Origin of the sequence: Micrococcus sp. GPGPB33, from assembly GCF_037853785.1 — a bacterium.
In the GTDB taxonomy this organism is placed as follows: Bacteria; Actinomycetota; Actinomycetes; order Actinomycetales; family Micrococcaceae; genus Micrococcus; species Micrococcus luteus.
Window position 1 is genome coordinate 2272813 of sequence record NZ_JAQMWO010000002.1, and the last position, 57001, is coordinate 2329813.

Below are 57001 nucleotides of genomic sequence, written 5' to 3' on the forward strand. Positions count from 1 at the left end.
CGACCAGCTCGCGCGCGGCTTCATGATCGGCGCCACCGCCGGGCGCACCACCCTCGCCGGCGAGGGCACCCAGCACATGGACGGTCACTCCCCCGTCCTGGCGTCCACGAACCCGGCCGTGAAGCACTACGACCCGGCGTACTCGTACGAGATCGCCCACATCGTGCGCCAGGGCCTGGAGGACATGTACGGCGACCACGACCGCGGGGACGACGTCCGCAACGTCATCTACTACCTCACGGTGTACAACGAGCCGATCACCCACATCGAGGAGCCCGAGGGCCTCGACGTGGAGGGCCTGCTCAAGGGCATCTACCGCCTCTCCGAGGGCCAGGGCGACGGCCCGAAGGTCCAGCTCCTGGGCTCCGGCGTCTCCGTGCCGTGGGCGCTCGACGCCCAGCGGATCCTCTCCGAGGAGTGGGGCGTGAACGCCTCCGTGTGGTCGGTGACCTCCTACAACGAGCTGTACCGCGACGCCGTCGCGGCGGAGAAGGACGCCCTGAAGGACCCGTCCGCCACCCCGCGCGTGCCCTACGTGACGCAGGCGCTGCAGGGGGCCGAGGGCCCGATCGTGGCCACCTCGGACTACTCCACCTCGTGGACGAACCAGATCCGCCCGTTCGTGCCGAACCGCTTCTCGGCGCTCGGCGCCGACGAGTTCGGCTTCGCGGACACCCGCGCCGCCGCCCGTCGGTACTTCCTCATCGACACCCACTCGATGGTGGTCCGCGCGCTGCAGCTCCTCGAGGAGGAGGGCGAGGTCGAGCGGGGCACGGCCGCGAAGGCGCACGAGAAGTACCGCCTGGACGACGTCAACGCCGGCACCACCGGCATCGCGGGCGGCGACGCCTGACCCGCATGCCGCGGGGAGGCCGACGCCCTCCCGTCCCGACGCCGGCCGCTCGCCTCCGCCAGGGAGGCGAGCGGCCGGCGTCGTCGCTGTAGGAACCCCACAACACGCGCCTAGGATGAAGCGCATGCCCGAGCCCCGCCCCGCCGCCCCTCGCCCCGTGAGCACCGACGGGCTGGCCCGCCTCAGGAGCCACCTGGGGGCCCTGAACACGGCGGTGCTGCAGCGGCTGGACGCCACCCTGCCCTGGTACCGCCGACTCACCCCGGACGAGCGCAGCGCCCTCGGGCTCGTGGCCCAGCGCGCCCTGCAGGGCTTCCTCACGTGGTTCGAGCGGCCCACCTCCACGGGCCACGTCCTGCAGGACGTCTTCGGGCCCGCGCCCACCGATCTCACCGGGGCGATCTCGCTGCAGCGGGCCCTCCAGCTCATCCGGACGATGGTGGACGTCGTCGAGACGCGGGTGCCGGAGCTGCTGGCCGAGCGCGACCAGGCGCCCGTCCGCGAGCACATCCTCCACTACTCGCGCGAGGTCGCGTTCGCGCTCGCAGACGTGTACGCCCGGGCCGCGGAGATGCGCGGAGCGATGGACTCGCGGCTCGAGTCGGTCCTGCTGGACGCGGTGCTGCGCGGGCAGGACCCGGACGAGATCCGGCACCGGGCCACCGCGCTGGGCTGGCGTGGGGACCACGACGTGATGGTCATGGCGGGTCTCGCCCCGGGGCAGGACAAGCCCGCGTTCATCCCGGACCTGCGGCGGGCCGCGGCGAGGCTCGACTGCGACCTGCTCGTGGGCGTGCAGTCCGAACGGCTCGTCCTCGTGGTCGGCTCGGTGCGGGACGCGCGGGCGGTGGGCGAGGCGCTCGCGCCCTGGTTCGCGCCGGGACCGGTGATCGTGGGACCCGTCGTGGACTCGCTGGTCTCGGCGCACGTCTCGGCGCGGCACACCCTCGCCGGGCTCAGCGCCGCGGCCGCCCACCCCCGGGCGAGCCGGCCCACCCCGGCGGAGGACCTGCTGCCCGAGCGGGCGCTGCTGGGCGACCCCACGGCCCGGGAGGCCCTCGTGGACGGGGTGTTCACGCCCCTGGCCGACGCCGGCACCTCCCTGCTGGAGACCGTGGACGCGTACGGCGCGCTGGGCCACTCGCTCGAGGGCACGGCCCGCGAGCTGTTCGTCCACGCGAACACCGTGCGGTACCGCCTCAAGCGGGTGGCTGAGGTGACCGGCTGGGACCCGCTGGTCCCCCGCGACGCGTACGTCCTGCAGACCGCGATCACCCTGGGCCGGCTCGCGGGGGCGCGGCAGACGACCGGGGACGGGTCGGACTGAGCCGGGGCGGCGCACACCCCCGCTTGTAGAAACCCTCCAAACCGACTCGCCGTGCTTCGTGGCGCGATCTGCCCGGGATGGCGGCCGATCCTGACACGATGGAGGAATGCTTGCCATCGTGTGCCCCGGACAGGGGTCCCAGACGCCCGGCTTCCTCGCCCCCTGGCTCGAGCTGGACGGGACCCGCGACCTGCTCGCATCCCTCTCCGACGCCGCGGGCGTGGACCTGATCCGCCACGGCACTGAGTCGGACGAGGAGACCATCAAGGACACCGCCGTCGCCCAGCCGCTGATCGTGGCGGCCGGCCTCGTGGCCGCCGCGGCCCTCGAGGCGGACGCCGCCGCACCGAAGTCGACCGTCGTGGCCGGCCACTCCGTGGGCGAGGTCACCGCGGCCGCCGTCACCGGCGTGCTGTCCCCCGCCGAGGCCCTCTCCCTGGTGCGCGTGCGCGCCACCGGCATGGCCCGGGCCGCCGCGGCCACGCCCACGGGCATGGCCGCCGTCGTGGGTGGGGACCAGGACGAGGTCCTCGCGGCCATCGACGCGGCGGGCCTGACGCCCGCCAATGTCAACGGCGCCGGCCAGATCGTCGCCGCCGGCACCGCGGAGGCCCTCGGCGCGCTCGCCGAGTCCGCCCCCGCCCGCGCCCGCGTGATCCCGCTCAAGGTGGCCGGCGCGTTCCACACGGAGCACATGCGCCCCGCCGTGGACGACCTCGCGGCCCACGTCGCCGGCCTCTCCCCCTCGGACCCGCGCCTGCCCCTGCTGTCCAACCGGGACGGCGAGGCCGTCGAGTCCGGCACGGACGTGCTCGCCCGGATCGTGGACCAGGTCACCCGCCCGGTCCGCTGGGACCTGTGCATGGCGACCATGGCCACGCGGCAGGTCACGGGCGTCCTGGAGCTGCTGCCCGGTGGCACACTGACCGGACTGGCCAAGCGCGGTCTCAAGGGCACCGCGCAGCTCGCCGTGAAGACCCCCGAGGACCTGGACGCCGCGCGGGCGTTCCTGGCCGAGCACTCGGCCTGAACCCCGCGCACCGCCCGGCAGAGAGAAGCACCATGACCGTCACCCTGAAGCAGCACGAGCGCCCCGCGGCCAGCCGCATCGTGGCCGTGGGCGCCTACCGCCCGGCGAACCTGGTCCCCAATGAGGACCTCGTCGGCCCCATCGACTCGTCGGACGAGTGGATCCGCCAGCGCACCGGCATCGTCACGCGCCAGCGCGCCACGGCGGAGGAGACCGTGCCCGTCATGGCCGTGGGCGCCGCCCGGGAGGCCCTCGAGCGGGCCGGCCTGCAGGGCTCGGACCTGGACGCCGTGATCGTCTCGACCGTCACCTTCCCGCACGCCACCCCCTCGGCCGCGGCCCTCGTGGCGCACGAGATCGGCGCCACCCCGGCGCCCGCCTACGACGTCTCCGCCGCGTGCGCCGGCTACTGCTACGGCGTCGCGCAGGCCGACGCGCTCGTGCGCTCCGGCACCGCGCGGCACGTGCTCGTGGTCGGCGTCGAGCGCCTCTCCGACGTCGTGGATCCCACGGACCGCTCCATCTCCTTCCTCCTGGGCGACGGCGCGGGCGCCGTGATCGTGTCGGCCGCGGACGAGCCGGGCATCTCCCCCTCGGTGTGGGGTTCGGACGGGGAGCGCTGGTCCACGATCTCCATGACGCACTCGCAGCTGGAGCTGCGCGATGCCGTGGAGCACGCCCGCACCACGGGCGACGCCTCGGCGATCACCGGCGCGGAGGGGATGCTCTGGCCCACGCTGCGCCAGGACGGGCCCTCCGTCTTCCGCTGGGCCGTGTGGTCGATGGCGAAGGTGGCCCGCGAGGCCCTCGACGCCGCGGGCGTGGAGCCCGAGGACCTCGCCGCGTTCATCCCGCACCAGGCCAACATGCGGATCATCGACGAGTTCGCCAAGCAGCTGAAGCTGCCGGAGTCCGTCGTCGTGGCCCGGGACATCGCGGACGCCGGCAACACGTCGGCCGCGTCCATCCCGCTGGCCATGCACCGTCTGCTGGAGGAGAACCCCGAGCTCTCCGGCGGCCTGGCCCTGCAGATCGGTTTCGGCGCCGGGCTGGTCTACGGCGCCCAGGTGGTCCGTCTCCCCTGAGGCGGCGCCGTCTGATTCACTGTCCACGTACACCCCACACCCCTACCGAAGGAGACGCCCCATGGCTTCCAAGGAAGAGATCCTCGCCGGCCTCGCCGAGATCGTGAACGAGGAGACCGGCCTCGACACCGCCGAGGTGCAGCCGGAGAAGTCCTTCACGGACGATCTGGACATCGACTCGATCTCGATGATGACCATCGTGGTCAACGCCGAGGACAAGTTCGGCGTGAAGATCCCGGACGAGGAGGTCAAGAACCTCAAGACCGTCCAGGACGCCGTCGACTTCATCGACGGCGCCCAGGCCTGATCGGCCCACGACGGCGGCGGGCCCGGCCCGCCCCGTCCCCTCGGTGAGCGCCGGGGGCGTGTGAGCGCCCCCGGCGCCCGACACCCTCGACTTCCGGCACCCCGGCGCGCGCCGCGCGTCGTGCCGACGACACCCCTCCGCCCGATCCCCACTCGAGACCCAGAGGCAGCAGACCCATGACCCGCACCGCAGTGATCACCGGCCTCGGCGCCACCACGCCCATCGGCGGCGACGTGCCCACCTTCTGGTCCCACGCCCTGCAGGGCGTCTCCGGTGCGCGCACCATGGAGCACGACTGGGTGGAGAAGTACGAGCTGCCCGTCACCTTCGCGGCCGAGCTGACCGTGCCCACCTCCGAGGTCCTCTCCAAGGTGGAGCAGAAGCGCCAGGACCCGGCCACCCAGATGGCGACCGTCGCCGCGCGCGAGGCCTGGAAGGACGCCGGCCTCGAGGGCGCGGAGGTCGACGGCGACCGGCTCGCCGTGGCCTTCGGCACCGGCATCGGCGGCGTGTGGACCCTCCTGGACGGCTGGGACACCCTGCGCGAGCGCGGCCCGCGCCGCGTGCTGCCCATGACCGTCCCGATGCTCATGCCCAACGGCGCCGCCGGCGCGCTCTCCCTCGAGTTCGGCGCCCGCGCCGGCGCCCGCACGGTGGTGTCCGCGTGCGCCGCCGGCACCGAGGCGCTCGAGACCGCGCTGCTGCTCGTCCGCTCCGGCCAGGCCGACGTCGTGATCTGCGGCGCCGCCGAGGCCGCCGTGCACCCGCTGCCGATGGCCGCGTTCGCCGCGATGCAGGCGCTGTCCAAGCGCAACGACGACCCGCAGTCCGCGTCCCGCCCCTACGACGTGGACCGCGACGGCTTCGTCCTCGGTGAGGGCGCCGGCGTCATGGTGATCGAGTCGGAGGAGCACGCGAAGGCCCGCGGCGCACGCGTCTACGCCGAGCTGGCCGGCACGGGCGTCAGCTCCGACTCCCACCACATCACCGCGCCCGAGCCCGAGGGCCTGGGCGCGACCCGTGCGATGCGCGCCGCTCTGAGGTCGGCCGACATCACCCCCGAGGACGTGTGCCACGTGAACGCCCACGCGACGTCCACGCCCAAGGGCGACGCCCCGGAATACCTGGCCATGCGGGCCGTGTTCGGCGACCACCTGGAGCAGGTGCAGGTCTCGGCCACGAAGTCCCAGACCGGCCATCTGCTGGGCGCCTCGGGCGCGATCGAGTCGATCCTGTCCGTGCTCGCCGTCCACCACGGCCAGGCGCCCGTGACCATCAACCTGGACCACCAGGACCCGGAGATCCCGCTGAACGTGGTCACCGGCTCCCCCGCCCGCCTGCCCGAGGGGCCGCGCGTGGCCGTGAAGAACTCGTTCGGCTTCGGCGGCCACAACGCGGTGGCCGTGTTCCGCAGCGTCTGAGCCGGAGCGCCGCCGACCGGACGAGGGGTCAGACGGCGCGGTGCAGCCAGCGCACGTTGGCGTGGGCGGCGGCCAGCCGGAACGGCTCGAGCTCATCGTCCCAGGCCTCGCCGAGCGCGAGGGAGAGTTCGTGCATCAGCACGCTGGGATCGCCCGCGCCGGCCTCGTAGGCGTACCGGATGCGGTCCTCGGAGACCATGATGTTGCCGGAGACGTCCGTGGTGGCGTGGAAGATGCCGAGGTCCGGGGTGTGGGACCAGCGCGAGCCGTCAACCCCGGCGGACGGCTCCTCCGTGATCTCGAAGCGCAGGTGCGGCCAGCCACGCAGGGCGGAGGCCAGACGCGCACCGGTGCCGGCGGTCGCCGTCCAGTGCACCTCGGCGCGGTGCTGGCCGGGCGCGACCGGCTGACCCTCCCACTCCACCGAGGTCGCGGGGCCGAGCACGGAGCTCAGCGCCCACTCCACGTGGGGGCAGAGGGCGGTGGGGGCGGAGAGGATGTGGACCACGCCGCGGGTATGGGTGCTGGTCATGGATGCCTCCGGGGGTGCGATGCGGTGCGTCTTCCCCTACGACCACGTCGCGGCTCCGGTGGATCCTGGGGCCATTGTGCACCAGGGATGCCGGGCCGGCAACGAGGCGGCGCGCCGCCGCGCGTGTCGCTATGGCGCAGGGGACGGGCCGGGGGTGCTCCGGGGAGGCGTCAGGCGCGTGGGTGGGCCTGCCGGTAGCCCTCGCGGAGGCGATCGATCGAGACGTGTGTGTAGACCTGCGTGGTGCGCAGGGACGCATGCCCCAGCAGCTCCTGCACGCTGCGCAGGTCGGCGCCGCCGTCGAGGAGGTGGGTCGCGGCCGTGTGGCGCAGCGCGTGCGGCCCGCGCGCCGCGGTGTCCCCCAGGCCCTCGAGTGCCCGGTCGACGACGGTGCGCGCTTGGCGCACCCCCAGCCGGCCGCCGCGCGCGCCGAGGAAGAGGGCGGGGCCGGAGTCCGGCCGGGCCAGGCGGGGGCGACCGAGCCGCTGCCACTCCTGGAGGGCGCGGCCCGCGGGTGCGCCGTAGGGGACGGTGCGCTGCCGGTCTCCCTTGCCGGTCAGCCGGACGACGCCGCGGCCGGCCTCGAGGTCGTCCACGTCCAGGGCGGAGAGTTCGGCCACCCGGGCGCCGGTGGCGTAGAGCAGCTCGAGCAGGGCGGCGTCCCGCAGGGCCAGCGCGTGGGCGGCAGGGTCGTCGCCCGCGGCGGCGGCGTCCACACGCTCCTGGGCAGCCGCGAGGAGCCGGGTCGCCTGCTGCTCCTGGAGCACGTGGGGCAGCGTCCCCTCGGGTCGGGGCGAGCGCAGCCGCAGGGCGGGGTCGTCCGAGCGCAGGCCCTCCCGGCGCAGCCAGGCCGTGAAGGTGCGGACGGCGGCCACCCGGCGGGCCAGGGTCGCGCGGGCGAGGCCGGCCCCGCTCATGGCCGCCAACCAGCCACGCAGGTCCTCGATGTCCAGCTCGGCGAGGACGTCCGGTGCGCTGGGCACGTGGCGAGCGGGGGCGTCGTCATCCACGGCGGGCGCCGCCGCGGTGCCGGCTGTGCCGGCGACGTGGTCGATGAGGGCGCGCAGATCGGCGAGGTACGCGCGCACGGTCTGGGGGCTGCGGTTCCGCTCGTGGCGCAGGTGCTCCTCGAACGCCTCGAGCCAGGCCGTGTCCCGGGGCGAGGGGGCGCGCGGGACCGGGACGGGACGGACGGAGGACGACGGGGTCATCCCCCCACTCTGCCATCCGCCCCAGGGCGGCGCCGCCCGGGAGCACGCGGCCGGAGGTCATCCCCGCCGCCACCGGTCCTCGACCCGTTCGGCCAGGCCCGCCCGCTGCAGCCGGGACAGGCACGCCAGGACGGTGGGCAGCGCGAGCCCGGCGCTGACGGTGATCCGGTCGACGGGCACCGCCTGGCGCAGGGGCAGCGCCTCGTGGACGAGGGCCTCCTCCATCGTGAGCCCGTCGGTGGGCCGCGCGGCGGACTCGGGAGCTGCCCGGGTGGAGGTGCTCCCGCCCGCGCCGCCGCTCCGGGCGGGCCCCTGGCCGAGCAGGGCGAGGGCCTCCTGCTCGGTGGTCACGAGACGGGCGGGGCTCTCCTGCAGCAGACGGTGGCAACCGGCGGAGCTGGGCGAGGTCACGGGGCCGGGGACCACGCCCACCTCGCGGCCGAGGCCGAACGCGTGGCCCGCCGTGTTCTGCGCTCCCGACCGCCAGCGCGCCTCGACCACCAGCACGGCCCCCGCGAGCGCGGCGATGACCCGGTTGCGCTGCAGGAACCGGTACCGCGTGGGACTCGCACCGGGCGGCATCTCGGACACGAGCAGCCCGGCGGCCATCACCGCGCGAAGCAGGTCCTCGTGGCCGGCCGGGTAGAACCGGTCGAGGCCGCCGGCCAGCACCGCCACCGTGGGCGGGACGCCGTCGCGATCCGCCGCGTCTTCCGGTGCGGCGGGCGCCTGCAGCGCGGCCCGGTGGGCGGCGCCGTCGATGCCGTACGCACCGCCGGAGATCACGCACGCGCCCTGCTGGACGGCGTGGGCGGCGCAGCGGGCGGTCACGGTCCGTCCGTACGCGGTCGCCTCCCGGCTGCCGACGACGGCGAGCATCCGGTCCGCGGGAGGCAGCGTTCCGGAGCCGCGGAACCACAGGCCCAGGGGCGCCTCCTCGCCCAGGTCCGCCAGGGCGGCGGGCCAGGCGTCGTCCTCGGGGATCAGCAGGCCTCCCCGAGCCGGTGCAGAGTCACGAGGTCACGCTCCGGCTCCAGCCGGGCGGCCCGGGGCGCCCAGCGGGCCAGCCCCGCGGCCCAGCGCCGGGGCAGCGTGTCGGGCGCGCCGGCGCGATCGGCGAGCAGATCGCGCTCGGCGGGCTGGATCGTCTCCCGGCCCGTGAGCAGGGCGAGCGCCCGCTCCGGCCCCAGCGCCGTGACGGTCTGCACCGCGAGCGCGTCCCCGGGCTCGACCAGCCGGGTCAGGGCGGCGCGGGCGAGCCGGGCGGCGTCCGGCCGGCGCGGCCCGGCGACGTGGTCTGCCGCCGGGGTGACGTAGGTGGTCATGCGTCCTCCTCGTTCTGGTGGCGCAGCGTGAGTGCCACGTCGGTGTCCTCGGGTGCGGGCCGTTCGGCGCCGCGCAGGTCTGCCAGGGTCCAGGCGAGGCGCAGGACGCGGGCGTGGCCGCGCGCGCTCAGCAGGCCCTGGTCGACGGCGTCGTCCGCGGGCCGGCGGGCCGCCCGGGGCACGGCGTACGGGCCGTGCCGCAGCACCCCGGCGGGGACGTGCGCGTTGCGGCGCAGCCCGGACGGGACGAGCCCGCGCTCGGCGGCGGCGGCCCAGCGCCGAGCCTGCCGGTCGGCGGCCGCGGCGACCCGGGCGGCCACCTGCGACGTGGTCTCGGAGGCGGGCGCCCCCGTGAGCTGCCGCGCGTCGACGGGCCGTACGGTGACCTGCAGGTCGACGCGATCCAGCAGCGGCCCGGAGAGCCGCTGGGCGTAGCGCCGGCGTTCGGGCACGCTGCACCGGCATTCGACGCCCGTGCCGCCGCCCTTGCCGCACGGGCAGGGGTTGGCGGCCAGCACCAGCTGGAACCGGGCCGGGTAGACGACGGCGCCGAGGGCCCGGTGCAGCAGCACCTCCCCGGACTCGAGGGGCTGGCGCAGCGCCTCGAGGGTGCGCCGTTCGAACTCGGGGGCCTCGTCCAGGAACAGCACGCCGCCGTGGGCGAGGGAGGCCGCTCCCGGCCGGGCGAGGCCGCTGCCGCCGCCCACGAGGGCCGAGCGGGACGCCGAGTGGTGGGGTGCCTCGAACGGCGGGGTCCGGTCGATGTCACCGTCGAACCCTGGGCCGTCCCGCCCCTGCGCCGGACACGGGCGTCGCCGCCGCGGAGGGAGCGCAGGGCGGCGCACTCGAGCGCGGTGCGCCGGTCCAGGGGAGGCAGGATTCCGGGCAGGCGCTCGGCGAGCATGGTCTTGCCCGCCCCCGGGGCGCCCATGAGCAGCAGGTGGTGGGCGCCGGCGGCTGCGACCTCGAGCGCGAACCGGGCCTCGGCCTGTCCGGCGACCTCGGCGAGGTCGGGCACCGCACGGGCCGGCTCCGGTTCCGGGGCTGTCACCTGCCGTCGGGCCGGGCGGTGGGGCGGCTCTCCGTCCGGTTCCCCGCCGAAGGCGCGGATGACGTCGTGCAGATGGGCGAAGCCGCGGACCTCGGCGCCGGGGACCAGTCGGGCCTCGGCCTCCGCATCCTCGGCGACGACCACCTCGGAGCACCCCGCGTCGACGGCGGCCATCACCATCGCCACGGTCTCCGGCGAGCGGTGCAGGGCGCCGTCGAGGCCGAGCTCGGCCAGGAACACGGGCCCCTCGACGTTCCGCACCCGCCCGTCCGCGGCGTAGGCCGCCAGGACGATCGCCAGGTCGTGGCACGCACCCCGCTTGTGCACCCCCGCCGGCAGCAGGTTCACGGTCAGGTGCCGCCGGGTCAGGGGCAGTCCGGCGTTGCGCGCGGCGGAGCGGATGCGGTCCCGGCTCTCCTGCAGCGCCTGGTCCGGCAGGCCGAGGAGGGTGAACCCGGGCAGGGACTGGGCGATGTCCGCCTCGACGTGCACGACCTCCCCGCGCAGACCCGCCAGCGTGATGGAGCGGGTGCGTCCGATGCCGCTCACGGCCGCACGTCCTGCAGCAGGTCGAAGCGGATCCCTCCCGTGCGCGGCACCAGCACGGCGACGGCGTCGACGCGCCAGGGCGTGCCCCGGCGGTCCGCGGCGTGGGCCCGCACCCACGCCGCGGTGAGGCGGTGCAGCCGGGTGAGCTTGCGCCGGTCGATCGACTCGAACGGGTCGCCGAAGGCCAGGCCCGAGCGGGTCTTCACCTCGACGCCCACCCACCAGCCGGCGTGGTGGGCCACGATGTCCAGCTCTCCGGCCTCGCCCCGCCAGTTGCGGTCGGCGATCACGTAGCCGCGCTCGGCGAGCCAGCGCGCGGCGGCGTCCTCACCGAACCGGCCCAGCGCCGTGTGCGCGCGGCTGGCGCGCCTCTCTCCGGGCGGCTGCGCCCCGATCTGTTCCGCGGTCCCCGTCATCCCGACCACCTCCTGGGCACCAGGGTGGTCCCGGGCGAGGCCGCGGGGTGGGCGGCGGCGGGGATTGTGCGGGGCCGGACGCCTGTGCAGGAGTGGACGTCTGCGTCCCGTCCTCTGGACCGCTCAGGGGTGGGTCAGCTCGGCAGCTGGCCGTCCGGCGGGACCGTCAGGTCCTCGGTGGGCAGCTCCTCGATGTTCACGTCCTTGAAGGTCAGCACCTTCACGCGCTTGATGAACCGCTGCGTGCGGTACACGTCCCACACCCAGGCGTCCTCGAGCAGGATCTCGAAGAACACGTCCCCGTCCGCCTGGCGGGGCGTCAGCCGCACGTCGTTGGCGAGGTAGAAGCGCCGCTCGGTCTCCACGACGTAGCGGAACAGGCCCACCACGTCCCGGTATTCGCGGTAGAGCAGCAGCTCGGCCTCGGCCTCGAAGTCCTCGACGTCGTCTGCGCTCATGACATGCCTCCTCAGTGTTCGCCGCGCACCCGCGACAGTCCGGGCACGCACGGCCTCCATCCTCCCCCGTCCGGGGGTCGCACGTCGAACGGGCGGCCTCGCCCGGCCCCGGGGGCTCAGTCGAACAGCGTGGGCGGCGCCTGCGCGGGCGCGCCCGGCAGCCCGAGGTTCCAGCTGCGCCGGTGCTGCTCGCTCGCCCCGCGCTCGGCCAGGGCGGCCCGGTGCGCGGCTGAGCCGTACCCCTTGTTCCCGGCCCATCCGTACCCCGGGTGCGCCGCGTCGAGGGCGATCATGACGTCGTCGCGGGCCACCTTCGCGGCGATCGACGCGGCCGCCACCGTCGCGCACCGGTCCTCGGCCCGCACCAGCATCGTGGGCTCGGGCGGCAGCGGGCGCGGCGCGGGCGCGGGGCCGGCGTCGGGATCGGAGCGGCTCAGCCAGTCGTCCCGGCCGTCGAGCACGAGGGCGACCGGCTCCTGCCCCACCGCGGCGCACAGCGCCGCCCACGCCCGTCGCCCGGCGAGGCCGAGGGCCGCCGAGATCCCCAGCGCGTCGATCTCCGCGGGGCCGGCCTCGCCCAGCGCCACCCCGGCCGCCCAGTCCTCGATCTGCGGGACCAGGGCGCGCCGGCGTCGGTCCGTGAGCGCCTTGGAGTCGCGCACCGGAGGGATCTGCCCCGCGGCGGGCAGCCACGCGGCGCACACCCCGACGACGACGGGCCCGGCCAGCGCGCCCCGGCCCACCTCGTCCATGCCCGCCACCAGCACCCGGTCCGCTCCCCGCGCGGCGAGGGCCGGCGCGGCCAGCCCCGCCTCGACGTCCAGGCCGGCGCGCACCGTCGGCCGGCCACCGCCCCGGCGGGCGGTCACGTGCGAGCCTCCGGCGCGGGCGCGTCCGGCACGGTGGCGAACGCGTCGGGGTCGGTGCCGGCGCCGCCGATCCGGTCCAGCGGCCAGACCACGAACCGGGCGCGGCCCACCACGTCGTCGAGGGCCACGAACCCGCCCCCGGGCCCGGCGCGGTGCGCGCGGGAGTCCGCCGACGCCGAGCGATGGTCACCGAGCACCCACAGTCGCCCCGCAGGCACGGTCACCTCGAACGCCTCCTGCGCGGGCGTCTCCCCCGGCGCGAGGTACGGCTCCTCCACGGGCACCCCGTTCACGCGCAGCGTCTCCTCGCCGGGTGTCCAGGAGACGATGTCCCCCGGCAGCCCGACGGCCCGCTTGATCACGTGGCCGCCCCCGGGCAGCCAGCCCTTCGTGTCTTCGAACACCACCACGTCACCGCGGCGCACCGGGAACGGATCCGGGGTGAGCAGCGTGGCGACCACGCGGTCGCCGGCCCGCAGCCCGGGCTCCATGGACGAGGACGGGATGGCGTACATGCGCGCCAGGAAGGCCCACGCCAGCACGCAGGCGAGTACGGTCACGGCGGCCGCGATCAGCGCGGTGCGGCGCCCCGTCACGGCGTGTCCCCGGAGGGGGCGTCCATGGTCCCGCGGCGGGACAGGGGCCACACGATCTCCGCGGCCCGGCCCTCGACCCGCTCGAGCGGGATCAGCCCGCCGCCGGGGGCGCCCAGCAGTGCGCGGGAGTCCCGGGAGGCGGCGCGGTGGTCGCCCAGGACGACCATGCGCCCGTCGGGCACCTCGAAGGACCAGGTCCCCGCCGCGGCCGGCTCGTCTGCGGTCACGGGCCTGCCGAGATACGGCTCGTCCAGCGGCTCGCCGTTGCGCAGCAGCCGGCCGTCCGGGGCGCAGCACTCGAGGCGGTCCCCCGGCAGGGCCAGCACGCGCTTGACGAAGACGTCCTCGGCCGCGCCGACGCCCCACCACCGGGCGACGTCCTCGAGGCCGCGCTCGAGCGATCCGGCCGAACGGTACGGCGCCAGGCTGCCGGCGCCGTCGAACACCACCACGTCGCCGTGGTGCAGGCCCTGCCCGCCGGCCGCGGCGGCGTCCACCCGCACGCGGTCGCCGGGCTGCAGGGTCGGCTCCATCGACCCGGAGGGGATGAGGTAGACGGGGCCGGTGAGGGCTCGCAGCACCGCGGCCACCACGACGGCGGCCACCACGGTCAGGCCGAGCCACGCCCACCAGCGGCTCGTGCCGGAGGCGGGGGCCGCCGTCGGGCCCGAGGAGGAGCCGGCCCCGGACGCGACGGAGCCCCGTGACCGGCGGGGGTCACGGGGCTCCGAGGTGCGCATGGGTCGATCACCGGTCGGCGGGGCCGACCGGGATGATCACTTGGCGTCGGCGCGCTTCTCGCGGATGCGGGCGGCCTTGCCGTGGCGGTCGCGCATGTAGTACAGCTTCGCGCGGCGCACGTCGCCCTTGGTGACGACCTCGATCTTGTCGATGACCGGGGAGTGCACCGGGAACACGCGCTCCACGCCGATGCCGAAGGACACCTTGCGGACGCGGAAGGTCTCGCGCACGCCGTAGCCCTGACGGCCCATGACGTAGCCCTGGAACACCTGGACGCGGGCAGTCTTGCCCTCGATGATGTTCACGTGCACCTTGACGGTGTCGCCGGGGGCGAACTCCGGGATGTCGTCGCGCAGCGTCTTCTTGTCGAACGAGTCGAGAATGTGCATGTCGTCTCTCCTGGCGGATGCCACAGGTCAACCGCGTGGTATGCGGGCGCACGGCCCGTCCACGTCCGCATGACGAGGGGGCCGGGTCCCGAGCCGAGGGCCGGGCTCCGCACGTGGGGTGCGGTCCCGGGGTCCGATCCGTTGACGCGCGCCCCCTGTGGCAGGTCGGGCGTCCGGCGGACACGAGGATCCATTATGCCACAGCCGATGACGCCGCGACGCCCCTCCGGCCCGTCGGGCGCGGCGGGTCAGTCCTCGGAGTCGTACGCCGCCCACAGGTCCGGTCGCCGCTCGCGCGTGCGCTCCTCCTGCTGGGCCCGACGCCAGGCCGCGACCTTGCCGTGGTCGCCCGAGAGCAGCACGGGCGGCACCGCACGGCCCCGCCAGTCCGCGGGCTTGGTGTAGACCGGGTACTCCAGCAGGCCGTCCTCGTGGGACTCCTCGACGAGCGAGGCCGGGTTGCCCACGACGCCCGGCACGAGGCGGCCGACGGCCTCGATCATCGCCAGCGCCGCGACCTCGCCGCCGTTGAGCACGTAGTCGCCCAGCGAGACCAGCCGCACCTCGAAGAGCTCCTCGGCCCAGCCGAAGACGCGCTCGTCGATCCCCTCGTAGCGGCCGCACGCGATCGCCACGTGCTCCCGGCCCGCCAGTTCCCGGGCGAACCGCTGGGTGAAGCGCTCCCCCGAGGGCGTCGGCACGAGCAGCACGGGGCGGTCCCCGGCTCCGCCGACGACGACTCGGCGGGGGCCGGTGACACGGGCCCCTGGGCCGCCACGTGCTCGAGCGCGAGCGCCCACGGCTCCGGTTTCATCACCATGCCGGCGCCGCCGCCGTAGGGCGTGTCGTCCACGGTGCGGTGCCGGTCGACGGTGAAGTCGCGCAGGTCGTGGACGTGCACGTCCACGAGGCCCTCGCGGCGGGCACGGCCCAGCAGCGAGACGTCGAGCACCGCGAGGTACTCGGGGAAGATCGTGACGACGTCGAAGCGCACCGCTCAGTCCTCCGCATCCGCATCGGCGGGCCCGTCTACGGCGCCCTCGTCCTCGCCGGTGGCGAGCTCGAGCAGCCCCGGCGGCGGGGTCAGCACGAGCACGCCGGCCTCGGAGTCGATCTCCGGGACGATCTCCTCGACGAAGGGCACCAGGGCCTCCTCCTCGACGCCGTCCAACGCGACGTGCAGCAGATCCTGGACCGCCCCGGTGGTCAGGGCCGTGACGACGCCGACGCGCTCGCCCTCGACCCGCACCTCGAGGTCCACGAGGTCCTCCTCGTACCACTCGTCGGACTCCTCGGGCACGGCCGGAACGGCGAACAGCTGGGCGCCGCGCAGGGTCTCGGCGACGTTGCGGTCCGGCGACTCCGCGAAGCCGACCACGAGGATCTGCTTGTTCCACCGGGCGCGGGTGACGGTGAGCTCCGCCGGCAGGCCCGGGGCGCCGTCGCGCACCACGAGTCGCTCGCCGGGGGCGAAGCGGGCGTCCGGGTCGTCGGTGAAGACCTGCACGGTCACCTCACCGCGGATGCCGTGCGGCTTGCCGATGCGGGCGACGCGGACGAGGTCGTCCTGGGCTGCGGGACTCATGGGCTCTCCTGGGTGGGACGGTCGGTGGCGGGAGGGGGCGGGGCCGCAGACGACGACGGCCCGCCGGCCCGGTGAGGGGCGGGCGGGCCGTGCGTCACGGGCCGTCAGGAGCGGCGGTCGGTCTCCACCACGTCCACGCGGACGGGGTGGCCGGCCAGGCCGTCCAGCACGGTGCGCAGCGCGGTGGCGGTGCGACCCTGGCGGCCGATCACGCGACCCAGGTCCTCGGGGGCCACGCGGACCTCCAGCATGTCGCCGCGCCGCTGGGAGCGGGCGTCCACGCGGACCGCCTCGGGCGTGTCCACGATGCCGCGCACCAGGTGCTCGAGGGCCTCGGTCAGCATGGTCACTCGGACTTCTCGGCGTCCTCGGCCGGAGCCTCAGCGGCCTCCTCGGACTCGGCCGGGGCCTCCTCCTGCTTCGGCTCCTCCGGCAGGATGACCGAGCCCTTCTCGGGGGCCACGAAGGCCTCCTTCTCGGACTTGGACTTCAGGGTGCCCTCGGCGCCCGACTCGCCCTTGAACTTCTGCCAGTCACCGGTGACCTTCAGCAGCGCGGCGACCTGCTCGGTCGGCTGGGCGCCGACGGAGAGCCAGTACTGGGCGCGCTCCGAGTCGATCTCGATGAACGACGGCTCCTCGGTGGGGTGGTACTTGCCGATCTCCTCGATGGCACGGCCATCGCGGCGGGTGCGCGAGTCCATGACGACGACGCGGTAGAACGGGGCGCGGATCTTGCCGAACCGCTTCAGACGAATCTTGACAGCCACGAGTGTGGTTCTCCTTCAGTGGATCTGGGGGGCCGGGGCACGACGCCGCGTGGGGTCAGCGGGCGTCGACGACCTGGCACACGGAACGGAGCGCAGCGGAGGATAGAGGGTCGTCCGGGCTCACGCTCAGTACCGTGCCATTCTGCCAGATCGGGCGGGCCGGCGCACACCCGGCGCGCCGCGACCGGGCAGCGGGCGACTCAGCGGTCCTTGAGGTACTTCTCGAAGCCCGCCGGCAGGTTGAGGGTGGACGGGTCGAAGCCGTCCATCCCCGCGCCGTCGCGGCCGAACACGGCCCCGGCCTGTGCCTGGGCGGCGCGAGCGCGCCGCTCCTCGATCGCCTTGCGCTCGGCCGCGGCCTTGGCCGGGTTGCCGGACTTCACGCGATCGCGCTTGGCGTTCTTGCCCTTGCCCTTCGCCTTGCGGGAGGCGCCGCCCGGCATCCCGGGCATGCCCGGGATGCCACCGCCGGCGGCCATGCGCTTCATCATCTTCTGCGCCTCGGCGAAGCGCTCGAGCAGGCCGTTGACCTCCGACACGCTCACACCCGAGCCGCGGGCGATGCGGGCACGGCGCGAACCGTTGATGATCTTGGGGGCCACGCGCTCGTGCGGGGTCATCGAGTGGATGATCGCCTCGACGCGGCCGATCGACGACTCGTCGAACTGCTCGAGCTGCTGCCGCATGCCCTGGGCGCCCGGCATCATCATGAGCATCTTCTTCAGCGAGCCCATCTTCTTGAGCTGCTGCATCTGGGCGAGGAAGTCGTCGAGGGTGAAGTCCTCCTGGTCCGCGAACTTGCGGGCCATCTTCTCGGCCTCGCTGCGGTCCCAGTTCTGCTCGGCCTGCTCGATCAGGGAGAGCACGTCGCCCATGTCGAGGATGCGCGAGGCCATGCGGTCCGGGTGGAAGACCTCGAAGTCCTTCAGGCCCTCGCCCGTGGAGGCGAACATGATCGGCTTGCCGGTCACGTGGCGGACGGACAGCGCGGCGCCGCCGCGCGCGTCGCCGTCGAGCTTGGTGAGCACGACGCCGGTGAAGCCGACGCCCTCGTTGAACGCCTGGGCCGTGGCGACGGCGTCCTGGCCGATCATCGCGTCGATGACGAAGAGCACCTCGTCCGGGTCCACGGCGGCGCGGATGTCCGCGGCCTGCTGCATGAGCTCGGCGTCCACACCGAGGCGGCCCGCGGTGTCGATGATGACCACGTCGTGGTACTTCGTGTTGGCCTCGGCGACGCCGTCGCGGGCCACCTGAACCGGGTCGCCCGTGGCGGCCTCGAACTCGGAGGAGACGCCGGGGTGCGGCGCGTAGACCGGGACCCCGGCGCGCTCGCCGCCGACCTGCAGCTGCTTCACGGCGTTCGGGCGCTGGAGGTCGCAGGCCACGAGCAGCGGGGTGTGGCCCTGGGACTTGAGCAGGTGGGCGAGCTTGCCGGCGAGGGTCGTCTTGCCGGCGCCCTGCAGGCCCACGAGCATGATGACGGTGGTGCCCGTCTTGGCGTGCTGGATGCGCCGGGTCTCGCCGCCGAGGATGCCCACGAGCTCCTCGTTGACGATCTTCACGACCTGCTGGCCCGGGTTCAGGGCCTGGGCCACCTCGGCACCGAGGGCGCGCTCCTTGATCTGCGCGATGAACTGGCGGACCACGGGCACGGCGACGTCGGCGTCCAGGAGGGCGCGGCGGATCTCGCGTGCGGTGGCGTCGATGTCCGCCTCGCTCAGCCGCCCCTTGCCCTTGAGGCTGCGGAAGGTGGCTGTGAGGCGGTCGGACAGGGAGTTGAACACGGCGGGTGTGATCCTTCGAAGCGGGGTCGACTGATCCGGACGCGGTCGGTCGCGGGCGCCGCGGCATCCACCGCGGCGCCCGCCAAGCCTAGCAACCGACCGGCCTCACCCGTCCGCGGCGGCTCACCGCGCCTCGGCGGGGACGGGCACCCCGCCGAAGCCGACGTCGTAGGCCGACTCGTCGTGCAGGGTCAGATCGACGCCCCGCTCCTCGTCCTCCTTGCTCACCCGCAGGCCCATGGTCCCGCGCAGGACCAGGGCGATGGCGGTGGTCACCACGGCGGTGAAGACCACGGCGACGAGCACGGCCACCGTCTGGGCCACCAGGAGACCGGCGTCTCCGCCGTAGAACAGGCCCGCCCGGCCCTCGTCCGGCAGGGCGAAGAAGCCGATCAGCACGGTGCCCAGGATGCCGGCGGTGAGGTGCACACCGACGACGTCGAGCGAATCGTCGAAGCCGAGGCGGTACTTGAGGTTGACCGCGAGCGCGCTGGCCGCACCGGAGACCAGGCCGATCACCACGGCCCCCAGGGGGCTCACATAGGCGCACGCGGGCGTGATGGCGACCAGGCCCGAGACGATCCCGGACGCGGTGCCGATCGAGGTCGGCCGGCCGCGGCGCAGCCACTCCACGAACACCCAGCCGAGCATGCCGGCGGCGCCGGCGGCGAGGGTGTCCACCCAGATCAGCCCGAGCTCGTCGACACCGCCCGCCGCGCCCCCGTTGAACCCGAACCAGCCGAACCAGAGCAGGGCCGCGCCGAGCATGGTGAACGGGACGTTGTGCGGCCGGTGGCCGGGGTCCACGCCGAAGCCGTGGCGCTTGCCCAGCAGCAGCGCGAGCACGAGGGCGGCCACGCCGGCGCTGATGTGCACCACGAGCCCGCCGGCGAAGTCGAGGGCCTCCCCAGGCGGGCGCCGATGGCGCCGTCCGCGGAGAGGAGCCCGCCGCCCCACACCATGTAGGCCAGCGGCGCGTAGACGACGGTGGTCCAGACGGGCACGAAGACGCACCACGTGACGAACTTGAAGCGGTCGGCCACCGCGCCGGAGATGAGGGCGACCGCGATGATCGCGAAGGTGGCGCCGTAGGCCGCGGCGACAAGCCCGCCCTCGGCCATCGTGCCGGTCAACCCGAGGTCACCGGCGGGGTTCCCCACCACCCCGGCCCACCCGTCGCCGCCGGTCATCCCGTGGACCCACAGGACCCAGACGACTCCGACGAGGCCCATCGAGACGAAGGACATCATGATCATGTTGAGCGAGGACTTCGCGCGGGTCATGCCGCCGTAGAAGATGGCCAGTCCGGGTGTCATGAGCAGGACCATCGCCGCGCTCGTCACCATCCACACTGTCCCTGCGTCCAGGACGTTCGACTCCTCCATGGGGGTCTCCTTCGGTCCGGGCCGCGAGCCGGGGGCGAACGCCCGTCCCGCGGCGTCGCTGCCCGGCCCCGATCGGGGCCGATGGAGGGACGATACCGGAGAAGTGGGCCACGCCACACGTCGATGACGTCTCCGTGACAGGGAAGGGCCCCTCCCGACGTCGTCGGGAAGGGCCCTGGACCGGGTGCGGGACGTCAGTCGGCCAGCAGCGCGTCCACGAAGCCCTCGGCGGTGAACGGCGCGAGGTCATCGGGGCCCTCGCCGAGGCCGATCAGCTTGACGGGCACGCCGAGCTGGCGCTGGATGGCGATCACGATGCCGCCCTTGGCGGTGCCGTCCAGCTTGGTCAGCACGATGCCGGTGACGTCCACGACCTCGGCGAACACCTTCGCCTGGGTCAGGCCGTTCTGGCCCGTGGTGGCGTCGAGCACGAGCAGGACCTCGTCCACCTCGGCCTGCTTCTCGATGACGCGCTTGATCTTGCCGAGCTCGTCCATGAGGTTGGCCTTGTTCTGCAGGCGGCCCGCGGTGTCCACGAGCACGACGTCGACGCCCTCGGCGATGCCGCGCTCCACGGCCTCGAAGGCGACGGACGCCGGGTCGGCGCCCTCCTTCTCGGAGCGGACGGTCTCGACGCCCACGCGGGCGCCCCACGTGGCGAGCTGCTCGGCGGCGGCGGCGCGGAAGGTGTCCGCGGCGCCGAGCACGACGGTGCGGTCCTCCGCCACGAGCACACGGGCGAGCTTGCCCACGGTGGTGGTCTTGCCGACGCCGTTGACGCCCACGACCATGGTCACGGCGGGGCGGTCGCCCTTGCGGGTCGCGGCGAGCCGGCGGTCCATCGAGGGGTCCACCATCGCCACGAGCTCCTCGCGCAGCAGGGTGCGCACCTGCTCGGGGTCACGCGTGCCCTCGACCGTGACGCGGGCCTTGAGGCGGTCGACGAGCTCCAGGGTGGGCTCGGTGCCGAGGTCCGCCATCAGCAGCGTCTCCTCGATCTCGTCCCACACGTCGTCGTCGATGCGGTCCTGGGACAGCAGCGCCAGCAGGCCCTTGCCGAAGACGTTGTTGGACTTGAGCAGGCGGGCCCGCAGGCGGGCCAGGCGTGAGCCGGCGGCCTCGGGCCGCTCGTACTCGGGCTTCGCCGGGGCGGTCTCCACCTCCTCGACGACGGCGGGCTCCGGCTCGGCGACGACGGGCGGCGCCTCGTGGACCTCGGGGCGTTCCAGGACGGCGGTGGAGCCCGACGGGGCCGCGTGCCGCGGACTCGGGCGCGGGTCGTCCGCGTCCCGCACTCCCTGGTACGAGCCCTTCGGCGGGGCGGGGCGCCGGTCCAGCAGGCCGACGAGCACGCCGCCCAGCAGCAGGGCGGCCACGACTGAGACTATGAGCACGATTTCCACGGGCCCAGTCTGTCACACGGGTCCTCGCCCGCCCCGGGTCGCACACCCGGCACCGTGCGAGGATGGCGGTCATGCCGTCGTCGTCCGCCCGCTCCTCGCGGGTCCCCCTGCCCCGTGAGATCAAGGTCCTCGTCGCCGCCGCGTTCATCATCGCGATCGGCTTCGGCATCATCGCCCCGCTGCTGCCGCAGTACGCGGCGACGTTCGACGCGTCCGCCGTCGGGGTGGCCGCCGTCGTGTCCGCGTTCGGGCTGACCCGCCTCCTGTTCGCCCCGGTCTCCGGCAAGCTGACGAACCGGCTCGGCGAGACGCCCGTGTACATGACGGGCGTGCTGATCGTGGCCGCGTCCATGTTCCTGGTGGCCTTCGCGCAGACCTTCCCGCAGCTGCTCCTCTTCCGGGCGCTCGGCGGCGTCGGCTCCACCCTCTTCACCGTGTCCGCGATGGCGTTCCTGGCCCGCAAGTCCCCGCCCACGATGCGTGGCCGCATCTCGGGCGCCTACGCATCCGCGTTCCTGATCGGCAACATCGTGGGTCCGATCGTGGGCTCCGCCCTGTCCGTGTTCGGGTACCGGGCCCCGTTCCTCATCTACGGCAGCTCCCTGGTGGTGGCGGCGGCCCTCGTCTTCTTCCTGCTCAAGGACACCCGGCTCGCGGACCGCGCCGTCCGGGACGCGCGCCCGGCCATGCCGGTCCGGGAGGCCCTGGCCAACCCGTCCTACCGGGCGGCGCTGGTCTCCTTCTTCGCCAACGGCTGGGCGACGTTCGGGGTGCGGAACTCGGTGATGCCCCTGTTCGCGGCGAGCGCGTTCGCCGGCACGGCGCTGCTGGGCTGGGAGGTGGACGGCGCGCTCATGGCGGGCCTGGCCCTGTCCGTGTTCGCGCTCGGCAACGTCACCGCCGTGACGTTCAGCTCGCGGCTGTCCGACCGGCATGGACGCCGTCCGCTGATCCTGGCGGGCCTGCTCGTCATGGCCGTCACCACCGGGGTGATCGGCTGGATGAGCTCGCCCGCGCTCTTCCTGCTCGCGTGCCTGCTGGCCGGCGCCGGCACGGGCACCCTCAACGCCCCGCAGCAGGCGGCCATCGGCGACGTCGTCGGCCAGGGGCGGCGCTCCGGCGCTGTGATGTCCACCGCCCAGATGTCCGCCGACCTGGGCGCCATCTCCGGTCCGCTGCTGGCCGGGCTCGTGGTGGACACCGCCGGCTACGGATGGGCGTTCGCGCTCACCGGCGGCGTCATCCTGCTCGGCGCGCTCGCGTGGTGGCGTGCTCCGGAGACCAATCTGCCGATCGTGCCCGGCGGGCCCCGCACCGGGTCCCTGCCGCTGGTCCGCCCGGAGGACGCCCGGGTGACCCCGCGCGAGGACGGGTGAAGTCGGGGGCACGCACGAGGCCGCCGTCCCCGCGGGGACGGCGGCCTCGTGACGTCGACGGGGTGGGTGTCCCCGTCCGGGGGTGTGGTGCGGCTCAGGCGCCGTCGAAGGCCGGCAGCCGCTCGCCCACGCCGAGCAGCTCGGCGATCGCCGAGACCGTGCGCTCGGCCGCGCGGCCGTCGCCGTAGGGGTTCACCGCCTGGGACATCGCGCTGTACGCGGCCTCGTCCGTCAGCAGGCGGGTGACCTCGGTGACCACGACCTCCTCGTCCGTGCCGATCAGACGCACGGTGCCGGCGGTCACGGCCTCGGGACGCTCGGTGTTCTCGCGCATCACGAGGACGGGCTTGCCCAGCGACGGGGCCTCCTCCTGGACGCCGCCGGAGTCCGTCAGCACGACGGTGGCCACAGACAGCAGGTGGGTGAACTCGCCGTAGGCGAGGGGCTCGGTCACGAGCACGTTCTCGCGGCCCTCGATCTCCGGCAGGATCGCCTCGCGCACCACCGGGTTGCGGTGCGCCGGCAGGACGAAGGTGACGTCGGGGTGGTCCGCGGCCAGGCGGGCCAGGGCGCGCCCGACGCCGCGCATCGCGTCGCCCTGGTTCTCGCGCCGGTGGGTCGTGACCAGGACGACGCGACGGCCCGACGCCTCCAGCTCGGCCAGACGCTCGTCCTCGAACGGCACCTGGTGGCCGACGGCCTCCAGCAGCGCGTCGATCACGGTGTTGCCCGTGACGTAGACGTCCTCCGCGGCCACGGCCTCGCGCAGCAGGTTGTCCCGGCTCACGGTGGTCGGGGGCAGGTGCAGCGCCGAGATCTGGCTGGTGATCTTGCGGTTGGCCTCCTCCGGGAACGGGGAGAGGATGTCGAAGCTGCGCAGGCCCGCCTCGGCGTGGACCACGGGGATGCCGCGGTTGAAGGCGGCGACGGCGCCCGCCGTCGAGGTCGTGGTGTCGCCCTGGACGACGACGGCGTCCGGCCGCTCCTGCTCGAGGACGGCGTCGAGCCCGTCGAGGGTGCGGGCGAACACGCCGTTGAGGGTCTGGCGCGGCTGGATGATGTTCAGGTCGTGGTCCGGGACGATGCCGAACAGCTCGTTGACCTGGTCCAGCATCTCGCGGTGCTGCCCCGTGACGGTCACCACGCACTCGAACCGCTCGTCGGCCTGCAGCGCCTTGACGATGGGGGCCACCTTGATGGCCTCCGGGCGGGTTCCGTAGATGGGCATGACCTTGGGCACAGTTGCTCCTCTTGACTGGACGACGGGCAGCGGGCGCGGCCCCATCAGGCTCGACGCGGGCGCGAGCTGGCGCCAGTCTACTGACGGCGCGGCCGCACCACCGGTTGCTAGAGTGGCGACTCGCGGCGGGCCGCCCCGGCCCGCCTTCCCGCCTGCATGAAGAGAGGCCGCGACGGCATGTCAGACACCGGCGACCCCCGCGTCCCGAGCGGCACCGCGGTCCTGACCGTGGAGGGAGCCAGCCTGCGCCGAGTGGGTGCCCGCCCGGGCCTGGCGCGCTACCTGGCCTCCCTCTGGGAGTACCGCTCGTTCATCCTGTTCGACTCCCGCTCCCGGATCGCCGGGGCGAACTCCGTCAACGCACTCGGCCGCGTCTGGATGGTCCTCAACCCGATCCTCGACGGCGCGGCGTACTTCCTCGTGTTCGGGCTGCTGCTGGGCACCGGCCGCGGCGTGCCGAACTTCCTCGGCTACTTGATCATCGGCGTGTTCCTGTTCCGCTACACCTCGAGCGCCATCACGGCGGGGTCCCGTTCGATCTCGACCAACCTCTCCATCGTCCGCGCCTTCCGCTTCCCGCGGGCCACCCTGCCGATCGCGACGAACATCCGAGAGCTGATGCTCTTCGGCCCGACGCTGGTGGTGATGCTGGTGCTGGTCCTCGCCATCCCGCCGATGGAGCAGATCACGTGGCGCTGGCTGCTGCTGATCCCGCTGCTGGCGCTGCAGACGCTGTTCAACGTCGGCGCCTCCCTCCTGCTGGCCCGCTACGTGGCCCGCTGGTCCGACCTGTCCAACCTCATCGCGTTCGGCACCCGGATCTGGCTCTACGTCTCCGCCGTGTTCTTCAGCACCGACCGCTTCGCGAACATCCCGCCGATGATGACCGCCATGCACCTGAACCCCCTGTACTGCGTCCTGGACATCGCGCGACAGTCCCTGCTGTACGCCTCCGACGCGGACCCGATGCGGTGGATCGTCCTCGCGGCCTGGACGGCGGCCCTGCTCGTGGTGGGGACCGTGGTGTTCTGGCGCGCCGAGGAGACCTACGGGGAGGAACGATGAACGCGGAACCCCTGAGCCCCTCCGTCGTCGTCGACGAGGCGTCCATGACCTACCGCGTCCTCTCGGCCGAAGCGGTCCAGCCCCACCGGGGCCTGCGGGATCGGGTCCGCGCCGCCCGCGGCGTGCGCACCACGGAGGTCCAGGCGCTGCAGCCGCTGTCGTTCGTGGTGGGGCGCGGCGAGTCCGTGGGCGTGATCGGCACGAACGGGTCCGGCAAGTCCACCCTGATGAAGCTCATCACCGGCCAGATGCGCCCGACCACCGGCCACATCTACGCGACCTCCACGCCCGTGATGCTGGGCGTCAACGCCGCACTCGTGCGCCAGGTCTCCGGTGAGGACAACATCCGTCTGGGCTGCCTGGCGATGGGGATGTCCCGCGCGGAGACGGAGGCCAAGCGGGACACCGTCGTCGCCCTGTCCGGCCTCGACGACCACGCGCTCCAGCTGCCGCTCAAGGCGTACTCCTCGGGCATGGCCGCGCGCCTGCAGTTCGCGATCGCCACCTCGGTGGACCCGGACATCCTCGTGATCGACGAGGCGCTCAACACGGGCGACGCCCAGTTCCGCGAGCGCACGCGCCAGCGGCTCGACGAGCTGCGCGAGCAGGCCGGCTGCGTGTTCCTGGTCAGCCACTCCCTCAGCACCATCCAGGAGATGTGCCAGCGCGTGATCTGGATCGAGCGGGGCGTCCTGACGATGGACGGCAGCCCTCGCGCCGTGACGCGCGGCTACAACCTCTACGCCCGGGCCATGGCCCAGGGGCGGACCGAGGAGGCCCAGGAAATCCTCGAGCGCAAGCAGTCAGAGCTCGTGCGGGAGCGCATCGCGTGGACCGGCGGCGAGCGGCCCACCGGGATCACCGCGCTGTGAACACGGCCGGGGCGCGGCTGCGGCGCTGGGCGGGCCGGGCCCGCATCGTGGGCGAGCGCGCGGCCGCCACGGCCGCCGACGCCGGCGCCTCGGCCCTCCGCGCGGCGCGCGGCGCCCGGGGCGCGGCCACCCTCCCGGAGCGCACCTGGCGTGCGGCGGACGTGCACGTGCCGGACGCGGCGACCGCGCTTCCGCTCCCGGCTGCGGCGGCGCTGCGCCGCGCCCTGACGGGTGCGCGCGTGCCCTCCCTCGACGCGTTCTCCCCCCTCGGGCCCCGGCCGGCCGCCGCGCCGGCCGTCCTGCTCCTGCCGGTGGACGAGCCGGCCGCGCGCGGCTGGTCCGTCGAGGCGGCCGCCGAGCTGGCCGCCCGGCGCTGCGCGGACCTGGAGATGCCCGCCGGCGCGCCCGGCCTGCACACGGTGCTGGTGACGGACCCCGCCTCCCGCGTTGCCCTGACCGCCGCCCTGCGCACCGCCGGGGCCCGCCTCCCCGGGGTGCTCGTCGTCGCGTGCCCGGACCCGGCGACGGCGGCCGGCCGGGCGCGGGCCCTGGCCGCACTGGGGCTCGTCGACGCGGTCCTCGCCCCGGAGGGGACCCGGCTGGACCCCCGCTCGCCCGCGTGGCCGCACGCGCGGGCCGTGCCGTGATCGGACCGGACCGGGCAGCCGAGACGTGGGAGCGCCTGGCCGCCGCCGGCCGGGCGGCGCGCCTGGACTTGCTCACGCCCGCCGAGGCCGCCGGCCCACCCGCCGCACCGGCGCCCCGGGTGCGGGTGACCGCGGAGCCGCGCCGCGTCGTCGTCGCCGGCCACGACCTGAAGTTCGCGGGCGCGCTGATGGACCAGCTGCGCGCAGACGGGCACGAGGTGCGCGTGGACGCCTGGCGCGGCCACGCCCGCCACGACGTCGAGCGCAGCCGCGCCCTGGCCGCGTGGGCGGACGTGGTGCACTGCGAATGGAGCCTCGGCAATCTCGCCTGGTACTCCCGGCACCTGGACTCTCCGCACCGCACCACGCGGTTGACCAGCAGGCTCCACCTGCAGGAGGCGGGCACCGCGTTCCCGTCCCGGGTGCGTCAGGACGCCCTGGACGAGTGGGTGTTCGTGGCCGAGCACGTGCGCGCCCAGGTGCTGCGGGACACCCGCTTCCCGGCCGCGCGGACCTCGGTGGTGCCGAACGCGGTGGCCGTGCCGCCCACGCTCCCGGACGGCGACGACGACCGGCGCTTCGTGCTCGGGCTGGTCGGCGTGCTGCCCGAGCGGAAGGGACTGCACCGCGCCCTCGACCTGCTGGCCACGCTCCGCCGGACCGAGCCCCGCCACACGCTGCGGATCCGCGGCCACCACCCGGAGGAGGTCGGCTGGATGGCGCAGCGCCCCGCCGCGGCGGCCTACTACCGGGCGCAGCTGCACCGCATCGAGACCGACCCGCTGCTCGCCGGCGCCGTGACCTGGGACCCCCACGGGCCGGACATGCCCGCGTGGTACGCCCGGGTGGGCGTCGCGCTCTCCGTCTCGGACTTCGAGTCGTTCCACTTCACGCTGCCCGACGGCGCCGCGCACGGCTGTCTGCCAGCCGCACTCGCGTGGGCGGGCGCCGACCTGCTCTACCCCGCCGCGTGGCTGAGCCCGGACGTGGCCACCATGGCCGCGGCCCTTCGCCGGACGACGGCCGACGCGCGGGCCTGGCGGTCCGCCGTGGCCCAGGCCCGGCGAGACGTGGCGCACACCTATGCTGAGGAGGACGTCGTGCCTCGGCTGGTCCGTCGGATCCTGGGGGGCGCCGCCACCTGACCCTGCTGAGAAGGAGCCCCATGCCCGTCACCACGCCCGCCCCCCGCCGACCCCGGATGGCCATGCTCGTGGGCAACCATGTGGTCGGTGACTCCCGGGTCGAGAAGGCTGCGGACTCCGCAGCGCAGGCCGGCTACGACGTCGTCGTCGTCGGGACCGCGCACCGGACGGTGCCCCACCTCGGGCGGTATCGCGATGTCCCTGTGCTGCGCGTCCCGGTCGCCTACACCCGATACCGGGCCTGGCTCACGCTCCACGACCCGACGCTGATGGACGGGACGGACTGGGACCACGCGCTGTCCCAGGACGAGGCCACGCGAGTCCAGCGTGCCGATCCTGCGTCGGAGGCACCGGGGGCTGGGCCCAGGCGACGTTGCGCGGTGCCTCGCCCCACTCGCTTCCGGACCGTCTGCGGGGACGGCTCGCGCGGACGGCGAGGACCATCGATGCCTGGGCCGGGCCCTCCGACCCCGGTCGGCTGCCGGCTGCGGCTCACGCGGGTATAAGGCGGCTTGGCCGAGCCGCCGCCAATCTGAGAGCCGGACGGACCCAGGGCTGGCGCCATGTCTGGCCGATGATCGCTGACTTCGAGGACGCCTTCCTCCCCGCGCTCATCGAGCTCGATCCTGACATCATCCATGTGCACGACCGGCACCCGATGCCGGCGGTGGACGCCTACTCGCGCTACCGCGCCGCCCTCGGCCTTCCCCCGGTGCCGTGGGTCTACGACGCGCACGAGTGGATCCCCGGCCAGGCCATGGTCGGTCCCGTCGACCAGCGCATCGGCTGGAAGGCGATGGAAGCCGAGCTGATTCACCGTGCGGACGCGGTCCTGTCGGTCACCGAAGGGCTCGGCGACCGTATGCGGGACTACCACGGGCTGTCGGCCACGCCGTCCACGGTGGCGAACGCCCCCTGGGCCCGCCGCACGCCGATGGACCCCGACGACCGACGTCCGCTCCGCACCGAGTGCGGCCTGGACGACGCCACCCCCTCCTCGTCTACATCGGCCGGGTGGCCAAGGTCCGCGGAGTCCTCACCGCAGTGGACGCGCTCCGTCATCTACCGGAGGTCCATCTTGCCTTCGTCGCCTCCGCTGGAGAGTCCCAGCGCGCCCAGATCCGGGACCGCGCGCTCGAGGTCGGCGTCGCCGACCGGGTCCACATCGTCGACTACGTGCCGTCCGACTCGGTCACGTGGTACGTGTCCTCGGCCGACATCGGGCTCAGCCCGCTGCTACCGACGCCGGCACATGAGAGCGCCCTGGCCACCAAGCTGCGGGAGTGCCTGCTCGCCGGCCTCCCCCTGGTGGTCTCCGACCTGCGAGAGCAGGCCCGATTCGTGACGAGCCAGGGCGTCGGTCTGACGCATGTGCCGGGTGACGCGCAGGACCTCGCGAGCGCGGTCCGCGAGGTGCTGACCGACCTGCCGCGCTTCCGAGCGGCGGTCGCGGACCCTCGAGTCCAGGACGCGCACCGCTGGGAGGCCTCAGAACGCGTCCTCACGGAGGTCTGGTCCGGCCTGGTGCCGGCCCCGCCGGCAACGCAGACGCATGACCCCGCGACTGATACTGACGCGCTCGTTCAGCCCCTGGTGCTCGTCGGCACGTCCGCCGCGGCGGCGGAGCTCCTGTCCGCTTGGCGCCGTTCCGGCCGGGACGGCGAGCTCCGTGCGCCCCGCCCTGCGCCCGAGACGCCCGCGGGATTCGTGGGCTCCCCCGGCGGGCTCGGCGCAGCGCTGAGCGAATGGGTCCACGACGACGTCCGCTCGGCGGCCCTGGTGTACGACGGCACTGGCCCGGCCGCAGGCCGAGCGGAGGGCTCGATCGACCAGGAAGTGCGCTCGCTGGCCCGGCGGGGCCGCCCGGTGGCCGTCCTCGCCGGGGACACGCCCCTGGCCGACCCGCGCGTCCGACGCCGGCTCGTCCCCGGCCACCCCTGGCGTCAGCTGGACACGCCCACGTGGGAGCGCGTCCAGCGACAGAGCCGACGGGCGGCCCAGCCGATCCTGGACGCGGCCCGGTTCGGCGCTCCGGTCCTCACGCACAGCCGGATCGACGCCGCCCTGGTCCCCGACGCCGTCTGGCTGCCCCGCCCGGTGCTCGCCGACGAGGCCGCCTCCTCCCGAGGCGAGAGGACCGTGCTCATCGTCCCGGCGGCACGCACGGCCCAGGAGCAGCGCGCCGTCGCCGCACTCGTCGAGCGGCTCGCCGCCGACGGCGTGACGGTCCATGCCCCGAGCCGTGCGCGGTTCGAGCGCCGCGGCGTCGGTGCATGGGACGTGGCGGTCGTCGTGGACGCCCTCTGCCTGGGCGAACCGTCGGCGGCGGCCGAGGCGGCCTGGGGCCGCGGCGCCGTCGTCATCGGCGGCCCCGTCCTGCACCTCGACGAGACGGCGCAGGCGGACATCCCGCCGGTGGTCGAGACCACGCCGACCGACCTGGTGGCCGTGGTCGGAGACGTGCTGGCGGAGGACGCAGCGGCCTTCGCGGCCCGCGTCGAGAGCGGCCTCCGCTACGCGCGGGCCGTCCACGATCCTGCCGTTGTGGCCGACCGGCTCGCGGCAGCATTGGGGCTCGCGGACCACGCCTGAGCGGACGGTGAAGGGCGCCCTCCCAACCGGAGGGCGCCCTTCACGCAGCGATGCGTCAGTCCTGGAGCAGTCGCGCACGCACCTCGGCGATGCGCGCGTCCCAGGACTGGGTGTGCCGCGCCTCGGCGAGCCCCGGCGCGCCCACCGTCGTGAGCTCCTCGATGCCGTCGCGCACGCCGGTGGCCGAACGCTCGCACGCCACCCCCAGACCGTTATCCTCCACGAAGGAGGCGATCCCCATGTCCTCGAAGCAGAGGATGGGGAAGCCGTGCTCGAGCATGCTCACCGTCTTGTAGGGGAAGCTGAACCGGGCGTACTCGCTGTCGAGGAGGATCACCCCGAAGCAGTCCGCCGTCCGGGGACGGTAGTGGTCCAGCTCGGCCGTGATGAGTCGCACCCGCTCGTCCACCGGGATGCCGTGTCGCTGGAGGTCAGCCGCCAGGCGGCCCTTCTCGGCCTCACGGACCACGAAGTCGAGGAGGAACCGCCCGTCGAGCCCATCGATGCTCTCCAGGTAGCGATCCATGCTGTAAACGCTGTTGAGTCCTCCCGCGTAGAGGAGGGTGATGCCCGGCTCGGAGCCACGGGCGGCCTCAGGACCAACGACGTTCCCGGGGTCAACGCCCGGCGGGGACGGGAACCAGTCCCGTCCTTCAAGGCCGTGCCGCCTCAGGAGGTCGTCGAAGCCCTGCCCGGACGCGTCGCTCGGAGCGAGGAGCAGGTCGGCCGCGCCTCCCATCTCGTCGAGCTCGTGGAGGCCGAGGTCGACGAGCGTCGACCGCGTGTCCTCGTCGACGAGATAGCCCTCGACATCATCGAGCCAGTGCAGGTCGCGGACGAACCAGGCACTCCGGCCGCCCCGGCGACCGAACTCCCGGACCAGGTCCGCAACGTCCTCGATCAACGCGGCGTCAGGGATGGGTGACGTGCTGTTCTCGCCGTAGAGGAGGCCTGCCGGACGTCCGCTGTCGAGCAGTGCGGCGAGCTGACGCGCCCTGCGGTCGAAGAGCGCCCGGTTCGCGAAGATGCGCAGTGCCGGCTCCGGACGGTCCATCGCATCCGCCATATTGCGGATCCGCTGCGGACGCGCGCCATCGGTGCGGTCCTGCAGGGGCGCGACGGAGAAGAACACGTCGACCGGCCCGGTGCCCCGGTGGACGGCCAGCTCCTCGTGGCCGTCCGGGTGGTCGGCAGCCAGCAGGTCGTCCCAGATCGGCAGCACGTCGACGCCGGCAGGGACGGTCCGCGGGTGGGTCACCGGCACCGGGGCCGGGGCCTCCCCGCGGCTCATCGCGGCGGCGAGCTCCGCGACGCGCACCCCACGGCCAAGCGTTTGGATTCCGAGCTCCCTGGACAGAGTGGCCGAGCCGATCGTCGCCTCGACCACGAGCCGGCCGCGGTCGCCGGAGACAGCCCCCAGGATCGCGGCGTGGTGCGCCGACGACCCCAGGACGATGAGCTGGGTGAACCCGGACAGTCGGTGGCGCACGGTCGGGGCGAAGCGCCGCTTCCGCACGAGATCGCGGCGATGAAACAGGGACTCGACGGTGACACCGGTGATCTCGGCATCAGGCCCGAGCTCGGCACGCAGACCCTCCACGTGGAGCCGGAGCCGCTCAGGGTCCATCGACTCCGGGTGGAGGACGCCGACGCGGACCTCGTCCTGACGGGACAGGCAGGGCGTCTCATCCTCCAGCAGCTGGGCGGACCGAAGGTGCGCGGCCCGCGAGCCCTTGGCACAGGCCTTGTCCATCTCCCATTCGTCCTCGAGGAGCAGCAGCCCGGTGCCGGCGAGCAGCGTCTCGAAGTCCGCCGCCTGCTCGGCGCGGGCGGCGGAGAAGTCCAGGTCGCCGCGCCCGAGGATGGGGACGAACGGGAGGGACAAGTCGTCGGCCGCCATCGCACCCGCCGGGAGGCCGAAGGTGACGACGTGGTCGATCCCGCAGCGCTCGATGTACTGGGTGAAATAGCCCGTGGCCAACGGTGAGCGCTTGAGCCGATACCCGCGCATCCACAGCGGCACCGGCACGCCGTAGGTCAACCACTGCCCGTTCACGTCATAGATGTGGACGGTGTGGCCGTTCTCCTGCAGGCGGCTGACGGCCTGCCCCTGGAACGGGCCGAAGCCTCGGGTCAGGACGAGGACGTGGCTCATGCAGCAGGCCTTTCGTTGGGGGCGGCGGACTCCGTCAGGCCCATGATCTCCAGCTCCCGTAGGACGGTCGCAGCGGCGCCGCACTGTGCGGCGGCACGGGCGGTGGCGGCATGGGACAGCCGCTGGAACTCGTCCGGGTCGCCCATCACACGCTCTATGCCGGCGGCGAGCGCCGCGGCGTCCTCGGGGCCGGCAACGATCGCGGAGTCCGTGTCGACGAACTCGGGGATCGCCGTGACCAGGTTGGTGACGGCGACGAGCCCGGAGGACATGCCCTCATCCCGGGACACGCCCTGGGAGTCCAGGCGGCTGGGCACGAGGAGCATCCCGTGGGTCTTGTGGAGGGCGGCGACCTCCTCCTGGGAGACGAAGCGACGCAGGATCCGCACGTTCGGGTGATGGCCGAGCTCGCTCTCGAACTCCCCGAAGTACTTGCCGTCGCCGATGATCGTCACCTCGATACGGTCCCAGAACGGCCCGCCAGCGAGACGCTGCAGGATGTCGATGGCGATGTCGTTGCCGTACTTGCGGCTGGCAGCGCTGCGGACCCAAAGGAGCTTGAACCGCTGCTCGTCCGGCTTGGGGACGAAGTTGAAGAGGTCCGTGTCGATGAGGTTGTGCACGATGCGGGTGCGGTGAGGCGGGAAGACCACGCCCATGTCGTCCGTGACCGCCCGGCGCCACCAGTCCGAGACGAAGATGTAGCTCGCTGGCTGGTGCTCGTGACGGGTGACCCTGCGCCAGAAGCGCTGGAGCTGGAGGGTGCGGTCGATGCCGCGCTCGAGCTCAGTGCCCGAGCTGAAGTTGAACACCCGACGGATCCAGCGGTCGCACTCGTACCCATGCAGGAACACATGGAGGTCGAGCTCGCCCGCGAACGGCTCAAGATGGGTCCACATCAGCTCGTTGAGGAAGTGCACGCTGGCGTTGGCATACCGCTGCCGCTGTAGGACCTCTGTGATCTCCGAGCCGTCGCCGGACAGAACCCGCACACCGTCGTACTCGTAGACGCGGCGAGGCCTCGAGGGGGCCGCGAGGACCACGTCCACCTGTACACCGGCAGCCTGGTAGTGCTTGATGCGGCGGTGGACGAAGCCGTTGCCGTACTCCCGGCCCACGTCGGGGTAGTCGTTCGCCACCACGAGGTGCCGGGGGGCAGTGCCAGCGTCCGGCTGGCCAGCGAGATATCGCTGGGCGAGCTCCGCTGCAGTCCCGGCCTCGTCGTCTTCCTCGGCGGCGGAGCCGTCGCCGACCGCCAATGCCGGGGCTGCGGCGGCGGCCTGGAGCGCGTCCACCCGGTCGAGTGCCTCGTCGAGACGGCGGCGCAGGACCGCGTTCTCCAGCGCGATCATCGGGAAGACCTCATCCGTGCCGTACGTCTCCCCGATCCATGCCGGGTCGACGGCGAGGAGATCCGACGCCCGTTCTCCGCCGGCCGACTTCGCCTGAATAGCAGCCTTTGCCTGGACAGTCGTCGCGGCGGGGCGGACGACGAGCCTCCGGAGCCGGCGCACGGCCGGGGCGTCCTGCGGGAGCGCATCGAACGCACCGCGGAGGAACGTCGGGGCGGGCTCTGGGAGTGACATCGCACGACGGGCCGCGCGGCGGACGGCACCTCGGGCCTCCTTCCGGAACCAAGATCCGCTCACAGCTCAATCCTCCCGCCCTCGGATGCCGAACGCAGCAACGCCTCCGCCACCCTCAAGGTGGCCAGCCCCTCCGCCATGGACACGTGCTCCTGCCGGACGCCGAGGATCGCGTCGCGGAACGCCTCGTGCTCGGTGTGCAGCGGCTCGGGCTTCTCGATGGCCAGACGGGTGACGTCCCCCTCGGAGACGCCACGGAACGCCGACACCGCGTCCCAGCGCGTGCGGACCGATCCGTTGGCCTGGAAGGTCAGGTCCGCGTGCACGGTGTCCGCCACGAACGCGCCGAGCTCACCGGTGACGACGGTCTGGCGGATCTTCACGGGCGAGAGCCAGTTGACGACGTGGCTCGTGATGACCCCGCACTCGAGGCGGCCGCTGGCGACCACCATGTCCTCGTGCTCACGGCCGGAGTTGGTCATGGTCTCCGCGGCCACGCGCGTGAACGGGCTGTCCGCCAGCCACGCGGTCAGGTCGATGTCGTGCGTGCCGAGGTCCTTGACGACCCCGACGTCGGCGATGCGGGCGGGGAAGCCGCCCTGACGCACGGTCGTGATCTGCAGGACCCGGCCCAGCTCACCGGCCTGGATCCGCCGACGCATCTCCTGAAGGGCGGGGTTGAAGCGTTCGATGTGGCCCACGGCGCCGACGAGGCCGGCCTCGTCGAAAGCGCGGACCAGGCGGCCGCCGGCCTCGGTGCTGTGCGCGATGGGCTTCTCGACCATCACGTGCACGCCGGCCTCGGCCAGGGCCATGCCGACCTCCTCGTGCAGACCGGTCGGGACCGCGCACATGACGGCGTCCACGCCATGGTCGATGAGCCCCTGGACCGAGTCGTAGAGGGGCAGGTCCCCCGCCACGCCGTGCGGATCACCCATCGCGTCGGCGACGGCGACCAGCTCGGTGCCCTCGATGGAGCGCATCACGCGGGCGTGGTGGCGTCCCATCATGCCCAGGCCGATCAGTCCGGTGCGCAGCACGCTCATGCGGCGGCCTCCGCCACCACGGTGTTGACGGCCTCGACCACGTGCGTGACGTCCGCGTCCGTCAGGGACGGGTGGACCGGAATGGAGAACACGGTGGACGCGGCCACGCGGGTGTTCGGCAGGTCCGCCTCGACGCCGAAGGAGGGCAGCTCATTGGTGGGCACCGGATAGTAGACCCCCGTGCCGACCCCGAACTCGTCCTTCAGGCGGGCGAGCACGTCCGCCCGCTTCCCGGCCAGCTCCTCGGGCAGGCGGACCGTGTACTGGTGGTACACGTGCTCGGCGCCCTCGAGCACCGTCGGCACGGTGACCCCGCGCAGCTCGGCGTCGAAGCGGGCGGCGATCTCCTGCCGGCGCCGCGTCCACGCGCCGACCTTGGTCAGCTGCACCCGGCCGATGGCCGCGTGGATGTCCGTCATGCGGTTGTTGAAGCCCACGAGCTCATTGCGGTACTGGACCTCCATGCCCTGGTTGCGCAGCAGGCGCAGGCGACGGGCGACGTCCTCCTCCCCCACGGAGACCATGCCGCCCTCACCCGAGGTCATGTTCTTGGTCGGGTAGAGGCTGAACATGCCCCACACCCCGAAGGTGCCCACGGGGCGCCCCTTCCAGCGGGCGCCGTGCGCCTGCGCCGCATCCTCGAACAGCTGGAGGCCGTGCTCGCGGCAGATCGCCTCGAGCTCGTCCATGCGGGCCGGGTGGCCGTACAGGTGCACCGGCATGACGGCGGCGGTCCGCTCCGTCACCTTGGCGCGCACGTCCTGGGGGTCGAGGGTGTACGTGTCGAGGTCCACGTCGGCGAAGACCGGGGTCGCACCCGTGAGGGCGACCGCGTTGCCGGTCGCGGCGAACGTGAACGCGGGGACGATGACCTCGTCGCCGGGGCCGATGCCCGAGGCCAGCAGGCCAAGGTGCAGCCCGGAGGTGCCGGAGTTGACGGCCACGCAGGCCCGGCCGTCCACCATCGCGGCACCGAACTCCTCCTCGAAGGCCGCGACCTCGGGGCCCTGCGCCACCATGCCGGAGCGCAGGACGCGGTCCACGGCCGCACGCTCCTCGTCGCCGATGAGCGGCTTCGCCGCCGGGATGAACTCAGCCATGGTTCTCCTCCTCCTGCGCGGGCTTGGCCGGGCGCAGCGCCCCGTCCCGCTCGATGAACGTCTCGCCGGTGTCCGGGCACACCCAGACGCCGTCCTTCTCCTCCAGCCGGCGGCCTGTGCGGCCGACCCAGCCGATGCGCTTCGCGGGCACTCCGGCCACGAGGCCGAAGTCCGGCACGTCGCGCGTGACGACGGAACCGGCGGCCACCAGCGCCCACTCGCCGATGCGCACCGGCGCGACGCACACCGAGCGCGCGCCGATCGCGGCGCCGTCGCCGATGTCGACGCCCACGGCCTCCCAGTCGTCCCCGGACTTCTGCGACAGGTCCGGGTTGACCGCGCGGGGGTAGGTGTCGTTGGTCAGGACGACGCCGGGTCCGATGAAGACGCCGCGGCCCAGACGGGCCGGCTCGTAGACGAGGGCGAGGTTCTGGACCTTGCAGTCGTCGCCGAGCTCCACCCCGGTGCCGATGTAGGCCGCGCGACCGACGATGCAGCGCTCGCCGAGGCGGGCCTGCTCACGGACCTGCGCGAGGTGCCAGACCTTGGTGCCGTCGCCGAGGACGGCGTCCTCGGCGACGTCGGCCGAGGCGGCGGTGAAGACGTTCCCGCTCATCGGGCGGCCTCGGCGTCCTGCGGCAGGCCGATGACTCGACGGGTCACTCCCGACCAGGCGTCGGCGTCGGTGACGTTGCGGCCGTCCACGAAGGTGCGCACGCCCGGCAGGTCGGCCGGGGTGAGGGCGCGGTACTCGGCGTGGTCCGTCTGCAGGATCGCGGCGTCGACCTCGGAGCCGGAGGAGTGCGGGGTGAAGCCCAGCGCGGTGAGCTCCTCGTCCGAGTACATCGGGTCGTCCACGGTGACCTCGGCGCCGCGGGTGCGCAGCGCGCCCACGGTGGCGAACACGCCGGAGAACGCGGTCTCCTTCACGCCGCCGCGGTAGGCGGCGCCCAGCACGACGACGCGCTGACCGGCGAGGTCGCCGTGCGCCTCGGCGAGCAGGTCCACGGCGAAGTCCGGCATCGAGGCGTTCACAGCGCGCGCGGTGCGGACGATGTCCGCGGCCGGGTCGTTCCACAGGTACAGGCGCGGGTACACGGGGATGCAGTGACCGCCCACGGCGATGCCGGGCCGGTGGATGTGGCTGTAGGGCTGGGAGTTCGAGGCCTCGATCACCTGGTAGATGTCGATGCCGTTCGCGCCGGCGTAGCGGGCGAACTCGTTCGCCAGGCCGATGTTGACGTCCCGGTAGGTGGTCTCGGCGAGCTTGGCCATCTCGGAGGCCTCTGCGGAGCCGAGGTCCCACACGCCGTTGGGCCGGGACAGGTCAGGACGCTCGTCGAAGTCCAGCACGGCCTCGTAGAACTCGCGGGCGCGCTCGGCGCCGGCCGCCGACAGGCCGCCGATCAGCTTCGGGTAGCGGCGCAGGTCCTCGAACACGCGGCCGGTGAGCACGCGCTCCGGGGAGAACACGAGGTGGAAGTCCTCCCCCTCGGTCAGGCCCGAGCCCTCCTCCAGCATCGGCTTCCACCGGGTGCGGGTGGTGCCCACGGGCAGCGTGGTCTCGTAGGAGACGAGGGTGCCCGGGGTCAGGTGCTTCGCCAGCTCCGTGGTGGCGCCGTCCATCCAGCCGAAGTCGGGGCGGGCCTCCTCGTCCACGAAGAGCGGCACGACGAGCACGACGGCGTCGGCCCCCGGGACGGCGTCGCCGTAGTCGGTGGTGGCGCGCAGGCGGCCGTCGGCCACCGCGGACGAGAGCTTCTCCTGGAGGCGGGCCTCGCCCGGGAAGGGCTCGGTCCCCGCGTTGACCAGGTCCACGACGGCGGCGTTGACATCTACGCCGACCACCTCGTGTCCCTTGCTTGCGAACTGCACGGCCAGCGGCAGGCCGATCTTGCCCAGGGCGACGACGGCGATCTTCATGCGGGTCCAGTCTTCCTTCCGTGCACGGGCCCCACGCGGCGAGCGTCGGGCGGGCGTCGAGGAGGCCTCCGGAATACGAGAGTGCGGGAGGCCCGGCGCCAGCGTCACTGTATCAGCGCGGGTGGACGCCGAGCCGGTCGTAGAGCGCTCGATAGCGACGCGCGTTGGCCTCCCAGGTGCGCGTCTGCAGGGCCCAGTCCCGGCCGGCCGCGCCGAGGCGCGCCCGCTCGGCCGGGTCCTCCGCGAGCCAGTCGAGGGCGGTGGCCAGCGCGGCGGGATCCTCCGCGGGGACGAGCAGACCGGTCCGCCCGTCCTCGACGAGCTCGGCCAGGGCCGGCAGGTCCGAGGCGACGACGGGCCGGCCGGTGGCCGAGGCCTCGACGGTCTTCATCGGCGTCACCGCGCGGGTGACGGGCAGGTCCCGGCGCGGGACCGTGAACACGTCCAGGGCGGCGTGGTGCAGGCGCGCATCCTCGCGGTCGACCCGCCCGGGGAAGGCGCACAGCTCCGCGATGCCGAGCTCCGCGGCCAGGGCCTGCAGCCCGGGACGGGCGACGCCGTCGCCGGCGATGTGCACGCGCAGTCCGGGACGGTGCGGGGCCAGCCGCGCGGCGGCGCGCAGCAGGGTGTCCAGGCCCTCATAGTCCACGATGCTCGAGACGGTGCCCACCACGAAGGCGTCGGTCGGCAGGTCCCAGCCCAGCCGGGCGCGTGCCTCGTCCCGATCCGCCGGCTCGGCGACGAAGGCCGGGCCCACGGCGTTGGGGCAGAGCACGACGGCGTCCTCGGCCACCCCGGCCGCGACCAGGCGGTCGCGCATGCCCGCCCCGAGCGTCACGACCCCGTCGGCGCGGCGGGCGGCCTCGGCCTCCCGCTCCTGGAAGAGCCGGTACCGTTCCGAGGCCAGGGCCTGGGGCCCGCGCACCGCCGCCCACGTGTCCGCGAGCTGCCCGCGGACCTCGTAGACCCACGGGATCCCGAAGGCCCGCGCCACAGCCTCGACCGCGAGCGCGTTCACGAAGTGCGTGGTGGTGTGCAGCAGGGCGGGCCGGTGTCGACGCACGTGCTCGGCCAGCAGCACGGCGTGCTGCTGGATGCGGGCGGCCTGGCCCTGGGCGAGCCGGGCCGGCAGCAGCCGGGCGTAGCCGATCCCGTCCACGACGTCCCGCTGGGCCGCCCAGGGCACGCCGATCTGCACGGGGTAGCCCGGCCGCGTGACGGCGGCGACATCGAAGCCCTCGTCCCGCAGGGAGGTGAGGATCGCGTGGCTGCGCTGGGCGTACCCCGACCCGGTGTGGGGCAGGGAGTTGGTCAGCACGTGGAGCACTCGCCCGGGGACCGGGCGGTAGCCGGGTTCGGTCGGCACGGTCGGGGCGACCCCGCGGAACGCGTCCCGCTCCCCCGCCATGCGGCGGGCGAGATGACGGTTGCGGGGATGCCGCGCGGCGAGCGCGGCCGCGCCGCCCAGGTCGCCGCGGTGCGCCGCCAGGCGTGCGGCGGCGGCCGTCCACGCCGCGCCGCGCCGCTTCTCCGGCACGCTGCCGAGCAGCGTCTCGGCGATGTCGGGCCGGCCCATGCCGAGGGCTGCGTCGGCCCGGTGGACCAGCCCGCGGACGTTCCCCGCCCCCGGACGGGACGCGCGGACGGGCCGACCGGCCTCGTCCACGCCGAGGGCGGCCAGGGCCGCCGCGCGCTCGCCCCGCATCTCGTGGCCGAGTGCGGGCACGACACCGTTCCGGCCCAGGCGGGTGAGGATGCCGGCCGCCCCGCCCGCCGCCGCGGGCGGCAGCCGACGGGAGACCTGCAGGGCCAGCAGCACCGGATCGTCCGTCACGTGCTCGCGGACGGTCTGGGCGGTCAGGGCCAGGGACCGCAGCAGCGGGCGGCGGGATGGCGCGGGGCGCTCGCGTGCGGTCATCGGTGCGGGCTCCTGTCGGCGGGGCGGGCGGGGCGCGGGCCGCGGAAGGTCAGAGGGACGGGTCGGTGCGCCACTGGCCGCGCGTGTCGATCACGCGCTTGTCGGCCACGCGGTCGCCGAGGTCGGCGAAGGCGGAATGGTCCACCAGCAGCACCACGATGTCGGCGGCCTCGAGGGCCTCGTCGACCGCGACCAGGCGCACGTTGTCCTTGCCCTGCAGCGCGGCCGGCAGCTCCGTCACGTGCGGCTCGACCACGAGCACGTCGGACCCGGAGAACTGGCCCGCCAGCTCGGCCGCGATGTTCAGGGCCGGGGATTCGCGCAGGTCGTCGATGTTCGGCTTGAAGGCCAGGCCGAGGGCGGCGACGACCGGAGCGCGGCCGGTGGCCTGCTGGACGTCGAAGGCCGCGGCCTTGACCTGGTCGATGACCCACTGGGGCTTGCCGTCGTTGATCTCCCGGGCCGCGCGGATCAGCCGGGCGGTCTGCGGGGCGGCGTCCACGATGAACCACGGGTCCACGGCGATGCAGTGGCCGCCCACGCCGGGGCCCGGCTGCAGGATGTTCACGCGGGGGTGGTGGTTGGCGAGCTCGATGAGCTCCCACACGTCGATGCCCTGCTCGGCGCAGATCACGGACAGCTCGTTGGCGAAGGCGATGTTGACGTCGCGGAAGGAGTTCTCCACGAGCTTGGCCATCTCCGCGGTGCGGGTGTCCGTCAGCAGGATCTCGCCCTCGCAGAACGTGCGGTAGAGGTCGCGGGCCCGCTCGGCCGCGCGCCGGGTCGAGCCACCGACGATCCGGTCGTTGGTCACGAGCTCGACCATCACGCGACCCGGGAGCACCCGCTCGGGGCAGTGGGCGAAGTCCAGCTCGGCCTCGCGCAGCTCAGGACGCTCGGCGAAGATCACCTCGGCCATGTGCTCGGTGGCGCCGGGGGGCGAGGTGGACTCGAGGATGACGAGCTCGTCGCCGGTCAGCTGCGGGGCCAGGCCGCGGGCGGCGGCCTCGATGTAGCCCAGGTCCGGGGAGTGTCCGTCATTGAACGGGGTCGGCACGGCGACGATGTAGGCGTCCGCCGCCGGCGTCGTCGTCGAGGCGCTGAGCAGGCCCTTCTCGACGCCGCGCGCGACGAACCCGGCCAGGTCCGGCTCCACGAAGGGCACCGTGCCCGCATTCACGGCGTCCACCGTGCGGTCCGAGACGTCCACGCCGAGCACCTTCACGCCGTTCTCGGCGAGGATGGCGGCGGTGGGCAGGCCGATGTAGCCCAGGCCGATGACGGCGACGGTCTCGATCTTCTTCACGGGGTCTCCTCGGTGGGGAATGGTCCACGACGGCCCCGGCACCGGCGGGCGGGGGCGGACGCGTCCACCCTACCGCCGACGCCCGGCCTGCTTCAGTCCAGCCCGAGCGCCTCGCGCCACAGGCCGGCCACGACGCGCTCATCGTACGAGCGCACCCGGTCCCGGGCCAGGGCCGAGAGCGCGTCCCACCGCGCGTCGTCGGCGGTCGCCTCCAGCACCCGCCGCGCCGCGGCGTCGGTGTCGTCGAGCACGAACTCCTCGCCGAACACGCCCCTCGCGCCGGGCCGGTCCCAGACGAGCGGGACCGCGCCCGAGACCATGCCCTCGGCGGGCGCGAGGTGGAAGCTCTCGGTGGTGGACGGCGAGAGCACCCAGCCGATCTTCGTCAGCCACGAGCCCATGTCCGCCCCGAAGGGCTCGAAGGCGACGGCCTCGCGCAGCGGGCCGGCGCCGAGGCGGGCGAACAGGTCGAGGTAGCCCTCGCGCTGGAGGGGCTTGCGCCACTCGTGCGGGTACTCCCACGGCATGCGGCCGCGCACGTGCAGGGTGAACCGTTCGTCATGGGCGCGCAGGACCTCCAACAGGTCCACGGCCCGGTCCAGGCGCTTGCGCAACGGCACCACGCCGACGAGGCCGAGCCGGAACCCGCGACCGGGCAGGCCGGGACGGTCCAGGTCTGCAATGGACACGGCGTTGGGGATCACCGAGACCCGCGCGGGGTCGATGGGCAGGTGCTCGCGGACCAGATCCCGGTACAGATCGGAGACGGTCACGAGGCGGTCCACGGCGTCGGTCTCGAGCGCGGAGAGCCAGCCGCCGCGCAGCTCGAACATGTGCAGGCGGACCACGAGCCGCTGGCCGGGCCGCTTGTGGCGGGCGTACCAGACGGCGTTGGGGCCCGCCCACTCGCACACGACAACGTCGGCCCACTCGACGAGGCGGCGTGAGGCGGCCTCGTCGTGGCGGTGCAGGCCCTGCCAGTGGTCGATGCGCAACTCGACGCCCGAGTCGTCCCGCAGCAGGTCGACGAGCTCCCCCGCGAACTTCAGGTCGTGGCCGGCCAGGACCACGCGGGTGCGTGACCCGCCGCGGGCGGGCCGTCGGTCGAGCAGACCGAGCCGGTCCATGACGCGCGTCAGGGCGCGTGCGCGCGCGGTCATGCGGTAGGGGGCGGCGGCCTCGACGACGCGCTGCGAGAGGGCCGGCAGGTCGTGGCGGGCGGCCGCGATGCGGGCGGCCACATCGCGGGCCGAGTCCCTCACCCCGTCCACGAACAGGGGGTAGTCGGCCCCCAGCAGCTCCTCATGCGCCACGGTCCGGTTCAGGAGCGGCGGCACTCCGACCGCGCAGCTCTCCAGCACCTTCGTGGAGATCTCGAGCGAGAGGTCCAGGGCGGGGGCGCGCCAGCCCAGAGAGACGTCCGCGGCCGCGGTGCGGGCCATGGACTCCTCGCGGGAGAGCGCTCCGGTCCACTCGAAGTCGGGCCGGTCCGCCTCGAGGCGGGAGCGCATCGCCGCAGCCCAGCCGGGCCGGTCCCGCTCGGGGTGGACCTTGTCCCCCACCATCGTGAGCGTGGCCGGGACACCGGCCTCGTGGAGGGCGGTCAGCACGTCCGGCATGAGGTCGGTGCGCCAGTCGTGGGCGAACTTGCCCGTGTACACGAGCCGCACCGGGCCGTCGGCGGGCACCTCGGCCCGTTCGGCCGGAGCGAGCGCGTCCGGCACCATCGGCGAGAGCAGCTCGGTGCGCCCGGCGGCGGCCGGGACCATCGCCTCGAGCACGGCGCGGGCCTGGGGCGTCTGGGCCAGCATCAGACGGCTCGCCGCGGCAATGCGGCCGAGCTCCTCGACGCGCCCGGCCGGGAAGCCGTCCTCCACGTAGCCGTACTCGGTCACGTAGGACCACAGCCGCCCCGGGAAGGCACCGCGGTCGGCGAGCTCGAGGCAGGCGTGGATGCCGCGCACGAGCACCACGTCGTACCGGGACTCGTCGTCCCGGCGGGCCAGCACATCCGCGGCACGGGAGGGGGTCATCCCCCTGCCCGGCCGCCGGCTCGGCGGGGAGCACGCGCACCCCCGTCAGGGCGCGCAGCGCAGCGGTGAGCAGGTCCCGGCGTTCGACGGCCTTGAGCTGGACGTCCACGCTCGCACCCGTGCGGGCGAGGGTCTCCGCCAACGAGGGCAGCCACGTGGCGGAGCCGTCGATGACGTTCAGGTCGACGTCGCCGTAGAGCAGGACGCGCACGTCGGCGGCGTCGGTCAGGCGGTCGGGGTGGTGCGTGTTCATGCGCTCTCCTCCGGGCAGGCAGCGAGGACGTCGGCGATCCCCTGGGGCGCGTCGCCCGGGTCCTCGGTGAAGTGCAACGGCGTCCGGCCCGCGCCGGCCTCGACGACGATGACGTCCTCGGCGTGCAGCAGGGCGAGGGCCCCGAGCCGGTGCTGGTGACGGCCCCGGGAGAGCACCCAGACGGTGACCCCGCGCGCGGCGGCCGCGCTCACGGCACCCCGCAGCTCGAGGTAGAGGGCCGCGCCGGCGGCGTCGAGGGCCCCGGCCCACGGCCCGTCCACGCCGTCCACGTCCACGACGACGGCCTCCACGCGTTCGGCCACCGCGGCCGCGGTGCCCGGCACGAGCGGCACGACGCGGTGCCCGGCGGCCGCGAGGGCCGCGCGCACGTCCGGGGCGGCGACGACGCCGACAGCGCGCCCGCCCTGCTCGGTGCGGGACGTGTCGGCCAGGCCCAGGGCCCGCTCGAGACGGGCCGCGGCCTCCGGATCGGCGCCGACGGCGGCCGCACCGCGGCCGGTGAGGGAGGCGCTGCCGGGGCGGGTGCGGGCCGGCCCGCCCGCCAGGCCCAGGGCGTCGGCCGGGCGGGCGTGCGCCGGAGGGGCGCCCCAGCGGATGCCGAACACGCCGCGGACCTCCTCGGCCACCTGCGGCGGCAGCCTGCGCAGCAGCGCGCCTCCGGTGCGGCGCACCCGATGGCGCTGTTCGGGCGGCAGCAGGCGAGCGCCCGCGCGCGCGACCCGACGGATGGACTTCCCAGCTGGCATCAGAACTGTTCCTCGGTGTCCCGGTGGAGTGCACCCGGCCGGGTGCGGCGGCGTCAACCCTAGCAAGGGGCCGACGTCGGGCTCAGCGACCGGCGACGCGGCGCAGCAGTCGCTCGTAGCGGCGGGCCACGGCCGGCAGGTCGGCGTGGCGGCGCACCCAGTCGCGTCCGCCCGCGCCGACGTCGGTGCGGTGCGGGTCGTCCGCGAGCGCCGTCAGGTGCCGCACCAGGTCGTCCACGTCCGGGCCGATGACCTCGGCGCCGCCGGCCGCCTCGAGGGTGCGGGCGGCCTCCCCCGTCACCAGGCCCGTGACGTGCCGGCCGACGGCGAGCACCTCGTAGGTCTTGGAGGGCACGGTGTGCCGGAAGCTCGGCCAGTCGGGACGCAGGGCCACCACCAGCGTGTCCGCCCACGCGTACTGCTCGGCGACGGCGGCGCCGTGGACGGGTCCGAGGATCTCGGCCGGCGAGCCGAGCTCGGCGTTGCGGGCCTCCAGCGCCGGACGCCGGGTCCCCTCCCCGACCAGTCGGACGCGCACCCCCGGCCGGGTGCGACGCAGCGTCGCCGCGGCGTCGACGAGCCGCTCGAGCCCCTGGCTCTCGCCCATGTTGCCCAGATACAGCACGTGGAGCTCACCGGCGGCCCGCTCCCGCCGGGGCGCCACCGCCAGGCGGGCCAGGTCCACGCCGTTGCCCAGGGTGCGGACCACCCGCACCCCGCGCCCGCGCAGCGTCTCCGCGAAGCCGTCCGTGACGGTCACCACGAGTCGGGCCGCGCGCTGGCCGCCGGTCACGACGCGTTCCATCGCGGCGCCCAGCAGGCCCTGGTGGACCCCGGCCTCGTGGGCGAGATCCGGCCAGGCGTCGCGCATCTCCAGCACGAGGGGACGGCGCCAGAGGCGGGAGAGCACGACGCCGGGCACCACCACGGGCAGGGCAGGCACGGTGGCCACCACCACGTCCGGGCGTCGGGTGGCCATCCCACGCGGGATGGCGAGCAGCGCGTGCACCACCGCCTCGGCGAAGCGGCCGTTGCGGCCGGCCTCCCCAGGGGCAGGCGAGGCGTGGGCAGGACACGTTCGCCGTCGGGCCCGGCGAAGGGGCGCACACCCCCGGGCGCGACGACGTCGACGTCCCAGCCCGCCGACCGCAGCGCCGCCACGACCGCGCCCCAGCGACGCGCGGGCGGGGTGCGCTCGGGCCGGTAGGAGTGGGAGACCAGCAGGAGGCGGGGGCGGCGCGGCTCAGTCGTCACAGGGGTCCTCCCCGAGGGCGGGTGCGGGCGTGGTGCCGGTCAGCAGGGTCAGCACGGGGGCGGGCCCGCCGGCGGCCTGGGCCTTCTTCTCCTTCTTGGGCTCGTGCTCGTCGACATAGCGCTGGACGTCGTCGTCGGCGAGGGCGGAGCGCAGGTCCGCCAGCTTGTCCTCGTCGAGCTCGACGATGGCGTCGCCGTTCGGCCCCTCCGCGAAGCCCTTGCGAGGCACCGTGAACATCTCGACGTCCTCGCCGCGGACGTCGCGCAGCTGCCACGCGAGCGAGGCGATCACGCCGGACGTGAGCCCCTCGTCCACACCGAGGTGGTCGGAGAACGTGGCGACGACCTCGGTGGTGCGGGCGGGATTGCCCAGGATCTGCGGGCTGAGGAAGCGGTCCATCGCCCCGGCCAGGTAACGCTGCTGGTTCTTCACGCGGGTGACGTCGCCGTCGTCGAAGGCGTGCCGTTCGCGCACGTAGCGCAGGGCGGCGGTGTCCTGCAGCAGGATGTGTCCGCGCGGGTAGTACGAGGGGTTGGCCTGACCGGAGGAGAAGGCCTGCGGGTTGCAGACCTCGACGCCGCCCAGCGCGTTCGTCACGCCCCGGAAGCCCTGGAAGTCGACCTCGAGGACGTGGTGGATCGGCACTCCCAGCAGCAGCTCCACCGTGTCCACGGCGAGGGTGTAGCCGCCCGTGTCGAAGGCCGAGTTGATCTTCGCCTCGCCGTGGCCGGGCACGGTGACCCACGAATCCCGCAGCACGGACATGACGTAGACCTGGCGTCGGTCTGCGGGGATGTGCACGAGCATCATGGTGTCCGAGCGCTGGCCCATGTCCTGTTCGCCCTCGCCCTCGCGGGAGTCGGAGCCCAGGACGAGCACGTTCAGCGGGCCGTTGCCGGCCGCCTGCTCGAGCGCCCCCACGTCCACCGTCTGCCGGTGGTCGTCGAAGGTGCGCCCGAGCGAGCCCGCGTACCAGGCACCCAGACCGAGCAGCGCCGCGAGCAGGACGGCGAGCACGCCGACGACCCACGGCCAGCGCCGGCGGCGCCGCGCGACCGGCGGGGCGTCGTCGCGCGGGGACTCGGGACGCGGCAGGGGCTCGGACGTCCAGGACGCGGCCGGGGGATGGCTCACTCGTGTCTCCTGCTCGAGGTCGGGGGTCAGCCCAGTCTACGGACGCCCCGTCAGGCGTCGGCCGCCGCGGCCCGGCGACGGCGCGGCCTGGGCTGGCAGCGCGGGCACAGATGGCTCGCACGGTTCATGAACGGCTCGCGGACGATGCGGGAGTCGACCCCCTCGGCGGCGCAGCGGCGACACGGCTGCCCTGTGCGCCCGTAGGCCGCCAGGGAGCGGGCGAAGTAGCCCGATCGCCCGTCCACGTTGACGTAGAGCGCGTCGAAGCTCGTGCCCCCCACCTCCAGGGCCCGGCGCATCACGTCCTGGACGGCCGCCATGAGGCGCAACGTGTCCGCCCGGCGCATGCGCTCGGTCGGGCGCTCGGGGTGCATCCGGACGCCCCACAGGGCCTCGTCCGCGTAGATGTTGCCGATCCCGGAGACCAGCGACTGGTCCAGCAGCGCGCGCTTGAGGGTGGAGCGGCGCCGCGCCAGGCGCGCGTGCACGGCCGCGGGGTCGAACAGGGGGTGCAGCGGGTCCAGGGCGATGTGGGCGGCGGTGGTGGGGATCCGCTCGCCGCCGGCGGCGTCGTCGGGCCGCAGCGCGTCGAGCCACCAGCCGCCGAAGATCCGCTGGTCCACGAACCTCAGCTCGCGGGCGGAGCCGTCCTCGGCGGTGACGGGCAGGCGCAGACGCAGGTGTCGCTGGTCGGCGGCCCCCGGTTCGTCCACGCGGATCTGCCCGCTCATCCCCAGGTGCACGACGACGGCGTCGTCGCCCTCCGCCAGGGGCAGCCAGAGGAACTTGCCGCGGCGAGCCGGCTCGGCCAGCCGGGCGCCGCGCAGCCGCTCCCGGAGGGCGTCCGCACCGCCGGGGCTGCGACGCAGCGAGCGGGGGTCGAGGACCTCGAGCTCCGCGGCGACGGCGTCCGTGGCCCACCGGGCCAGGCCGCGCCGGACGACCTCGGCCTCGGGCAGCTCGGGCACGACCTCAGTGCCCCGCGGTCGGCAGGCCCGCCTCGAGGGCGGGCCAGGAGGCGGCCGCGGCGTCCCGCTCGGCCTGCTTCTTGGAGCTGGCGACGGCGGAGCCGTACTCGCGCTCGCCGACGACGAGGGTGGCCCGGTAGCGGGGGTCGTGCGCGGGGCCCTGACCCTCGATCGCGTAGCGGACGGCGCCGAGACCGTGGCGGCTGGCGGCCTCGGCCACGACCGTCTTCCAGTCGGTGCTCTCGCGCAGCAGGTCCGGCTCGTCCAGCAGCGGCACCACGTGGCGGTGCACGAGTGCGGCCGCGGCCACGGCCCCGTGGTCCACGTAGACGGCGCCGATGAGCGCCTCGAGGGTGTCGGCGAGGATCGAGTCCTTGTCCGCCCCGCCGGTGCGGCGCTCCCCGTGCCCAGGCGCACGAACGGGCCGATGCCGATCCGGCGCGCCACCTTCGCCAGGGCACGCGTGGACACGACGGCGGCCCGGCGGCGCGCGAGGTCGCCCTCGGCCAGGTCCGGGTACACCGTGAAGATGTGGTCGGTGACCACGTAGCCCAGCACCGAGTCCCCGAGGAACTCGAGGCGCTCGTTGGTGGGCAGCCCGCCCTGCTCGTAGGCGAACGAGCGGTGCGTCAGAGCGCGTTCGAGCGTCCCGGCGGTGATGTGCACGCCGAGACGCTCGAACAGCTCTTCTGGCTCGGGCGCGGGCTCAGGCCCGCGGCGAGCCGACGGGGACGCCATCTCAGGCGTCGGCGACCTTGCGGCCCTTGTACTCGAAGAACAGGGGGTGCCGGCGGCGTCGGTCTTCAGCTCGGCCTGGTGGGGCAGGCGGTACGAGACGCGACCGTTCTCGACGGACTTCACCAGGGCGGGCGCGGTGGCCTTCCACTGCGACCGGCGGGCACGGGTGTTGGCACGGGACATCTTCCGCTTCGGGACTGCCACGACTATCTCTCTTCTGTCTCGGTGATGGAGGTCTCTGAGGTGCCCGCGAGGTGGGCCAGGGCGGCCCAGCGCGGGTCCACGCGCTCGTGGGCGTGCCCCTCGGGCGCGTCCTCGAGGCGGATGCCGCAGTCGGCGCACAGGCCCTCGCAGTCCGGCCGGCACAGCGGCTGGAACGGGAGGGCGATGACCACGGCGTCCCGGAACACGGGTTCCAGGTCCACGGTCTCGCGCACCACGAGCGGCTGCTCGCCGGCGTCGTCCTCGGACGTGCCGGTGAGGTACAGCTCCTGCAGGTCCACGGTGATCCCCTCGTGCAGCGGGCGCAGGCAACGGCCGCACTCGCCCTTCAGGGTCGCGTCCGCCGTGCCGGTGACGAGGACGCCCTCGTGCACCGACTCCAGACGCAGGTCCAGTTCGACGGGGTCCCCCTCGGGGATCCCCAGCAGCGGCGTGGAGACGCCCGCAGGGGCGGGCCACTCGGCCGTCAGCTCGCGCTGGACTCCGGCCCCGCGCGTCAGATCGCGCACGGGGATCACCCACGGCGAGTCGGCGCCGTGGTGCTGGATGCTGTCCATGGTCGCTCCTCTCGGCGGGTGGGACGGCGGGGGTACACGGCCCGTCCGCACGCCCTCTGCGGGGGTGCGATGCGGCCTGGACACGGGTCCAGCCACGACGGACCGACAGCCCATCCTACCGGGTGGGTCCGCCTCGGCCAAAGCCGGCGGCGTCCCGCGCGTCGCCGGCCCGGCTCAGAGCCCGGCGGTGAACTCCCGGAGCCAGGCCCGCAGGTCGGCCCCGAGGTCCTCGTGCCGCGTCCCGAACTCGATGACCGCCTGCAGGTAGCCAAGCTTGTCCCCCGTGTCGTAGCGGCGGCCGTCAAAGACGACGGCGTGCACACCGCGGCCCTCGCCGTCCTCCGTGGCCAGCCTCTGCAGCGCATCGGTGAGCTGGATCTCCCCGCCGCGGCCGGGCGGGGTCTCGTCCAGCACGTCGAACACCTGCGGGGCCAGCACATAGCGGCCGATGATCGCGAGGGTGGAGGGGGCGTCCTCGCGGGCCGGCTTCTCCACGAGGTCGGTGACACGGACGACGTCGTCGCCCTCCCCCGGCACGGCCTGCACCGCGGCCACGCCGTAGGCCGAGACGGCCTCCTCCGGGACCTCCATGAGGGCGATCACGGAGCCGCCGAGGCGCTGCTGCACGTCGATCATGCGCTCGAGCAGCGCCTCGCCGTCGCCGATGATGTCATCGCCCAGCAGGACCGCGAACGGCTCCTCGCCGACGTGGCGGCGAGCGCAGTTCACCGCGTGGCCGAGCCCGAGGGCCTCGCCCTGGCGGACGTAGTGGATGTCCCCCACCAGGTCCGACTCGTGGATCTGCGCGAGCCGCTTGGTGTCGCCCTTGTGCTCCAACGCGGCCTCCAGCGCGGGATGGCGGTCGAAGTGGTCCTCGAGGGCCCGCTTGTTCCGGCCCGTGATCATCAGCACGTCCGCCAGGCCCGCACGCCGGGCCTCCGACACCACGTATTCGATGGCCGGGCGGTCCACCACCGGCAGCATCTCCTTCGGCATGGCCTTGGTGGCCGGCAGGAAGCGGGTGCCCAGGCCGGCGGCCGGGATCACGGCCTTGCGGGTGCGGGGGCGGGAGGGGGCGGGACGGTCATCGGCGGTTCTCCTGCGGTGGATGCGGTGGGACGAGCGAAGGGATGGCCCGCGGGTGGGCCGGGCGGGGTCAGGCCCCGCCGTCGAGGCCGCGCAGGACCGCGGCCGGGACGAACTCGGCGACGTCGCCACCGAGTCCATGGACCTCCTTGATGAGCGAGGAGGACACGTGGGTGTACCGGGCGTCGGCCGGGAGGTAGACCGTCTCGACCCCGGTGAGGTGGCGGTTCATCGCGGCCATCGGTGCCTCGAACTCGAGGTCGGCGCCGCCGCGCAGCCCCTTGACGATCGCGTCCGCGCCGATCTGTCGGCAGAACTCGGCCAGCAGGCCCGGGCCCATGGGCCGGACCGCGACACCGGCGAGGGAGGACACCGTCGCCTCGATCATGGCGATGCGCTCGTCCACGCTGAAGCGGTACGTCTTGGCCGGGTTGGAGGACACGGCGACCACCACCTCCTCGAAGAGGTTCGCGGCTCGCGCGATCACCTCGACGTGCCCCTTGTGGAGGGGATCGAACGAACCAGGGCAGACGGCACGACGCATGGGTTCCAGCCTAGCGGGGGCCGCGCCGAGCGGCGACGGACGCCCGTCTGGCCCGGCGCCGGCGCGTCGCGGTCCTGCCGGGCGCGGCGTGCGCCGCCGTGTGCAGTCCGCGGCGTGCGCCGCCGTGTGCGGTCCGCGGCGATGGGTACAGTGCGGCCATGGACGGAACCCAGCCCACCCCCGGATCAGCACCGCACGACGTCGACGTGGACGCGCCGTGGCGTCGCACGGCGGCGGCCGCGGGCCTGCTCGGCGACGCCGGCCCCGTGCCCACCGTGTTCGAGACGATGACGGGCCTCGCCGTCGAGCACGGGGCCGTGAACCTCGGCCAGGGCTTCCCCGACGCCGACGGCCCCGACGCGCTGCTGCGGCTGGCGGCCGACGCCGTGCTGGCGGGCCCCAACCAGTACGCCCCCGGCACGGGCGACCCCGTGCTGCGGCAGGCCGTCGCAGAGCACCGCCGGCGCCACTGGGGCGTGACGGAGGACCCCGCCACGCAGGTCATGATCACCACGGGTGCCACCGAGGGCATCGCCGCGACGGTCCTGGCGTTCGTGCGCCCGGGCGACGAGGTCGTCACGGTCGAGCCGTTCTACGACTCGCACGCCGCCACGATCGCCCTGGCCGGCGGCCGGCACGTGAGCGTGCCGGTGGAGGCGCCGGACTTCCTGCCGGACCCGGCACGGGTGGCCGCGGCGATGACCGACCGCACGCGCCTGCTCATCGTGAACACGCCACACAACCCCACGGGCGCGGTCTATCCGCGGGAGCTGCTCGAGGAGCTCATGGCCCTGTGCCGGTCCCGGGGCGTGCTGATCCTCTCGGACGAGGTCTACGACCACCTCGTCTACGAGGGCGAGCACGTCAGCCTGCGCTCAGTCGCGGGCGCCGAGGACATCGCCCTGACGGTCTCCAGCGCGGGCAAGGCGTTCGCGGTCACCGGCTGGAAGGTCGGCTGGCTGACCGGCCCGGCCGAGCTCGTCGGGGCCGCGCGCTCCGTCAAGCAGTTCCTCACCTACTCCTCCGGCCCCGCCTTCCAGCGCGCGCTGGGCGCCTACCTGCCCACCGACGACGCCGAGCGGCACCTCGCCGGCCAGCGCGAGCGGTACCGCGACGCCCGGGATCGGCTCGTGGCGGGCCTGCGGGAGGCGGGCCTGGACCCGGTCGTCCCGGCGGCGGGCTACTTCGTCGTCGTGGACCTGGCCCCGTGGGGTGTGACGGACGCGGCCGAGGCCGCGGTGCGGTGGACGCGTGAGGCCGGCGTCACGGGCATCCCCGTGGGCGCGCTCTGCCGCCCGGACGGAGGCCACCTGCGGTCGTGGCTGCGGCTGGCGTTCTGCAAGTCCCCCGATGCGATCGACGAGGCGATGCGCCGCCTGGCCGAGGCGGCCCCGCGGCTGCGCGCGGCCTGACCCCCGACGCTTTCGTTGACGAAACGGCGGCCCCCGGAGCACTTTCGTTCGGGAAACGGCGGTCTCCGGAGCATTTTCGTTCGGGAAACGGCGGCGCCGTGCTCGCGGTTCCGTGCTGAGCCCAGTCCGTTCCGCCCTCCCGTCTCCCCGGTGAGAACGGGCCGAGACGCCGCCGTTTCCCGAACGAAAGCAGGCCGACACGCCGCCGTTTCCCGAACGAAAGCGGGTGGGCGGGGTCAGCGCTCGTCCTGCCAGAGGTACAGGGCGGTCTCGCCGTAGACGCGCACCTCGACCTCCTCGAGGCCGCGCGGCCGGCGCGGCGCCGCGTCCCGGGCCGCCCGCTCGAGCACGAGCAGCCCGCCCGGGGCGAGCCGCCCGGCCGCCGCCTCCACCACCGCCTCGAGCGGCGGGCCAGCGACCGGGTACGGCGGGTCGGCCAGGATCAGGTCCACGGGCGCGGTGTCCGCCGCGAGCGCCTGCTCCACGCTCCCGGCGCGCACGCGCACGACGTCGGCCCCGCGCGCCCGGTTGACCAGCGCGGCGTTCGCGCGGCACGCGGTCACGGCCCTCCGGTCCCGCTCGACCAGCAGCACCGATGCCGCTCCGCGGCTGGCGGCCTCGCACCCCAGGGCGCCGGAGCCGGCGTAGAGGTCGAGCACGGCCGTCCCGTCCAGCCAGTCGCGGGCCTCGAGCCAGGAGAACAGGGCCTCCTTGGTGCGGTCCGTGGTGGGGCGCGTGCCGGTGCCGGGGACGGCGGTCAGGGGCCGCCCGGCGGCCGCGCCGGCGATGATGCGGGACATGGCTCAGCCCTTCTCGAGGTAGTCGGCGGCGGTGAGGTGCTCGGCCTCCCAGCGGGCCACCTCGGCGGCGAGCGCCGGGTGGGCGGAGAGCCCCGGGCCGGCCGCCATGACCTGCGCGACGGCGTCGGCGGCCACGGCGATCAGCGGGGCGTCGGCGATGACGTCCACGTGGTGCAGCCCCGAGGCGAGCCCGGACTGGGCGGCGCCGAGCACGTCGCCGACGCCGCGCTGGGCGAGGTCCTCCTGCGCGATGCGCATGCCGTCCTGCTCCTGGGCCAGGACCTCGAGCCGGCGCAGCGACGGGTGTCCGTCCGGCAGGCGCGTGGCCAGCAGGCAGACCGCCGCCCCGGGCCCGCGGCCCACGCGGCCGCGCAGCTGGTGCAGGGTGGACAGGCCGAAGTCGTCGGCGTCGAGGATCGCCATGACCGTCGCGTTGGGCACGTCCACACCCACCTCCACGACGGTGGTCGCCACGAGCACGTCCGTCTCCCCGCGCGCGAAGGCCTGCATCGCCGCGTCCTGCTCGGCCTGGTCCATGCGCCCGTGCACGGCGTCGATCCGCAGCCCCGCCAGCGCCGGGAGACCCCGCAGCCGGGGTGTCATCTCCTCCACGTTGGCGTGGCCCGGGTCGGCGTCGTCGGGGTCGATGCGCGGGCACACCACGAACGCCTGGTGGCCGGCCGCCACGTGCTCGGCGATCAGCTCCCACACCCGGCCGATCACGCGCGGGCCGTGGGCCATCCGCGCCACGTGCGTGGTGACCGGCTGACGCCCGGACGGCAGCCCCTCGAGCACCGACAGGTCCAGGTCGCCGAACACCGTCATCGCCACGGAGCGCGGGATGGGCGTGGCGGACATGACGAGCAGGTGCGTGCCGGGGTTGGCCCGCCGCAGGGCCTCGCGCTGGTCTACGCCGAAGCGGTGCTGCTCGTCGACGACGGCCAGGGCCAGCTCGGCGAAGCCCACCTTCTCGGAGAGCAGCGCGTGCGTCCCGACGGCGATGCCTGCCTCACCGGAGGCCAGGGCCAGCAGCGCCTCGCGGCGTGCGGCGGTCTTGAGCGAGCCGGTGACCAGCACGACCCTCGTGGCCGGGCCGTCGCCGGCCCCGAGGGTGCCGGCCTCGGCGAGGGGGCCCATCAGGCGCAGCAGGGCGCGGTGGTGCTGCGCGGCGAGCACCTCGGTGGGCGCCACCAGGGCGGCCTGGCCGCCGGCGTCCACGACCTGCAGCATCGCCCGCAGGGCCACGAGCGTCTTGCCCGCGCCCACGTCCCCCTGCAGCAGCCGGCTCATCGGGGCGTCCCGGGCCAGCTCGGCGGACAGCTGCTCCCCCACCGCCACCTGGCCGGGCGTCAGCGCGAACGGCAGGCGGGCGTCGAGGGCCTCGAGCAGGCCGCCGGGCCGCGGCGGGCGGGGCACGGCGGGCACCGCCCGCTCCCGGTCCCGGCGCCAGGCGAGCGCGGCCTGGACGAGCAGCGCCTCACGCAGGGCGAGCGCGGTCCGCGCCGGGCCGGTGGCGGCGACGTCGTGCGGGGCGTGCAGGTCCCGGTACGCCTGGGCGGTGCCCGGCAGCGGCGCGTCCAGGTCGAGCGCCGCGGCGGCCTCCGCGCGGATCCGCTCGGTGAGCAGTTCCGGGATGCGGCCCAGGTCGACGGTCTCGAGCACCCGGGCGACGGCGGAGCGGACCGTCCACGACGGCAGCTTCCCCGTGGCCCGGTAGAGCGGGACCGGCCGCACGTCCACCTCCCCCGGGGCGACGTCGTCGTCCAGGAGGGCGAAGTCCGGGTTGTTCAGCGTGATCCGGCCGCGGTACTCGGTCGTGCGGCCCTGGAACATGGCGGTCATCCCGGGGGCGAGGCGGCGGCGGGCGTCGTGGCCGTTGAAGAAGGCCATGGACAGGCTCGCCCCCGGCACGCCGGCCACGGACGGGTCCGCGACGGTGACGTCCACGATGAACCCGGGCCGGCTGTGCATGCGCCGCGTGGTCACCGACTCCACGACGGCGACGACGGTCACCTCGGCGTCGTGCGGCAGCGCGGCGATGGGGGTGAGCTCGCCGCGCTCGATCCAGCGGCGCGGCACGTGGTCCAGCAGGTCCCCGACCGTGGTCAGCCCGAGCTCCCTCTCGAGGCGGGCGGGCAGCTTCCCACCCAGCACCTCGGACAGGGGCAGGTCGGTGACGGGGGCCTCAGCGGCCATGGCACCCGTCCGGTGCGGCGTCTCCGTGCGACGGCCCGGCCAGGTCGGTGACGGCCAGGCCCTCGACATCGCCGGCGGCCCGCAGGGGGCCGATCGCGTCCTCGGCGCGGGGCACGTGCACGTGGACCCGCCACGGCACCCGGCCCTGCCCGTCACGGGCGGTCCCGAGGGGGGCCAGGATCACGGCGTCCCCCACCTCCGTCAGCCGTCGGCGTAGCTCGGCCGCGGCGAGCGGGGTGAGCGTCAGGGTGCCCATCACCTCGACGGCCCCCTCGATCGGCGCCTCCGCCTCGGCGGCGGGCTCGCCCTCCGCGGCGTGGGCGCCCTCGACGTAGCCGTGGAGCGCGGTGGCCAGCTCCTCGTCCACGGGCGTGCCCGTGACGACGGCGCGCAGCGCCTCGAACACCCAGAGCAGCCCGACGGCGCCGGCGTCCACGACGTGCGCCCGGGTCAGCGGGGCGAGCAACGACTCGGTCTCCTCCACGGCCTGCACGCAGTCGGCCAGCATGACGGTCACGGCCGGGCCGAGCCGCACGGCCGGGTCCGCGTCCCCGGCCACCGCGGGCGTGTCGGGAGCCTGGGTGGACGAGCGCGCGAGGCTGCGGGCGGCAGTGGAGAGCACCGTGAGGATCGTCCCCTCGCGCGGATCCGACAGGGCCTGCCGGGCGGCCCGGTCGGCGGCTCCGAACGCCGCCGCCAGGGCGAACGCGTCGACGCGCTCCCGGCCGCGCAGGGGCTCGGCCATCCCCGCCAGGCTGACCGCGAGCAGCATGCCCGAGTTGCCCCGGGCCGAGTCCAGCGCGGCCGTGCCCGCGTGCGCGAGCACGGCGCCGACGTCGTCCTGTGCGGGGCAGGCGTCGGCCGCGGTGCGGGCCGCCGTCAGCGTGGCGAGCATGTTCGTGCCCGTGTCCGCGTCCGGGACCGGGAAGAGGTTCAGGGCGTCGAGCCGCGGCGCGGCCCGGCCCACGAGCTCCTCCGCGAGCGCGAGCCAGTGCCGTACCAGCGACGGCCGGGACGGCGTGCTCACTGCGCGACGGCCTCCCCAGGGTGCCGGTGCGGATGCCCTCGCCCAGGCGGGCGATCGCCGCCCAGTCCGGCCACACGACGTCCTCGCCGGTGTCCGTGTAGCCCACGCCCACGGACGGCACCGTGCTGGTCACGATCGGGGCATCGCGCGCGTCGCGCAGGGACCACGCCAGGTTCGCGAGGGTGCCGGAGTCGAGCTCGTCGTCGAGGGTCAGGAAGGGGGCGAACTCCTCGACGGCGGCCTGCACGCGGCTCGGGTCCGAGAGGGTGTCCCGCGAGAGGAACGCGGCCACGATGGCCTTGACCAGGCGCTGCTGGTTCTCCACGCGGTCGAAGTCGCTGCGCGGCAGGTTGTACCGTTCCCGCGCGTAGGCCAGGGCCTTGTCCCCGTCCATCTGCACGGTGCCCGCGGGGAAGTCGATGCCGCCGGTCGAGACGAAGGCGGCAGGGTTGTCCACGCTGACGCCGCCCAGGGCGTCCACGAGGCCCTTGAAGCCGGCGAGGTCCACGGCGATCACGTGGTCCACGCGTGCCTGGAACATGTTCTCCGCGGTGGCCACCGTCAGCGGGATGCCGCCGTACTGGTAGGCGGCGTTGACCTTGTGGTCCCCGTGCCCCGGGATCGGCACCCACATGTCACGCATGATGGACATGACCTGGATCTCGCTGCGGTCCCCGGGCACGTGGACCCACATGAGGGTGTCCGATCGGCCGGCGGAGTCACGGCCCTCCGCGCCCGCGTCCTCGCCGACGAGCAGCACGTCGAGGGCCTGCTCGTCCGCCTTCTCGTCCGCGCCCGGGGCGACGGGGCCCCGGGCGCCCTCGGCGGCCTGGTCCGCGTCCATGCCGGGCGGCGGCGCGGTGGGCTGCTGGGCGGACGCCCCCGCGGCGCCCGGGCGGCCCGACTCGGCGGGGAACGCGCCGCCGTCGAAGCGCTGGGTGTCCTGGTC

General features: G+C 74.4%; 49 protein-coding genes and 6 pseudogenes (1 of these 55 cut by a window edge). 14 read left to right on the forward strand and 41 right to left on the reverse strand.

Going from position 1 to position 57001, the window contains the following annotated elements; translation table 11 throughout:
• The 6 genes from aceE to fabF form a co-directional block, all read left to right on the forward strand.
• Positions 1-853: the 3' portion of a pyruvate dehydrogenase (acetyl-transferring), homodimeric type gene (gene aceE / locus POD19_RS10780; protein ID WP_144818385.1), read on the forward strand. The gene continues 1898 nt to the left of window position 1, outside the view; only the last 853 of its 2751 coding nucleotides appear in the window; its start codon lies beyond the left edge, outside the window; the stop codon is at positions 851-853.
• A gap of 124 nt (positions 854-977) precedes the next feature.
• Positions 978-2180 carry a PucR family transcriptional regulator gene (locus POD19_RS10785; protein ID WP_044659134.1) on the forward strand — a complete coding sequence of 401 codons (1203 nt, stop codon included), beginning with the start codon at positions 978-980 and terminating at the stop codon, positions 2178-2180.
• 106 nt (positions 2181-2286) lie between these two features.
• Positions 2287-3210 carry an ACP S-malonyltransferase gene (locus tag POD19_RS10790; protein ID WP_113914178.1) on the forward strand — a complete coding sequence of 308 codons (924 nt, stop codon included), beginning with the start codon at positions 2287-2289 and terminating at the stop codon, positions 3208-3210.
• A 32-nt stretch (positions 3211-3242) separates the two neighbouring features.
• Positions 3243-4295, forward strand: coding sequence for a beta-ketoacyl-ACP synthase III (locus POD19_RS10795; RefSeq protein ID WP_073115556.1), 1053 nt, complete (start codon positions 3243-3245; stop codon positions 4293-4295).
• 61 nt (positions 4296-4356) lie between these two features.
• The gene (locus tag POD19_RS10800) at positions 4357-4602 is read left to right on the forward strand and encodes an acyl carrier protein (RefSeq protein WP_010078906.1); all 246 of its coding nucleotides are present in this window, start codon (positions 4357-4359) and stop codon (positions 4600-4602) included.
• A gap of 176 nt (positions 4603-4778) precedes the next feature.
• On the forward strand, positions 4779-6023 hold the full coding sequence (gene fabF, locus POD19_RS10805; RefSeq protein WP_073115558.1) for a beta-ketoacyl-ACP synthase II: 1245 nt from the start codon (positions 4779-4781) through the stop codon (positions 6021-6023).
• Between the two features lie 28 nt (positions 6024-6051).
• Here the strand turns inward: fabF and POD19_RS10810 are convergent, their stop codons facing one another.
• The 18 genes and pseudogenes from POD19_RS10810 to ftsY form a co-directional block, all read right to left on the reverse strand.
• Positions 6052-6555: a DUF3145 domain-containing protein gene (locus POD19_RS10810; protein WP_073115561.1), complete on the reverse strand. Its 504-nt coding sequence runs from the start codon at positions 6553-6555 to the stop codon at positions 6052-6054.
• Positions 6556-6725: 170 nt separating this feature from the next.
• On the reverse strand, positions 6726-7766 hold the full coding sequence (locus POD19_RS10815; protein WP_036312815.1) for a tyrosine recombinase XerC: 1041 nt from the start codon (positions 7764-7766) through the stop codon (positions 6726-6728).
• A gap of 57 nt (positions 7767-7823) precedes the next feature.
• Positions 7824-8756: a DNA-processing protein DprA gene (locus POD19_RS10820; RefSeq protein ID WP_340309516.1), complete on the reverse strand. Its 933-nt coding sequence runs from the start codon at positions 8754-8756 to the stop codon at positions 7824-7826.
• The gene (locus POD19_RS10825; protein ID WP_340309464.1) at positions 8750-9091 is read right to left on the reverse strand and encodes a hypothetical protein; all 342 of its coding nucleotides are present in this window, start codon (positions 9089-9091) and stop codon (positions 8750-8752) included. Before POD19_RS10825 ends, POD19_RS10820 begins: the two co-directional genes overlap by 7 nt.
• A pseudogene (locus tag POD19_RS10830) lies at positions 9088-10691 on the reverse strand (YifB family Mg chelatase-like AAA ATPase). The gene POD19_RS10825 and the pseudogene POD19_RS10830 overlap by 4 nt, the downstream one beginning before the upstream one ends.
• On the reverse strand, positions 10688-11107 hold the full coding sequence (locus POD19_RS10835) for a YraN family protein (RefSeq protein ID WP_036312824.1): 420 nt from the start codon (positions 11105-11107) through the stop codon (positions 10688-10690). Before POD19_RS10835 ends, POD19_RS10830 begins: the two are co-directional and overlap by 4 nt.
• A 134-nt stretch (positions 11108-11241) precedes the next feature.
• Positions 11242-11565, reverse strand: a complete 324-nt coding sequence (locus POD19_RS10840; RefSeq protein ID WP_002853817.1) for a DUF2469 domain-containing protein — start codon at positions 11563-11565, stop codon at positions 11242-11244.
• Positions 11566-11681: 116 nt separating this feature from the next.
• The gene (locus POD19_RS10845; protein WP_036312829.1) at positions 11682-12434 is read right to left on the reverse strand and encodes a ribonuclease HII; all 753 of its coding nucleotides are present in this window, start codon (positions 12432-12434) and stop codon (positions 11682-11684) included.
• Complete coding sequence (gene lepB, locus POD19_RS10850) at positions 12431-13030, reverse strand: signal peptidase I (protein WP_036312832.1); 600 nt, start codon at positions 13028-13030, stop codon at positions 12431-12433. Before lepB (POD19_RS10850) ends, POD19_RS10845 begins: the two co-directional genes overlap by 4 nt.
• On the reverse strand, positions 13027-13770 hold the full coding sequence (gene lepB, locus POD19_RS10855; protein WP_036312835.1) for a signal peptidase I: 744 nt from the start codon (positions 13768-13770) through the stop codon (positions 13027-13029). Before lepB (POD19_RS10855) ends, lepB (POD19_RS10850) begins: the two co-directional genes overlap by 4 nt.
• A gap of 36 nt (positions 13771-13806) precedes the next feature.
• On the reverse strand, positions 13807-14160 hold the full coding sequence (gene rplS, locus POD19_RS10860) for a 50S ribosomal protein L19 (protein WP_002853821.1): 354 nt from the start codon (positions 14158-14160) through the stop codon (positions 13807-13809).
• A 248-nt stretch (positions 14161-14408) separates the two neighbouring features.
• Positions 14409-15154: pseudogene (gene trmD, locus POD19_RS10865) on the reverse strand (tRNA (guanosine(37)-N1)-methyltransferase TrmD).
• Between the two features lie 3 nt (positions 15155-15157).
• A complete protein-coding gene (gene rimM, locus POD19_RS10870) occupies positions 15158-15745 on the reverse strand; it encodes a ribosome maturation factor RimM (RefSeq protein WP_036312846.1) in 588 nt (195 codons plus the stop codon).
• 104 nt (positions 15746-15849) lie between these two features.
• On the reverse strand, positions 15850-16089 hold the full coding sequence (locus POD19_RS10875; RefSeq protein WP_029248213.1) for an RNA-binding protein: 240 nt from the start codon (positions 16087-16089) through the stop codon (positions 15850-15852).
• 2 nt (positions 16090-16091) lie between these two features.
• Complete coding sequence (gene rpsP, locus POD19_RS10880; RefSeq protein WP_049146048.1) at positions 16092-16514, reverse strand: 30S ribosomal protein S16; 423 nt, start codon at positions 16512-16514, stop codon at positions 16092-16094.
• A gap of 200 nt (positions 16515-16714) precedes the next feature.
• Entirely contained in the window at positions 16715-18301 is a 1587-nt protein-coding gene (gene ffh / locus POD19_RS10885) for a signal recognition particle protein (protein WP_115165098.1), read from the reverse strand.
• Positions 18302-18424: 123 nt separating this feature from the next.
• A pseudogene (locus POD19_RS10890) lies at positions 18425-19686 on the reverse strand (ammonium transporter).
• A 194-nt stretch (positions 19687-19880) separates the two neighbouring features.
• On the reverse strand, positions 19881-21089 hold the full coding sequence (gene ftsY, locus POD19_RS10895) for a signal recognition particle-docking protein FtsY (protein ID WP_186299581.1): 1209 nt from the start codon (positions 21087-21089) through the stop codon (positions 19881-19883).
• Between the two features lie 71 nt (positions 21090-21160).
• Between ftsY and POD19_RS10900 the strand changes: the two genes are divergently transcribed.
• Positions 21161-22465 carry an MFS transporter gene (locus POD19_RS10900; protein ID WP_144818383.1) on the forward strand — a complete coding sequence of 435 codons (1305 nt, stop codon included), beginning with the start codon at positions 21161-21163 and terminating at the stop codon, positions 22463-22465.
• Positions 22466-22559: 94 nt separating this feature from the next.
• On the opposite strand, the gene wecB is transcribed toward POD19_RS10900, so the two are convergent.
• On the reverse strand, positions 22560-23705 hold the full coding sequence (wecB, locus tag POD19_RS10905) for a non-hydrolyzing UDP-N-acetylglucosamine 2-epimerase (protein WP_135039967.1): 1146 nt from the start codon (positions 23703-23705) through the stop codon (positions 22560-22562).
• A 177-nt stretch (positions 23706-23882) separates the two neighbouring features.
• Between wecB and POD19_RS10910 the strand changes: the two genes are divergently transcribed.
• The 6 genes and pseudogenes from POD19_RS10910 (at position 23883) to POD19_RS10930 (ending at position 30026) form a co-directional block, all read left to right on the forward strand.
• Positions 23883-24770 (forward strand): ABC transporter permease, encoded by an 888-nt coding sequence (locus POD19_RS10910; protein ID WP_144818381.1) that lies wholly within the window; start codon positions 23883-23885, stop codon positions 24768-24770.
• Positions 24767-25642: an ABC transporter ATP-binding protein gene (locus tag POD19_RS10915; RefSeq protein WP_340309465.1), complete on the forward strand. Its 876-nt coding sequence runs from the start codon at positions 24767-24769 to the stop codon at positions 25640-25642. The genes POD19_RS10910 and POD19_RS10915 overlap by 4 nt, the downstream gene beginning before the upstream one ends.
• The gene (locus tag POD19_RS10920; protein ID WP_340309466.1) at positions 25639-26289 is read left to right on the forward strand and encodes a hypothetical protein; all 651 of its coding nucleotides are present in this window, start codon (positions 25639-25641) and stop codon (positions 26287-26289) included. The genes POD19_RS10915 and POD19_RS10920 overlap by 4 nt, the downstream gene beginning before the upstream one ends.
• Positions 26262-27434, forward strand: a complete 1173-nt coding sequence (locus POD19_RS10925; protein WP_340309467.1) for a hypothetical protein — start codon at positions 26262-26264, stop codon at positions 27432-27434. Before POD19_RS10920 ends, POD19_RS10925 begins: the two co-directional genes overlap by 28 nt.
• Positions 27435-28008: 574 nt before the next feature.
• A pseudogene (locus POD19_RS13045) lies at positions 28009-28326 on the forward strand (glycosyltransferase family 4 protein); the annotation flags it as partial.
• Between the two features lie 77 nt (positions 28327-28403).
• Positions 28404-30026, forward strand: a complete 1623-nt coding sequence (locus POD19_RS10930) for a glycosyltransferase (RefSeq protein ID WP_340309468.1) — start codon at positions 28404-28406, stop codon at positions 30024-30026.
• Positions 30027-30081: 55 nt separating this feature from the next.
• Here POD19_RS10930 and POD19_RS10935 read toward each other — a convergent pair whose 3' ends face one another.
• From POD19_RS10935 to coaD, 18 genes and pseudogenes are all read right to left on the reverse strand, one after another.
• Positions 30082-32181: a glycosyltransferase family 4 protein gene (locus POD19_RS10935; RefSeq protein ID WP_144818373.1), complete on the reverse strand. Its 2100-nt coding sequence runs from the start codon at positions 32179-32181 to the stop codon at positions 30082-30084.
• On the reverse strand, positions 32178-33767 hold the full coding sequence (locus POD19_RS10940) for a glycosyltransferase family 4 protein (protein WP_144818371.1): 1590 nt from the start codon (positions 33765-33767) through the stop codon (positions 32178-32180). The genes POD19_RS10935 and POD19_RS10940 overlap by 4 nt, the downstream gene beginning before the upstream one ends.
• Before the next feature lie 59 nt (positions 33768-33826).
• On the reverse strand, positions 33827-34813 hold the full coding sequence (locus tag POD19_RS10945) for a Gfo/Idh/MocA family protein (protein ID WP_144818369.1): 987 nt from the start codon (positions 34811-34813) through the stop codon (positions 33827-33829).
• The gene (locus POD19_RS10950; RefSeq protein WP_144818367.1) at positions 34810-35913 is read right to left on the reverse strand and encodes a DegT/DnrJ/EryC1/StrS family aminotransferase; all 1104 of its coding nucleotides are present in this window, start codon (positions 35911-35913) and stop codon (positions 34810-34812) included. Before POD19_RS10950 ends, POD19_RS10945 begins: the two co-directional genes overlap by 4 nt.
• The gene (locus tag POD19_RS10955) at positions 35906-36529 is read right to left on the reverse strand and encodes an acyltransferase (protein ID WP_144818365.1); all 624 of its coding nucleotides are present in this window, start codon (positions 36527-36529) and stop codon (positions 35906-35908) included. Before POD19_RS10955 ends, POD19_RS10950 begins: the two co-directional genes overlap by 8 nt.
• Entirely contained in the window at positions 36526-37836 is a 1311-nt protein-coding gene (locus POD19_RS10960; RefSeq protein WP_144818363.1) for a nucleotide sugar dehydrogenase, read from the reverse strand. Before POD19_RS10960 ends, POD19_RS10955 begins: the two co-directional genes overlap by 4 nt.
• Positions 37837-37948: 112 nt before the next feature.
• Positions 37949-39754: a glycosyltransferase family 4 protein gene (locus POD19_RS10965; RefSeq protein ID WP_144818361.1), complete on the reverse strand. Its 1806-nt coding sequence runs from the start codon at positions 39752-39754 to the stop codon at positions 37949-37951.
• A 49-nt stretch (positions 39755-39803) separates the two neighbouring features.
• On the reverse strand, positions 39804-41060 hold the full coding sequence (gene wecC / locus POD19_RS10970; protein WP_144818359.1) for a UDP-N-acetyl-D-mannosamine dehydrogenase: 1257 nt from the start codon (positions 41058-41060) through the stop codon (positions 39804-39806).
• 92 nt (positions 41061-41152) lie between these two features.
• The gene (locus tag POD19_RS10975; protein ID WP_340309469.1) at positions 41153-43093 is read right to left on the reverse strand and encodes a glycosyltransferase; all 1941 of its coding nucleotides are present in this window, start codon (positions 43091-43093) and stop codon (positions 41153-41155) included.
• 249 nt (positions 43094-43342) lie between these two features.
• Positions 43343-44113 (reverse strand): hypothetical protein, encoded by a 771-nt coding sequence (locus POD19_RS10980; protein WP_144818355.1) that lies wholly within the window; start codon positions 44111-44113, stop codon positions 43343-43345.
• A gap of 82 nt (positions 44114-44195) precedes the next feature.
• Positions 44196-45092, reverse strand: coding sequence for a glycosyltransferase (locus POD19_RS10985; RefSeq protein ID WP_340309470.1), 897 nt, complete (start codon positions 45090-45092; stop codon positions 44196-44198).
• A 264-nt stretch (positions 45093-45356) separates the two neighbouring features.
• Complete coding sequence (locus tag POD19_RS10990) at positions 45357-46502, reverse strand: LCP family protein (RefSeq protein ID WP_144818351.1); 1146 nt, start codon at positions 46500-46502, stop codon at positions 45357-45359.
• 50 nt (positions 46503-46552) lie between these two features.
• Positions 46553-47470, reverse strand: coding sequence for a bifunctional DNA-formamidopyrimidine glycosylase/DNA-(apurinic or apyrimidinic site) lyase (mutM, locus tag POD19_RS10995; RefSeq protein WP_144818349.1), 918 nt, complete (start codon positions 47468-47470; stop codon positions 46553-46555).
• Positions 47471-47474: 4 nt separating this feature from the next.
• Positions 47475-47780: a putative dsRNA-binding protein gene (locus POD19_RS13050; RefSeq protein WP_445299767.1), complete on the reverse strand. Its 306-nt coding sequence runs from the start codon at positions 47778-47780 to the stop codon at positions 47475-47477.
• Positions 47781-47801: 21 nt separating this feature from the next.
• A pseudogene (gene rpmF, locus POD19_RS13055) lies at positions 47802-48412 on the reverse strand (50S ribosomal protein L32); the annotation flags it as partial.
• A gap of 2 nt (positions 48413-48414) precedes the next feature.
• On the reverse strand, positions 48415-48987 hold the full coding sequence (locus tag POD19_RS11005) for a YceD family protein (RefSeq protein ID WP_002856392.1): 573 nt from the start codon (positions 48985-48987) through the stop codon (positions 48415-48417).
• Between the two features lie 174 nt (positions 48988-49161).
• Positions 49162-50034 carry a UTP--glucose-1-phosphate uridylyltransferase gene (locus POD19_RS11010; protein WP_340309471.1) on the reverse strand — a complete coding sequence of 291 codons (873 nt, stop codon included), beginning with the start codon at positions 50032-50034 and terminating at the stop codon, positions 49162-49164.
• A gap of 109 nt (positions 50035-50143) precedes the next feature.
• Positions 50144-50617: a pantetheine-phosphate adenylyltransferase gene (coaD, locus tag POD19_RS11015; RefSeq protein ID WP_036338106.1), complete on the reverse strand. Its 474-nt coding sequence runs from the start codon at positions 50615-50617 to the stop codon at positions 50144-50146.
• Positions 50618-50775: 158 nt separating this feature from the next.
• Here coaD and POD19_RS11020 point away from each other — a divergent pair, with 158 nt between their 5' ends.
• Entirely contained in the window at positions 50776-52029 is a 1254-nt protein-coding gene (locus tag POD19_RS11020) for an aminotransferase class I/II-fold pyridoxal phosphate-dependent enzyme (RefSeq protein WP_336633751.1), read from the forward strand.
• Between the two features lie 236 nt (positions 52030-52265).
• On the opposite strand, the gene rsmD is transcribed toward POD19_RS11020, so the two are convergent.
• The 4 genes and pseudogenes from rsmD to POD19_RS11040 form a co-directional block, all read right to left on the reverse strand.
• Positions 52266-52829 (reverse strand): 16S rRNA (guanine(966)-N(2))-methyltransferase RsmD, encoded by a 564-nt coding sequence (rsmD, locus tag POD19_RS11025; protein WP_069941787.1) that lies wholly within the window; start codon positions 52827-52829, stop codon positions 52266-52268.
• 3 nt (positions 52830-52832) lie between these two features.
• Complete coding sequence (locus POD19_RS11030; protein WP_144818345.1) at positions 52833-55025, reverse strand: ATP-dependent DNA helicase RecG; 2193 nt, start codon at positions 55023-55025, stop codon at positions 52833-52835.
• Positions 55015-56052, reverse strand: a complete 1038-nt coding sequence (locus tag POD19_RS11035) for a DAK2 domain-containing protein (RefSeq protein ID WP_144818343.1) — start codon at positions 56050-56052, stop codon at positions 55015-55017. Before POD19_RS11035 ends, POD19_RS11030 begins: the two co-directional genes overlap by 11 nt.
• A 343-nt stretch (positions 56053-56395) precedes the next feature.
• Positions 56396-56896 (reverse strand): annotated as a pseudogene (locus tag POD19_RS11040) (LCP family protein); the annotation flags it as partial.
• Between the last annotated feature and the right edge of the window lie 105 nt (positions 56897-57001).

What these genes read in the sequence shown, in the direction of transcription:
- POD19_RS10800 (WP_010078906.1), top strand. Translation starts at nt 4,357, where the DNA reads ATGGCTTCCAAGGAAGAGATCCTCGCCGGCCTCGCCGAGATCGTGAAC.
- POD19_RS10975 (WP_340309469.1), bottom strand. Translation starts at nt 43,093, where the DNA reads ATGACCCCCTCCCGTGCCGCGGATGTGCTGGCCCGCCGGGACGACGAG.
- coaD (WP_036338106.1), bottom strand. Translation starts at nt 50,617, where the DNA reads ATGCGTCGTGCCGTCTGCCCTGGTTCGTTCGATCCCCTCCACAAGGGG.
- POD19_RS10795 (WP_073115556.1), top strand. Translation starts at nt 3,243, where the DNA reads ATGACCGTCACCCTGAAGCAGCACGAGCGCCCCGCGGCCAGCCGCATC.
- lepB (WP_036312835.1), bottom strand. Translation starts at nt 13,770, where the DNA reads ATGCGCACCTCGGAGCCCCGTGACCCCCGCCGGTCACGGGGCTCCGTC.
- POD19_RS10965 (WP_144818361.1), bottom strand. Translation starts at nt 39,754, where the DNA reads ATGACCGCACGCGAGCGCCCCGCGCCATCCCGCCGCCCGCTGCTGCGG.
- POD19_RS10840 (WP_002853817.1), bottom strand. Translation starts at nt 11,565, where the DNA reads ATGAGCGCAGACGACGTCGAGGACTTCGAGGCCGAGGCCGAGCTGCTG.
- POD19_RS10815 (WP_036312815.1), bottom strand. Translation starts at nt 7,766, where the DNA reads ATGACCCCGTCGTCCTCCGTCCGTCCCGTCCCGGTCCCGCGCGCCCCC.
- POD19_RS11020 (WP_336633751.1), top strand. Translation starts at nt 50,776, where the DNA reads ATGGACGGAACCCAGCCCACCCCCGGATCAGCACCGCACGACGTCGAC.
- POD19_RS11030 (WP_144818345.1), bottom strand. Translation starts at nt 55,025, where the DNA reads ATGGCCGCTGAGGCCCCCGTCACCGACCTGCCCCTGTCCGAGGTGCTG.
- POD19_RS10980 (WP_144818355.1), bottom strand. Translation starts at nt 44,113, where the DNA reads ATGCCAGCTGGGAAGTCCATCCGTCGGGTCGCGCGCGCGGGCGCTCGC.
- fabF (WP_073115558.1), top strand. Translation starts at nt 4,779, where the DNA reads ATGACCCGCACCGCAGTGATCACCGGCCTCGGCGCCACCACGCCCATC.
- POD19_RS10785 (WP_044659134.1), top strand. Translation starts at nt 978, where the DNA reads ATGCCCGAGCCCCGCCCCGCCGCCCCTCGCCCCGTGAGCACCGACGGG.
- POD19_RS10960 (WP_144818363.1), bottom strand. Translation starts at nt 37,836, where the DNA reads ATGAAGATCGCCGTCGTCGCCCTGGGCAAGATCGGCCTGCCGCTGGCC.
- rimM (WP_036312846.1), bottom strand. Translation starts at nt 15,745, where the DNA reads ATGAGTCCCGCAGCCCAGGACGACCTCGTCCGCGTCGCCCGCATCGGC.
- POD19_RS10985 (WP_340309470.1), bottom strand. Translation starts at nt 45,092, where the DNA reads ATGGCCACCCGACGCCCGGACGTGGTGGTGGCCACCGTGCCTGCCCTG.
- POD19_RS10900 (WP_144818383.1), top strand. Translation starts at nt 21,161, where the DNA reads ATGCCGTCGTCGTCCGCCCGCTCCTCGCGGGTCCCCCTGCCCCGTGAG.
- POD19_RS10835 (WP_036312824.1), bottom strand. Translation starts at nt 11,107, where the DNA reads ATGACGGGGACCGCGGAACAGATCGGGGCGCAGCCGCCCGGAGAGAGG.
- POD19_RS10950 (WP_144818367.1), bottom strand. Translation starts at nt 35,913, where the DNA reads ATGGCTGAGTTCATCCCGGCGGCGAAGCCGCTCATCGGCGACGAGGAG.
- POD19_RS10940 (WP_144818371.1), bottom strand. Translation starts at nt 33,767, where the DNA reads ATGTCACTCCCAGAGCCCGCCCCGACGTTCCTCCGCGGTGCGTTCGAT.
- POD19_RS10945 (WP_144818369.1), bottom strand. Translation starts at nt 34,813, where the DNA reads ATGAGCGTGCTGCGCACCGGACTGATCGGCCTGGGCATGATGGGACGC.
- POD19_RS10790 (WP_113914178.1), top strand. Translation starts at nt 2,287, where the DNA reads ATGCTTGCCATCGTGTGCCCCGGACAGGGGTCCCAGACGCCCGGCTTC.
- POD19_RS10935 (WP_144818373.1), bottom strand. Translation starts at nt 32,181, where the DNA reads ATGAGCCACGTCCTCGTCCTGACCCGAGGCTTCGGCCCGTTCCAGGGG.
- POD19_RS10825 (WP_340309464.1), bottom strand. Translation starts at nt 9,091, where the DNA reads ATGACCACCTACGTCACCCCGGCGGCAGACCACGTCGCCGGGCCGCGC.
- POD19_RS11005 (WP_002856392.1), bottom strand. Translation starts at nt 48,987, where the DNA reads ATGGACAGCATCCAGCACCACGGCGCCGACTCGCCGTGGGTGATCCCC.
- POD19_RS10810 (WP_073115561.1), bottom strand. Translation starts at nt 6,555, where the DNA reads ATGACCAGCACCCATACCCGCGGCGTGGTCCACATCCTCTCCGCCCCC.
- POD19_RS10875 (WP_029248213.1), bottom strand. Translation starts at nt 16,089, where the DNA reads ATGCTGACCGAGGCCCTCGAGCACCTGGTGCGCGGCATCGTGGACACG.
- POD19_RS10955 (WP_144818365.1), bottom strand. Translation starts at nt 36,529, where the DNA reads ATGAGCGGGAACGTCTTCACCGCCGCCTCGGCCGACGTCGCCGAGGAC.
- POD19_RS10915 (WP_340309465.1), top strand. Translation starts at nt 24,767, where the DNA reads ATGAACGCGGAACCCCTGAGCCCCTCCGTCGTCGTCGACGAGGCGTCC.
- rplS (WP_002853821.1), bottom strand. Translation starts at nt 14,160, where the DNA reads ATGCACATTCTCGACTCGTTCGACAAGAAGACGCTGCGCGACGACATC.
- POD19_RS10910 (WP_144818381.1), top strand. Translation starts at nt 23,883, where the DNA reads ATGTCAGACACCGGCGACCCCCGCGTCCCGAGCGGCACCGCGGTCCTG.
- rsmD (WP_069941787.1), bottom strand. Translation starts at nt 52,829, where the DNA reads ATGTCCCGCATCATCGCCGGCGCGGCCGCCGGGCGGCCCCTGACCGCC.